Origin of the sequence: Arthrobacter sp. AG258, assembly GCF_004364695.1 — a bacterium.
GTDB lineage: Bacteria > Actinomycetota > Actinomycetes > Actinomycetales > Micrococcaceae > Arthrobacter.
In genome coordinates this window covers 171,905-225,631 of the sequence record NZ_SOBI01000008.1, presented here as the reverse complement: position 1 = coordinate 225,631, position 53,727 = coordinate 171,905, and the positions used below count along the sequence as shown (strand labels likewise).

At 63.9% G+C, this 53,727-nt stretch carries 45 protein-coding genes, 3 tRNA genes and 1 pseudogene (1 of these 49 running past the window's edge); 26 read left to right on the top strand and 23 right to left on the bottom strand.

Features of this window, described 5'->3' with window-relative positions:
- Both DFO47_RS21360 and DFO47_RS17315 read left to right on the top strand, forming a co-directional pair.
- Window positions 1-94, top strand: a pseudogene (locus DFO47_RS21360) (mandelate racemase/muconate lactonizing enzyme family protein); the annotation flags it as partial.
- A 9-nt stretch (window positions 95-103) separates the two neighbouring features.
- On the top strand, window positions 104-835 hold the full coding sequence (locus DFO47_RS17315; protein WP_133832430.1) for an FCD domain-containing protein: 732 nt from the start codon (window positions 104-106) through the stop codon (window positions 833-835).
- Window positions 836-942: 107 nt separating this feature from the next.
- Here DFO47_RS17315 and DFO47_RS17310 read toward each other — a convergent pair.
- Window positions 943-1,025, bottom strand: a tRNA-Leu gene (locus DFO47_RS17310).
- Window positions 1,026-1,421: 396 nt separating this feature from the next.
- On the opposite strand from DFO47_RS17310, the gene DFO47_RS17305 reads away from it, so the two are divergent.
- The 7 genes from DFO47_RS17305 to pknB are packed head-to-tail and all read left to right on the top strand — an operon-like array spanning window position 1,422 to window position 10,875.
- Complete coding sequence (locus DFO47_RS17305) at window positions 1,422-2,171, top strand: DUF3662 and FHA domain-containing protein (RefSeq protein WP_018762788.1); 750 nt, start codon at window positions 1,422-1,424, stop codon at window positions 2,169-2,171.
- Window positions 2,168-2,650, top strand: coding sequence for an FHA domain-containing protein (locus tag DFO47_RS17300; RefSeq protein ID WP_018762789.1), 483 nt, complete (start codon window positions 2,168-2,170; stop codon window positions 2,648-2,650). Before DFO47_RS17305 ends, DFO47_RS17300 begins: the two co-directional genes overlap by 4 nt.
- 59 nt (window positions 2,651-2,709) lie before the next feature.
- Window positions 2,710-4,350 (top strand): PP2C family serine/threonine-protein phosphatase, encoded by a 1,641-nt coding sequence (locus DFO47_RS17295; RefSeq protein WP_133832440.1) that lies wholly within the window; start codon window positions 2,710-2,712, stop codon window positions 4,348-4,350.
- Window positions 4,347-5,744: an FtsW/RodA/SpoVE family cell cycle protein gene (locus tag DFO47_RS17290; RefSeq protein WP_018762791.1), complete on the top strand. Its 1,398-nt coding sequence runs from the start codon at window positions 4,347-4,349 to the stop codon at window positions 5,742-5,744. Before DFO47_RS17295 ends, DFO47_RS17290 begins: the two co-directional genes overlap by 4 nt.
- Entirely contained in the window at window positions 5,741-7,201 is a 1,461-nt protein-coding gene (locus DFO47_RS17285) for a penicillin-binding protein 2 (protein WP_133832429.1), read from the top strand. The genes DFO47_RS17290 and DFO47_RS17285 overlap by 4 nt, the downstream gene beginning before the upstream one ends.
- Window positions 7,198-8,913, top strand: a complete 1,716-nt coding sequence (locus tag DFO47_RS17280; protein ID WP_133832428.1) for a serine/threonine-protein kinase — start codon at window positions 7,198-7,200, stop codon at window positions 8,911-8,913. The genes DFO47_RS17285 and DFO47_RS17280 overlap by 4 nt, the downstream gene beginning before the upstream one ends.
- A gap of 15 nt (window positions 8,914-8,928) precedes the next feature.
- Window positions 8,929-10,875, top strand: a complete 1,947-nt coding sequence (gene pknB, locus DFO47_RS17275; protein ID WP_026264869.1) for a Stk1 family PASTA domain-containing Ser/Thr kinase — start codon at window positions 8,929-8,931, stop codon at window positions 10,873-10,875.
- A gap of 20 nt (window positions 10,876-10,895) precedes the next feature.
- On the opposite strand, the gene DFO47_RS17270 is transcribed toward pknB, so the two are convergent.
- Both DFO47_RS17270 and DFO47_RS17265 read right to left on the bottom strand, forming a co-directional pair.
- Window positions 10,896-11,537: an aminodeoxychorismate/anthranilate synthase component II gene (locus DFO47_RS17270; protein WP_018762795.1), complete on the bottom strand. Its 642-nt coding sequence runs from the start codon at window positions 11,535-11,537 to the stop codon at window positions 10,896-10,898.
- A 169-nt stretch (window positions 11,538-11,706) separates the two neighbouring features.
- Entirely contained in the window at window positions 11,707-12,501 is a 795-nt protein-coding gene (locus DFO47_RS17265) for a class E sortase (protein WP_018762797.1), read from the bottom strand.
- A 173-nt stretch (window positions 12,502-12,674) separates the two neighbouring features.
- Here DFO47_RS17265 and DFO47_RS17260 point away from each other — a divergent pair, with 173 nt between their 5' ends.
- Both DFO47_RS17260 and DFO47_RS17255 read left to right on the top strand, forming a co-directional pair.
- Entirely contained in the window at window positions 12,675-12,926 is a 252-nt protein-coding gene (locus tag DFO47_RS17260; RefSeq protein ID WP_018762798.1) for a cell division protein CrgA, read from the top strand.
- A 34-nt stretch (window positions 12,927-12,960) separates the two neighbouring features.
- Window positions 12,961-13,566 carry a DNA-3-methyladenine glycosylase I gene (locus DFO47_RS17255; protein WP_109044856.1) on the top strand — a complete coding sequence of 202 codons (606 nt, stop codon included), beginning with the start codon at window positions 12,961-12,963 and terminating at the stop codon, window positions 13,564-13,566.
- Window positions 13,567-13,755: 189 nt separating this feature from the next.
- Here the strand turns inward: DFO47_RS17255 and DFO47_RS17250 are convergent, their stop codons facing one another.
- The 3 genes from DFO47_RS17250 to DFO47_RS17240 all read right to left on the bottom strand — a co-directional run bounded on the left by DFO47_RS17250 (window position 13,756) and on the right by DFO47_RS17240 (window position 16,196).
- Window positions 13,756-14,223 carry a carboxymuconolactone decarboxylase family protein gene (locus DFO47_RS17250; protein ID WP_133832427.1) on the bottom strand — a complete coding sequence of 156 codons (468 nt, stop codon included), beginning with the start codon at window positions 14,221-14,223 and terminating at the stop codon, window positions 13,756-13,758.
- 539 nt (window positions 14,224-14,762) lie between these two features.
- Window positions 14,763-15,641 carry a rhomboid family intramembrane serine protease gene (locus tag DFO47_RS17245; protein WP_109044855.1) on the bottom strand — a complete coding sequence of 293 codons (879 nt, stop codon included), beginning with the start codon at window positions 15,639-15,641 and terminating at the stop codon, window positions 14,763-14,765.
- Window positions 15,642-15,650: 9 nt separating this feature from the next.
- Window positions 15,651-16,196 (bottom strand): peptidylprolyl isomerase, encoded by a 546-nt coding sequence (locus DFO47_RS17240; protein WP_018762802.1) that lies wholly within the window; start codon window positions 16,194-16,196, stop codon window positions 15,651-15,653.
- A gap of 155 nt (window positions 16,197-16,351) precedes the next feature.
- On the opposite strand from DFO47_RS17240, the gene DFO47_RS17235 reads away from it, so the two are divergent.
- Together DFO47_RS17235 and DFO47_RS17230 are read left to right on the top strand one after the other, a co-directional pair.
- Window positions 16,352-17,338, top strand: coding sequence for a hypothetical protein (locus DFO47_RS17235; RefSeq protein WP_133832426.1), 987 nt, complete (start codon window positions 16,352-16,354; stop codon window positions 17,336-17,338).
- 112 nt (window positions 17,339-17,450) lie between these two features.
- Window positions 17,451-18,326, top strand: coding sequence for a glycosyltransferase family 2 protein (locus tag DFO47_RS17230; RefSeq protein ID WP_026264874.1), 876 nt, complete (start codon window positions 17,451-17,453; stop codon window positions 18,324-18,326).
- A 24-nt stretch (window positions 18,327-18,350) separates the two neighbouring features.
- Here DFO47_RS17230 and DFO47_RS17225 read toward each other — a convergent pair whose 3' ends face one another.
- From DFO47_RS17225 to dnaA, 12 genes are all read right to left on the bottom strand, one after another.
- Window positions 18,351-19,292, bottom strand: a complete 942-nt coding sequence (locus DFO47_RS17225) for a DMT family transporter (RefSeq protein WP_133832425.1) — start codon at window positions 19,290-19,292, stop codon at window positions 18,351-18,353.
- Between the two features lie 82 nt (window positions 19,293-19,374).
- Window positions 19,375-19,450, bottom strand: a tRNA-Ala gene (locus tag DFO47_RS17220).
- A 71-nt stretch (window positions 19,451-19,521) separates the two neighbouring features.
- Window positions 19,522-19,638 (bottom strand): DLW-39 family protein, encoded by a 117-nt coding sequence (locus DFO47_RS21355; RefSeq protein WP_240617712.1) that lies wholly within the window; start codon window positions 19,636-19,638, stop codon window positions 19,522-19,524.
- A gap of 71 nt (window positions 19,639-19,709) precedes the next feature.
- A tRNA-Ile gene (locus DFO47_RS17215) sits at window positions 19,710-19,783 on the bottom strand.
- Window positions 19,784-19,880: 97 nt separating this feature from the next.
- The gene (locus tag DFO47_RS17210) at window positions 19,881-20,543 is read right to left on the bottom strand and encodes a DUF3566 domain-containing protein (RefSeq protein ID WP_026264877.1); all 663 of its coding nucleotides are present in this window, start codon (window positions 20,541-20,543) and stop codon (window positions 19,881-19,883) included.
- Window positions 20,536-23,214, bottom strand: a complete 2,679-nt coding sequence (gene gyrA, locus DFO47_RS17205; RefSeq protein WP_109044851.1) for a DNA gyrase subunit A — start codon at window positions 23,212-23,214, stop codon at window positions 20,536-20,538. Before gyrA ends, DFO47_RS17210 begins: the two co-directional genes overlap by 8 nt.
- Before the next feature lie 55 nt (window positions 23,215-23,269).
- Window positions 23,270-25,357: a DNA topoisomerase (ATP-hydrolyzing) subunit B gene (gene gyrB, locus DFO47_RS17200; protein ID WP_133832424.1), complete on the bottom strand. Its 2,088-nt coding sequence runs from the start codon at window positions 25,355-25,357 to the stop codon at window positions 23,270-23,272.
- Window positions 25,358-25,735: 378 nt separating this feature from the next.
- Complete coding sequence (locus DFO47_RS17195) at window positions 25,736-26,290, bottom strand: DciA family protein (RefSeq protein ID WP_018762810.1); 555 nt, start codon at window positions 26,288-26,290, stop codon at window positions 25,736-25,738.
- On the bottom strand, window positions 26,280-27,485 hold the full coding sequence (recF, locus tag DFO47_RS17190; RefSeq protein WP_018762811.1) for a DNA replication/repair protein RecF: 1,206 nt from the start codon (window positions 27,483-27,485) through the stop codon (window positions 26,280-26,282). The genes DFO47_RS17195 and recF overlap by 11 nt, the downstream gene beginning before the upstream one ends.
- A 45-nt stretch (window positions 27,486-27,530) precedes the next feature.
- A complete protein-coding gene (gene gnd / locus DFO47_RS17185) occupies window positions 27,531-28,415 on the bottom strand; it encodes a phosphogluconate dehydrogenase (NAD(+)-dependent, decarboxylating) (protein WP_133832423.1) in 885 nt (294 codons plus the stop codon).
- Between the two features lie 106 nt (window positions 28,416-28,521).
- Window positions 28,522-29,646, bottom strand: a complete 1,125-nt coding sequence (gene dnaN, locus DFO47_RS17180; protein WP_133832422.1) for a DNA polymerase III subunit beta — start codon at window positions 29,644-29,646, stop codon at window positions 28,522-28,524.
- A gap of 537 nt (window positions 29,647-30,183) precedes the next feature.
- Window positions 30,184-31,605: a chromosomal replication initiator protein DnaA gene (gene dnaA, locus DFO47_RS17175; protein WP_018762814.1), complete on the bottom strand. Its 1,422-nt coding sequence runs from the start codon at window positions 31,603-31,605 to the stop codon at window positions 30,184-30,186.
- A gap of 466 nt (window positions 31,606-32,071) precedes the next feature.
- On the opposite strand from dnaA, the gene rpmH reads away from it, so the two are divergent.
- The 8 genes from rpmH to DFO47_RS17135 all read left to right on the top strand — a co-directional run bounded on the left by rpmH (window position 32,072) and on the right by DFO47_RS17135 (window position 37,758).
- Window positions 32,072-32,209, top strand: coding sequence for a 50S ribosomal protein L34 (gene rpmH / locus DFO47_RS17170; RefSeq protein WP_003800212.1), 138 nt, complete (start codon window positions 32,072-32,074; stop codon window positions 32,207-32,209).
- Window positions 32,210-32,249: 40 nt separating this feature from the next.
- The gene (gene rnpA, locus DFO47_RS17165) at window positions 32,250-32,660 is read left to right on the top strand and encodes a ribonuclease P protein component (protein WP_081624186.1); all 411 of its coding nucleotides are present in this window, start codon (window positions 32,250-32,252) and stop codon (window positions 32,658-32,660) included.
- Window positions 32,653-33,045: a membrane protein insertion efficiency factor YidD gene (yidD, locus tag DFO47_RS17160; RefSeq protein ID WP_018762815.1), complete on the top strand. Its 393-nt coding sequence runs from the start codon at window positions 32,653-32,655 to the stop codon at window positions 33,043-33,045. The genes rnpA and yidD overlap by 8 nt, the downstream gene beginning before the upstream one ends.
- Window positions 33,046-33,060: 15 nt before the next feature.
- Window positions 33,061-34,026, top strand: a complete 966-nt coding sequence (gene yidC / locus DFO47_RS17155) for a membrane protein insertase YidC (RefSeq protein WP_018762816.1) — start codon at window positions 33,061-33,063, stop codon at window positions 34,024-34,026.
- Window positions 34,026-34,571, top strand: coding sequence for a R3H domain-containing nucleic acid-binding protein (locus DFO47_RS17150; protein ID WP_109044848.1), 546 nt, complete (start codon window positions 34,026-34,028; stop codon window positions 34,569-34,571). Before yidC ends, DFO47_RS17150 begins: the two co-directional genes overlap by 1 nt.
- Window positions 34,572-34,591: 20 nt before the next feature.
- Window positions 34,592-35,242, top strand: a complete 651-nt coding sequence (gene rsmG / locus DFO47_RS17145) for a 16S rRNA (guanine(527)-N(7))-methyltransferase RsmG (RefSeq protein WP_018762818.1) — start codon at window positions 34,592-34,594, stop codon at window positions 35,240-35,242.
- An 89-nt stretch (window positions 35,243-35,331) separates the two neighbouring features.
- The gene (locus DFO47_RS17140; protein WP_269208836.1) at window positions 35,332-36,411 is read left to right on the top strand and encodes a ParA family protein; all 1,080 of its coding nucleotides are present in this window, start codon (window positions 35,332-35,334) and stop codon (window positions 36,409-36,411) included.
- 66 nt (window positions 36,412-36,477) lie between these two features.
- Window positions 36,478-37,758, top strand: a complete 1,281-nt coding sequence (locus DFO47_RS17135; RefSeq protein ID WP_133832421.1) for a ParB/RepB/Spo0J family partition protein — start codon at window positions 36,478-36,480, stop codon at window positions 37,756-37,758.
- A 4,513-nt stretch (window positions 37,759-42,271) separates the two neighbouring features.
- On the opposite strand, the gene trxA is transcribed toward DFO47_RS17135, so the two are convergent.
- The 5 genes from trxA to DFO47_RS17110 form a co-directional block, all read right to left on the bottom strand.
- Window positions 42,272-42,598 (bottom strand): thioredoxin, encoded by a 327-nt coding sequence (gene trxA, locus DFO47_RS17130; RefSeq protein ID WP_018762822.1) that lies wholly within the window; start codon window positions 42,596-42,598, stop codon window positions 42,272-42,274.
- Window positions 42,599-42,634: 36 nt separating this feature from the next.
- A complete protein-coding gene (gene trxB, locus DFO47_RS17125; protein ID WP_133832420.1) occupies window positions 42,635-43,591 on the bottom strand; it encodes a thioredoxin-disulfide reductase in 957 nt (318 codons plus the stop codon).
- A gap of 208 nt (window positions 43,592-43,799) precedes the next feature.
- Entirely contained in the window at window positions 43,800-45,407 is a 1,608-nt protein-coding gene (locus DFO47_RS17120; RefSeq protein ID WP_133832419.1) for an ABC transporter substrate-binding protein, read from the bottom strand.
- A 164-nt stretch (window positions 45,408-45,571) separates the two neighbouring features.
- Entirely contained in the window at window positions 45,572-47,704 is a 2,133-nt protein-coding gene (gene murJ / locus DFO47_RS17115) for a murein biosynthesis integral membrane protein MurJ (protein ID WP_133832418.1), read from the bottom strand.
- 60 nt (window positions 47,705-47,764) lie between these two features.
- Window positions 47,765-48,265 (bottom strand): NUDIX hydrolase, encoded by a 501-nt coding sequence (locus tag DFO47_RS17110; RefSeq protein WP_018762826.1) that lies wholly within the window; start codon window positions 48,263-48,265, stop codon window positions 47,765-47,767.
- A 208-nt stretch (window positions 48,266-48,473) separates the two neighbouring features.
- Here DFO47_RS17110 and DFO47_RS17105 point away from each other — a divergent pair, with 208 nt between their 5' ends.
- The 5 genes from DFO47_RS17105 to DFO47_RS17090 all read left to right on the top strand — a co-directional run.
- Complete coding sequence (locus DFO47_RS17105) at window positions 48,474-49,982, top strand: CCA tRNA nucleotidyltransferase (RefSeq protein ID WP_133832417.1); 1,509 nt, start codon at window positions 48,474-48,476, stop codon at window positions 49,980-49,982.
- Window positions 49,979-50,563 carry a histidine phosphatase family protein gene (locus DFO47_RS17100; RefSeq protein WP_133832416.1) on the top strand — a complete coding sequence of 195 codons (585 nt, stop codon included), beginning with the start codon at window positions 49,979-49,981 and terminating at the stop codon, window positions 50,561-50,563. The genes DFO47_RS17105 and DFO47_RS17100 overlap by 4 nt, the downstream gene beginning before the upstream one ends.
- 635 nt (window positions 50,564-51,198) lie before the next feature.
- Window positions 51,199-51,330 carry a hypothetical protein gene (locus tag DFO47_RS21450; RefSeq protein WP_279586714.1) on the top strand — a complete coding sequence of 44 codons (132 nt, stop codon included), beginning with the start codon at window positions 51,199-51,201 and terminating at the stop codon, window positions 51,328-51,330.
- Window positions 51,331-51,378: 48 nt separating this feature from the next.
- Window positions 51,379-52,842, top strand: a complete 1,464-nt coding sequence (locus DFO47_RS17095; protein ID WP_133832415.1) for a glycosyltransferase 87 family protein — start codon at window positions 51,379-51,381, stop codon at window positions 52,840-52,842.
- On the top strand, window positions 52,835-53,727 hold the 5' portion of the coding sequence (locus tag DFO47_RS17090; RefSeq protein ID WP_133832414.1) for an NAD(P)/FAD-dependent oxidoreductase. Its footprint extends 550 nt past the window's final position; only the first 893 of its 1,443 coding nucleotides appear in the window; it begins with the start codon at window positions 52,835-52,837; the stop codon falls past the right edge of the window. The genes DFO47_RS17095 and DFO47_RS17090 overlap by 8 nt, the downstream gene beginning before the upstream one ends.

The following is a 53,727-nucleotide window of genomic DNA, read 5'->3' as shown; positions in this document are numbered from 1 at the left end:
CCGGATGATCGTCCCGGACCGCCCCGGCCTCGGCATCACCCTCAGCGACCAAGCCCGCGCCTGGACAACCGAAAGCGTGGCCTTCGGCGCGTAACCTTGACCCATGAGCCGGAACCTCACCGCGGATCTCGCCGCTGACCTTCGCAACCGCATCGTCGACGGTGTCATCCAGCCGGGCGAGAAGCTGCCCAGCGAAAACACGCTCATCAATGATTTCGGCGTCAGCCGCACGGTGGTGCGTGCAGCCCTGACAAGGCTGCAGGCCGAGGGACTCGTTGAAACCGAACGCGGACGCGGCAGTTTCGCCCTCACGCCGCCCTCGGACGCACCGCCGGCCATGCCGGGTGGACGCCCAGTGACCAGCACAGAGGACAGGCTCCACCTGCTGGAATTCCGCATGGGCGTGGAGACGGAGGCCGCGGCACTGGCGGCCCGCAACCGCACGGACAGGCAGTTGCGGGCCGTCGGCACCGCACTGGAAGCCTTTACCGAAAGCTCGGGCCACCCCGCCCACGCCATGAAGTCGGACTTCGAATTCCACCGGGCCGTGGCTGCGGCCTCCGGCAACCCCTATTACTCCGACTGCCTGGCAGCCCTGGGGCAGACCATGATCGCGATGCCCCGCACCCGCCTGATGACCGGCGTCGAGCATTATGCCCGGGACCATTTCGACCAGGTGGTGCTGGAACACCGCTCCATCCTGGAGGCCATCGCCGATGGTGACGAGGCGGCCGCGGCAGCTGCCATGCGGAGCCACCTGGCCAATTCACGACGCCGGTTCAAGGCGTCCGCGCGCCCGGCCGCGCAGCAGGACGCTTCGCCGCCGCATTCCTAAGCGTGTTCGCACACCCGCTCTTTATAGGGACGGATCCGCGAACCAGCCCATGAGCGGCCAGGAACGCAAAAAAGCCCCGGTCCAAGACCGGGGCTTTTCCATATGCGTGCGCGAGGGGGGATTTGAACCCCCACGCCCTTTCGGACACTGGCACCTGAAGCCAGCGCGTCTGCCGTTCCGCCACTCGCGCGCAACTTCTTCCACTCAGCCGGCGCGGATTTCCGTACCTGCACCTCGTAAAAGCAGCGAGATCAAGCATAACGGACACATGCGGCAAATTACCAATTGGCCGCCAGGCCGCCGCCTTCGGCACCCCCGGACCCGGCTGTCGGCAGCGCAAAAACTGCACCGGAACGGGCCTTCGACGCTGCCGAACGCCGGGCCGGCGCGAGGGACGCCCGGATGTGAAGACGAACTTTTGCCGCCGCCCGGCCGTTGTGGATTAAGGTCATTCACGGGGCTGGCCAGTAGTATCGGATACAGGAGCGGCTGCCGTCGGCAGCCACCCCACAATGCGGCGCACTGCACTGCAGGTGCTGGTCAGGAACAACGGCTTCCCTGGAACCGGGGGGAAAGGAGAAGAACCATGGGTCTGCTGGACAGGGTCGAACGCGGCATTGAAAAGGCCGTCCGCGGTGTCTTCTCCACCGGTTCCAAGGCCCAGGTCGAGCCCGTGGAGATTGCCAGCAGGCTCCGCCGCGAAGTGGACCACAAGGCCCTTACCGTGGCCGCAGGCCGCACATTGGTGCCCAACGTTTTCGATGTCCAGCTCAGCGATGAGGACTTCCGGCGGGCACAGGAGTGGGGCACTCCCCTCGCCGAAGAACTCTGCGACGTCGTCATCAACCATGTCCGCGGCCAGGGCTACATCCTCCAGGGGCCGGTCAGGATATCCTTTCGCCGGGAGTCCGGGCTTCGGGCCGGTGACTTCGAGATCGCTTCCTCGACCGAGAAATCCCAAGGTGCCCCGGCTCCTGCACCCGCCCAGGCGCGGCCCAATGTTCCCGCGGCACCGAGCCGGCAGCCGGCGAGGCTCCAGCCTGTGCTCGATATTGACGGCCAGCGTTATTCGCTGAACGCCCAGTCCATCATCCTGGGCCGGTCCTCCGAGGCAGACATCCACATCGAGGACACCGGTGTCTCGCGCCGCCACCTCGAAATCCGCACGGCCGACGGCGTAACGAATGCGGTGGACCTTGGTTCCACCAACGGCAGCTACGTCAACGGGCAGAGGGTCTCCGGAAGCACCGAACTCACGGACGGCTCCACCATCACGATGGGACGGACAAAGATTATCTTCCGCCTGCTTCCTGCCAGCCCGGGTGGCCGCGCATGAGCGACCTCACCATCACCGCGCTGCGGTTCGGCTTCCTGCTGCTCCTCTGGGTGCTCATCTTCAGCATCGTCTCGGCCATGCGCCGCGACCTCATGGTGGGCCGCAAGGCAGCTGCCGGCGCACCCACGGCACGCCAGGTCCGCCGTAACCCGGAACTGGCCGAACCGCTGCAACAGCCTGTGAAGCAGCAGGCCCGGCAGCTGGTCGTGGTGGAAGGCCCACTCAAGGGCAAAACCCTTCCCCTGGCCGCCAGCCCCATCCTCCTGGGACGCGCCCAGGAAGCCACCCTGGTCCTGGAGGACGATTACGCCTCCGGCCGCCACGCCAGGCTGTTCCCGCAGGGAAGCCGGTGGTTCATCGAAGATCTCGGCTCCACCAATGGAACATACCTGGGAGACCAGCAACTGACCCGCGCCTTGCCGGTTGAGCCAGGGGTACCCGTGAGAATCGGCAAGACGGTCATCGAATTGAGGCCGTAGCCGTGGCCGTCACTGAAAAAACCGCACCCGGACCCGATCCGGCGGAGCGGCCCCTCATCATGCGTTACGCAGCGCGTTCGGACGTGGGCCGTATCCGCTCCAAGAATGACGACTCCGCCTACGTGGGCCGGCACCTCGCGGTGGTGGCCGATGGCATGGGCGGGCACGCAGGTGGTGACGTCGCTTCCGCCGCCACCGTCCTGGACATGATCCACCTGGACCGGCCCGACTACGGCGACGATGCCGGCACCATCCTGGCCGACGAAATACAGACCGCCAACTCCCTGCTCTCCGAACTGGTGCACATCAACCCCAAGCTCGCGGGGATGGGCACCACCGTGACCGCCCTGCTGCTGGCCGGGGGGAAGCTGCACTTCGCCCACATCGGCGATTCCCGCGCCTACCGGCTCCGCGACGGAGAATTCAAGCAAGTCAGCGTAGACCACACCTTTGTCCAGCGGCTGATCGATGAGGGCCGCCTCCGGCCCGAGGAAGCCGAAACGCACCCGCACAAGAACGTCCTGATGCGCGTCCTGGGTGATGTCGACGCCAGCCCCGAGCTGGACCTGGACACACTGGAAGCGCGGCAGGGCGACCGCTGGCTGCTCTGCTCGGACGGACTGAACTACGTTGCAGGGCATGCCGTGGAACGGACAATCCGGGAAACCAAGGACCTGCGCGAGTGCGCGGAAACCCTGGTTGACCTGACCCTTGAGGCCGGATCCCCGGACAACGTCACCGTGGTGGTGCTGGACATCGTCCCGGAAACGGCCGACGACGTCAGCACGGCCGCCGTCGAGATCATCATGCCGCCGTCTGGCAGCATGCCCGCTGCCGCGGCAGCTGCCGGAGGGGCCGCCAAGCCTGCAGCCCCCGCTTCGGATCAAGCCAGGCAGGCTCCCGCGCCGCCGGACACCGGCACCGGCGACGATGCAAAGGAACCTACATCCACCGCAGCCGGCGACGGCGACGCCACTGACCCGGACTCACGTTCCGCCGAGCCCGGCAGCACGGACCCGCACTTGGGCGAACACCTGTCCGCCGAGGTCCTCCGCGAGGAGCTTGCCTCCCGCCCGCATGAACTGGTGGGTGCGGCTGCTTCCGCCGCGGAATCCGGGTCCATCCCCACGGTTGCCGGGCGCACCGTGGCCAGGCGCGCAGCAACATTGCTCACCCACAAAGCGGAACCGGCCGGCGACACCGCGGACACCCTTGTTCCGCTTCGTCCCCGCCGCTGGATCGCGTGGTCCGTTGCAGCCGCCGTGGTGGTCGTGGTGGCCATTGGCCTCTGGCTGGGCTATGCCTGGACTCAAACCCGCTATTACGTGGGCGAGTTTGATTCCCGGGTGGCCATCTACAACGGGGTTTCCCAGCGGCTTGGCCCCATCCAGCTCTCATCCCTCGAAGCCGTGACTGATATCCGGATGGATTCCCTGCCGCCCTTCTCGCAGCAGCGCGTCCGCCAAACCGTGCCGGCGAACGACCTCTACGACGCCCAGCGGATCGTCAAGAACCTCGAGCTGACGGGCAGCACGTCACCGGAAGAGGAATGCCCCAAGCCGTCCGCGTCCGCGTCGCCACCCGCACCAACCGACAGTGCGGCTCCTCCGCCGGCATCAGGCGCCCCCGTACCGGCGCCCACCCCGACGGCACCGTCACCATCTCCCACACCCACCATCACCTGCCAGGGGGCCAAATGAGCCAGGTCAACACCGCCCCCAAGCCCCGCCGCAACGTTGAACTCCTCCTGCTGCTGCTTGCCCTGACGGTGGGCATCGGCGCGAACATGCTGGTGGGTGTGGACCAGCAGAAGGCCTTTGACTCCGATTTCTGGTTCCAGTCAAGCCTGTTGGCCGCAGCATCCCTGGCGTTCCACGGCGTCCTGCGCTTCCGCGCGAAATATGCTGATCCGGTAATACTTCCACTGGTAGTTGCCCTGAACGGCCTGGGCCTGGCGATGATCCACCGGCTGGACCCTCCCGGCGGTGATACCGGGAACAACCAGCTCCGCTGGACCCTGATCGCCATGGCCGTGGCCATTGCAGTCATCTGGTTCCTCAAAGACCACAGGGTGCTGCGCCGGTTCACGTTTATTTCACTGGCGGCCAGTGCAGTCCTGCTGGTGCTCCCCCTGATTCCAGGCATCAGCGCCGGTGAAATCCTCGGTGCCCGCGTGTGGATCCGGATAGGTCCCATGACCTTCCAGCCCGGTGAAATCGCAAAGATCACCCTGGCGATCTTCTTTGCCGGCTATCTCTCCTCCAACCGGGACCTCATCCTGCTCGCAGGCCGCAAGGTGGGGCCGCTGCAGTTCCCGCGTTTCAAGGACCTCGGCCCCATGATCGCCGCCTGGCTGGTGAGCATTGGCGTCCTGGTCTTCCAGAGCGACCTTGGCTCCTCCGTCCTGTTCTTCGGCCTGTTCATCGTCATGATCTATGTGGCCACCAGCCGCATCAGCTGGGTCGTCATTGGCATGGCGCTGTTCCTGGGTGGCGGCCTCATCGCCTCGCAGGTTTTCTCCCATGTGGGCCTGCGGATCGACGGCTGGCTGAACGCCTTCACCGATGAGGTCTACGGGCGGCAATACGGCGGCAGCTTCCAGATCGTCGAGGGCCTCTTCGGCATGGCCAACGGCGGCCTGGTGGGTACCGGCCTGGGGCAGGGGCGCCCCGACCTGGTTCCGTTCGCCAACAGCGACATGATCATTGCCTCCCTGGGCGAGGAGCTGGGCCTGATCGGACTTTTCGCGGTGGTCCTGATGTACCTGCTGCTGTTCACCCGCGGGTTCCGGGCCGCCCTGGGTACCCGGGACGCCTTTGGAAAGTTGCTGGCCTGCGGACTGTCCTTCGCGGTGGCGCTTCAGTGCTTTGTGGTGATCGGCGGCGTCACGCGGCTGATTCCGCTGACCGGCCTCACCACGCCCTTCCTGGCTGCGGGAGGCTCGTCCCTGCTGGCCAACTGGATCATCGTGGGGCTGCTGCTGATGATCTCGCACACGGCCCGTGGGCCGGTTGACACCACTCCGCTGCCGCCGTCGGCCGGGTCCGAATCAACAGGTATTGATACTCCAACCGAGGCGGTGAAGCACGCATGAACCAGGCAATACGGCACTCATGGGTCGCGGCCATCGCAATGTTCGCCCTGATCTTCGGGGCCATCAGCTACGTGCAGGTGGTGGGCGCCGATGAGCTCAAGGACAACCCGTGGAACAAGCGCGCCATCCTCCAGACCTACTGCAATGACCGGGGTTCGATCATTGTGGGCGGAACTCCGGTGGCGGAGTCGGTGGAGAGCAACTCGGAAACCTGCAAATTCCAGCGCACGTACACCCAGCCCGAGCTGTATGCGGGACTGACCGGGTATTTCTCCCAGAACTACGGCGCCACCGGGCTGGAGCAGTCCATGGGGGCCGAACTGGCAGGCAACTCGGACCAGCTCTTCCTGGACCGCGTAGGCCAGCTCTTCCTGGGCAACCAGCCCAAGGGCGCGTCGGTGGAACTGACCATCGATCCACAGATCCAGCAGTTGGCCTACAGCCTCATCCCGGATGGCCAGCGCGGCTCGATCGTCGTCACCAATCCCAAGACGGGCGCCATCCTTGCGATGGTGTCCAAGCCGTCCTACAACCCGAACCTGGTGGCCACGCAGGATCCCACTGCGGAGAGCACCAACATCAACGAACTGGTCAAGGTGCCCGGCATTAACCTGAACCAGAACGTCAGCGGCCCCACCGGCGCGCTGCTCGCCCCGGGATCCGTTTTCAAGCTCGTGGACACGGCGGCCGCGCTTGCCTCGGGGAAATACAACAAGGACAGCGCGCTGCCCAATCCCGCTGAGATGCCATTTGACGGCATCCAGTACAAGCTGCCCAACTACGCCGGCGGCAACTGCTACACCAGGGACACCGCCACGTTCGCGTTCGCACTCCAGCAGTCCTGCAACACACCGTTCGCGAGCATCGCATTGGACCTTGGCCGCAACGCCATCGCCGACCAGGCTAAGAAGTTTGGGATTGGCGAGGATGTCGGGGACCAGCTCAAGCTCGGCCATGCCCAAGGCAACGTGTTCCCCGACAACCTGGACAAGCCCGGACTGGCCCAGTCCGCCATCGGCCAGAAGGACGTCCGGGTCACGCCGCTGCAGGTCAACATGATGACGAACGCCATCGCTAACGGCGGCGTCCAGATGGCGCCAAGCCTGGTCAAGACCCTGCGGTCCCCGGATCTGCGCGTCATTGACGAGCCCCAGCCGGCACAGCTCAGGACGTCCACCACCCCGGAAATCGCCAAGCAAATCACCGACTGGATGACCAGCGTGGTGACCGACGGCATCGCCAAGGGCGCGGCCGTCCCCGGGGTACAGGTCGCTGGCAAGACCGGCACCGCTGAACTCGGAAACGGAACCAACAACTCGTGGTTCACCGGGTTCGCCCCCGCTGATAACCCGAAGGTCAGCGTCACGATTGTCATGGAAGGCGTAGACATCTACGCGGGAGCAAAGCTGACCAGTCCCAACGCGAAGAAGATTTTTGAGGCGGTGTTGAATAAGTGAGGCCTACAACCGGAATCACCCTCGGCGGCAGATTCCAGCTGACCACGCGGATCGCGATCGGCGGTATGGGCGAAGTCTGGAAAGCCAAAGACCTCGTCCTGGGCCGCATCGTCGCGATCAAGGTGCTGAAGGAGGAGTACACCGGCGACCCCGGCTTCCTGCAGCGTTTCCGCGCCGAGGCCCGCCACACGGCCCTGCTGAACCACGTGGGCATCGCCAACGTCTTCGACTACGGCGAAGAGGAGGGCTCCGCCTACCTGGTCATGGAACTGGTTCCGGGGCAGCCGCTGAGCAGCATCATCGAGCACGAGCAGGTGCTTTCGCCGGACCGTACGCTCTCGATGATCGCCCAGACTGCCCGGGCCTTGGCCGTCGCGCACGCGCAGGGCCTGGTCCACCGCGACGTCAAGCCGGGAAACCTGCTGATCACCCCCGACGGCCGGGTCAAGGTGACCGATTTCGGCATCGCCCGCCTCGCCGACCAGGTCCCCCTGACCCAGACGGGCCAGGTCATGGGAACAGCGCAGTACCTGGCGCCGGAACAGGCCACCGGGCAGACCGCCACCGGTTCATCGGACATCTATTCCTTGGGCGTCATCGGCTACGAGTGCCTCACCGGACACCGGCCTTTCTCCGGTGAATCGCAGATCGCCATTGCCTTGGCCCAGGTGAACGATGCACCGCCACCGCTCCCGGAGTCTCTCCCCACCCCGGTCCGTGCGCTCCTGATGTCCATGCTGGCCAAGGATCCGAAGAACCGCCCGGCCAACGCCATCAAACTGGCCGAGGCCGCGGAGGCCATCCGGAACGGCGACATCAACGCAGCTCGCGCCGCCGTGCCGGGCATGCTGCTGTTCGATGCCGAGACCGGACCCATCACCGCCCCGGTGGACACAGCCACTGCTCCCACCGGCGTGATCGGCGCGCAGCGTGATTCCGCTCCCACCGCAACGTCGGCATTGCCGGTCCTGGGCGCCGGTGCCGCCGGTGCCGCGGCCGGGGTTGCTGCAGGCGCAGCGGCCGCCGGCGCGGACGGCCCGCAGGGGCATCTTGCGCGCGCCAACGCCCTGGCGGCGGAACGGAACTGGGACCAGGAGGAGGAGAGGTACGACGACGGCCCCGCCGACGAGCCGCGGCGCAAGGGCCGCAGTCCCTGGACCTGGCCTTTGGTCGCCCTAATCCTGCTGCTCCTGTTTGCCCTGGTGGGTTTCCTGTTGAACCAGGTGGGCCTCTTCTCGCCGGCCGGCAACCCGACGTCCGGCACCAGCACCAGCACCAGCAGCACCCCTTCCCCGTCGGCCACCCCAACCCGCACCACAGCGTCGGCCACGCCTACGCAGACCCGCAGCACACCAACGCCCACGCCCACGCCCACCCAGGACACGGTCAACGTGATTCCGGCGGCCTACCTGGGCAAGGATTACCGGCAGGTCCAGGCTTCGCTGGCCGGCCTGGGGCTCCAGGTGACGGTCCTGCCGCAGGAGAGCACCGCGACCCCGGGAACTGTCCTGGAGCTGAACCCCACCGGAACAGTGCCCAAGGGTTCGCTGATTACGGTCATCTACGCGACGGCTCCGAAACCCGCCCCCACCACGGCGGCCCCGACGCCGGCGCCCACCACCTCACCCGTGGCGGGGCCGACGCCCATCTCACCGCTGCCAACCTGTGCGGCCGGCCAAACGCCCGGAACGCCCCCTACCTGCACTCCCTGACCGCCGGGACCACCAGTGAATGAGTCATCACGCACACCGCTGCACCGGGAGGACAACGTCCCGGTGGATAACCGGCGTGTCCTGAGCGGCCGGTACGAGCTCGGCAGCCTCATTGGCCGCGGTGGCATGGCTGATGTCTACCGGGGAACAGATACCCGCCTCGGCAGGACCGTGGCCATCAAACTGCTGCGCCCGGACATGGCCAGGGACCCCCAGTTCCAGGCACGGTTCAAGCGCGAGGCCCAGGCGGTGGCTGCCTTGAACCATCCCTCCATCGTGGCCATCTTCGATACCGGCGAGCACCTGGTCCACGATGGCTCCGCCGAGGATGTGCGGGTGCCCTACATCGTGATGGAATTCGTTGAGGGCAAGACGCTGCGCGACATGATCCGCGCCAAGGAAGTGACCATAGATCACGCCATCGATTACTGCCTTGGGGTGCTGGCGGCCCTGGAATACAGCCACAAGGCCGGGATCGTTCACCGGGACATCAAACCGGCCAACGTGATGTACTGCCCCGGAACCAATTCGGTGAAAGTGATGGACTTCGGCATCGCACGGGCCATCGCTGATTCCTCCGCCACCATGACCCAGACCCAGGCGGTGGTGGGCACGGCGCAGTACCTGTCTCCGGAGCAGGCCAGGGGCGAAACTGTCGACGCCCGCAGCGACCTCTACTCCGCAGCGTGCCTGCTCTACGAAATGCTGACCTCCCGGCCGCCGTTCGTTGGGGACAGTCCGGTATCCGTGGCGTACCAGCACGTTCGGGAAATCGCCGATCCACCCAGCAGCCTGAACCCCGACGTTTCTCCCGCCTTGGATACGGTCATCGCCAAGGCCCTGCAGAAGAACCGCGACGACAGGTTCCAGGATGCCGCAGCTTTCCGGCGTGCCCTGCGGGCTGCGAAGGCCGGCGTGGCCGTTCCGGCCGTGGCGGCGTCGGAGGCGCCCACGGATCCCAACGACCATGTACCGGATGCCCAGCCGCGCACTGAGGCTTTCGCGGCAACGGGCGCAAGCTTCCTTGATGATGCTCCCACCGGGCGGCTGGCTGCCGCCGGCCTGTACCACGACGACGACCCGGCCGGTCCGCTGGAAGTGGCGGACGCGCACACAACGGCTGAGCCGCTCCCGCTCGGCCTCCCTCCGGAACGCGAGCCCAGCAGGCCGCAGAAGTCCCGTCGTCGTGCGTGGATTGCCACGCTGGTGATCTTCACCCTGCTGGTCCTGGCAGGGGCCGGCCTCTGGCTTTACGAAACAGTCAACCGGCCGGCGCCCGTGGCCAAGGTTCAGATACCTTCGGTGGCGGCCATGACGGAGAGCGCCGCGCTGCAGACGCTCTACAATGCGAACCTGCGTCCCAAGATCACCAGGCTTCAGAACGATACCGTTGCCAAGGGAACGGCCATCGGTACCGACCCTTCGGCCGGGGCGTCGATGGATCCAGGTGCCGAAGTGGTCCTGAACGTCTCGGATGGGCCCAGCGCGGTGAAGATTCCTGACAGCCTTCCGGGCAAGACCGAGGCTGCCGCACGCGACATCCTTCGCCAGGTGGGCCTGGTGGGCGCTCCATCGACCACCACGGCCAACAGCGCCACAGTGCCGGCGGGAATCGTCATTACGTCGAACCCGGCTCCCGGGCAGAGCGTCGGCGTGGGCACCAGCGTCGAGCTGGTGGTGTCCACGGGCAAGGTGGTGGTTCCAGAACTGCGGGGCCTCTCACGCGAGGAAGCCGAGGCCGCGCTGAAGGGGATCGGTTTGGTCCCCCTGGTGGTGGAGGTGGAGAACTCCCAGGTGGAACCGGGCAAGGTGACGGATCAAAGCGACCCCGTCAACGCCGCCGTCGAACAAGGAAAGACCATCACGGTGGTGGTTGCCAAGGCCCCCGCCCCGGCGCCGTCCCCGACGCCGACCCCCACCGACACGCCCACGCCCACGCCGAAGCCCACCAAGAAGGGCTGAAGCGCCGTCCGGCGGTCCGGTTAGTGCTGGATAAGTGGGCTTAGCTTGGCCGCACGCGCCGCGGCGCCCTTCATGCCCAGGGACTCAAGCCAGTTGCCAAGCATCTGGTATCCGCCCTCGGTGAGGACCGATTCCGGATGGAACTGGACGCCGCAAAGCGGTGCGGTCTTGTGCTGCAGTCCCATCACCACCCCGGACGCGGTTTGTGCCGTGACCTCCAGGACGTCGGGAATGGATTCCCGGACCGCCGCCAGCGAGTGGTAGCGGGTGGCCGTGATGGGGGAGGGGAGGCCGGCGAACACGCTGGTGCCGCTGTGCTCCACCTGCGAGGTCTTGCCATGCATCAACTCCGGGGCATGGGTGACCGTGCCTCCGAACGCCTCCGCCAGTGCCTGGTGGCCCAGGCACACACCGAACATCGGCACGCCGTGTTCACCGCACCACTTGATCAGCTCGATGCAGACGCCTGCCTCGGCGGGGTTGCCGGGGCCGGGTGAAATCAAAACGCCGTCCCGGGCCCCGGCGAGTTCGATCGCCTCGGCCAGGGTGACGTCGTCGTTGCGGACCACCGTGGTTTCGGCGCCGAGCTCCTGGAGGTAACCCACCAGGGTGTAGACAAAGCTGTCGTAGTTATCCACTACGAGGATCTTGGTTGTGGTCATGGCTGGTCTGCTGAACCAATCGTCGAGTCGGTGAATTGGGTGAAGTGGGACATCCAGGGGAACAGGAACTGGACCATCAATACCAGGGCAAGGGCGACCAGTACCAATGAGAAAACAATCCTCAGCCAGAGCGGACCAGGGAGGTGGCGGAATATCCAGGCGTACATGCTCAGCCTTTCCCTGTGGCGGCTGCAACCTGTGCCGCGATCTCGGCCGGCGGGCCGGCGGACGCCGGACGCCAGCTGTCCAGCAGGGCATAGGCAATGATGCGTTCTTCGGCGCCGAAGCGGGGGTTGCAGCTGGTCATGGTGAGGTAACTTTCCGTGGGTGCCACACCGGGTTGGGTGGGTACCGGTTCCAGGACGTCGGTGCGCGACGGCAGCACGATCTGGTTGTTGCGAAAAACGTAGACATAGAAGCCGTCCCTGGTCTGGACGTAGATCTTGTCCCCCGGCACCAGGGTATGGATGTTGTCCAGCACCGCGCCGTGCGTCTGGCGGTGGCCGGCGACCGCGAAGTTGCCCACCGCACCGGGCATGGCCGTGTTGCTGTAGTGTCCCAGCCCCAAGGTGTCCAGCACATCCTGGCTGGTCCCCTGGACAATCGGACGGGTGTAGGTGGCTCCGAACCGGGGGATGTACATGATGCCGATCGTGCCGGCGTGGCCCGGGGCGGTACCCACTACTGGCGTGCCGAAATCCTGCCCGCCTGCCGGTGGCGCGGCGGGTGCCGTTGCTGCCGGGGACGGCGCAGCGGTGCTGAGGTCCTGGGCAAATTCCTTGATGACCTGGCTCTGCTTGGCGTCTGATTCAACGTTGGTCCACCACAGCTGCCACGCCACGAAGAGCAGGAGGATGATGCCGGCGGTGATCAACAGTTCACCGATGACCTGGATGGTTCCACGTAGCAGGGAGCCACGGCGGGCGGGCGGGGCCACGGGCCCGGCCTTCTCCTGCAATACCACGCGTTCTCCTCCGGGCGTCCACCCAGGGCACCGGGTGCCCATCAACTGCGGCTAGAATTGGCTGCTAGTAAGAATCCAGATTTGACCAAGATCGCGCAGACCGCTGGCAATTTCCTTCTTGCAGGATATCAAGCCCGGGCCGCCGAGCTTGCCCAGCCTGCCAAGGAGAGCCAGTGCCCGAGTCGAAACCTCGCAAGAAGACTGCCAGCACCGCCCAGCCGGCTTCCACCGATTCATACAAGCCCAACCCCGTCTGGTTCAAGCCGGTGATGTTCGGCCTGATGATCATCGGACTCTTCTGGATCATCACGTTCTACATCAGTGAGGGACGTTTTCCGGTCCAGGCGTGGCAGTCGTGGAACATCGTGGCAGGCTTCGGCATTGCCATCGTGGGGTTCCTGATGACCACCCGCTGGCGTTCCTGACGCGTTCGCAACGCTACTTTCGAGGAGGATCCCCCTGTCTCCCGATTCCGCCGGCGTGATCATTGGCGACGACGGCCTGGCCCGGCCCGCGTGGGCATCCACGGATCCGTTGATGCGCGCGTACTACGACCAGGAGTGGGGGCTGCCCGTCACTGACGAGCAGGGCCTCTACGAACGTATCTGCCTGGAGGGATTCCAGGCCGGGCTCTCGTGGGCCACCATCCTGCGCAAGCGTCCCGGCTTCCGTGCCGCCTTTGCCGGTTTCGATCCCGACGCCGTGGCCTTGTTCGGCGATGCGGACGTGGAACGGCTGATGCGGGACCCGGGCATCGTCAGGAACCGCCTGAAGATCCACGCCGCGGTCAAGAACGCCCGGGCCACCGTGGAGCTTCGAAACGACGGCGGGCTGGTGGACTTTGTCTGGAGTTTCCGCCCGGCGAGCACCCCGCGTCCCCGAGTAGCGTCGGACATTCCCACCCAATCGGCGGAGTCGGTCGCATTGTCCAAGGCGTTACGGAAACGGGGCTTCTCGTTCGTTGGCCCCACCACCATGTTCGCCCTGATGGAAGCCGTGGGAATAGTGGACACGCACCTCCTGGCGAGCCACCGTCGCGGTTCCTCCGGGATCTGGGCCGAGTAGCGCCGCGCCGCGTCGGCTGTCCGCAGCTGTTGGCAAGGTTATCCACAGTGTGGATAACCTTTGTGGCATCGTGCCTCCGAGGTCTCCTGTGGCGCGTTGCTGCCCGACCGGCCGAAATTTGCCCGCAAGATGTGGTTATTAACAGTGTGGAATACCTGTGGATAACCAGCGTTGCGGCCGGACCCGTCATTACGGACGGCTGCGCCTGACGGGGTGGTGGCTGGTGATGGAAACCCGATTGAAGGCATTCATGGTGACAGCCACCCAGCTCACCGCGGAGAATTCCTCCGCCGTGAGGCACTGCCTTGCATAGGCTTCTTCACTCTCGCGCGATTCCTGGTCGGGGAGTTCCGTAATGCTTTCCACCAATGCCAGCGCAGCCCTTTCCTTGTCCGTGAACAGGGCCGTTTCCCGCCATGCCGGCAGCACCGCGAGCCGCTGTGGACTTTCACCTGCCTCAGCGGCCTTCCGCACGTGCAGGTCCAGGCAGTAGGCGCAGCCGTTGATCTGCGAGATCCGTACATTGAGGAGCTCCCGCAGGCCAGCGCCCAAGCCGGCGGCTTCCGCTGCTTCCTGCACCTTCAGTCCGAGGCCGCTGATCGCCCTCCACAGAGCCGGGTGCTGCTTGTCGAGGTACAGGTGCTCGGTGGCGCTCACGGGAGTCCTTCAAGGTAGTACGGCTGGGCAAGGCACCATCATAGGCAGAGGCGCCTGAGGGGCCGACGACGCGGTTATGCACTTAACAACATCCCGATACCCACAAGTTATCCACAACTGTGGGTAACCCCGTGGAAATCACAGGCGGTTGGGCGGTCTGGCCTACTCGCACCACGGATCCAGCGCGGGAAACTACAGGGTTGTTACTTATTAACAGTGTGCATAACGCTGTCGATAAGTCCGGGTATTGCCTTCTATTGGCGCGCTCGGGGGGTGCTTTGCGGGCAGTTGTCCACATGTTGGTCCTGGATCGTCCGCTTATCCACTTACGCACACCCCTATCCCCACAGGTTATCCACAGGTGTGGAGAAATCGCGGATATCCGGGGCCGAGAAGTAAATCGCTAGCCACTGTCCGGGAAACGGCGCCTGAACTACACCCCTGTAAGTTACCAACACTGTGGATAAGGCCTGTGGAAAAGACGAATGCCCGGCACCTGTGGTGCCGGGCATTCAGGGGTGCTTCTGGACCGCGGGGAGTTACAGGGAGACCCGCAACCATGTCAGGGCAACAAGCAGGGCCACCACCGCGGCGAGCCCTGCGGCCTGGATGAGGCCCTGCCGGCGTCCCCGCGGGGTATAGGCGAGGACGGCTGCACAAAGCCCGCCGGTGACCAGTCCGCCCAAGTGGGCCTGCCAGGCGATTTGGGGGACCAGGAAGCCGATGACACCGTTGATGGCAATCAGGACCCACAGCTGGCGGGTATCGCCTCCGCGCTGGCGCTGGACCAGCAGCATGGCGCCGAAGAGGCCGAAGATCGCTCCGGACGCCCCAACCACCCCGAAGAGTTGCTGGCCGGGAACATAAAGCGGTGTCAGCAGCAGGTACCCCACGGAACCGCCCAAGGCCGAAATAACGAACAGCGCAAGGAACCGCAGGCGGCCCAGGATTGGTTCCAGGGCCTGGCCGAAGATCCACAGCGTGTACATGTTAAGCAGAATGTGGAGGAGGTTGTCCGGCGAGTGCAGGAATGCCGAAGTGAGCATCCGCCATGGTTCGAACTCGTTGTACTTCGGTTCTGCGTAGATGTTGGCAAAGGCCAAGGCCCGGTAGACGCCTTCATTGGGAATGACGAACTGCAGGACCTGGAGAAGCGCGCAGACCGCAATGATGGCAAACGTCACCATCGGCCTGCCGGTGGCCACGGCCCCGCCGTAGACCGTCCGGACTTCGGGCGTCGTCCGCCGGGTTTCGTTGACGCAGTCAACGCACTGGAATCCGACGGCGGCCGCCCGCTGGCAGTCCGGGCACGCCGGGCGTCCGCAACGCTGGCAGCGCACATAGGAGGGCCGGTCCGGATGCCGGGGGCAGACCGGAACCTGCGCGGACGGCTCAGCCGACGGAATTCCGTAACTCATGCTGTGGTGTTAAAGCTGTTCGATGTCGATGCTGTTGATGGTGACGTCCTCCACGGGGCGGTCACCCATGCCGGTGCGGACACCCTCGATAGCGTCGACGACCTTCTTGGACTCCTCGTCCGCCACCTCACCGAAGATGGTGTGCTTGCCCTGCAGCCAGTCCGTGGGAATGGTGGTGATGAAGAACTGTGAACCGTTGGTGCCTTTGCCCATCTGGATGCCGGCGTTGGCCATGGCGAGCTTGTAGGGCTGGTTGAAGCTCAGTTCCGGGTGGATTTCGTCATCGAAGCGGTAGCCGGGGCCACCGGTTCCGCGGCCCAGGGGATCGCCGGCCTGAACCATGAAGTCCTTGATGATGCGGTGGAAGATGGTTCCGTTGTACAGCGGAGTGCCGGTCTTGTCCTCACCGGTTTCCGGGTGGGTCCAGGCCTGCTCGCCGGTGGCAAGGCCAACGAAGTTCTTGACCGTCTTGGGCGCGTGGTTCCCGAAGAGGTTAACCACGATGTCGCCGAGGCTGGTGTGGATGGTTGCTTTTGCAGTTGCGATGGCAGTCATAAGCCTCATTCTTCCATGTCCCCTATGGGCGGCAACGGCTGCGGCAGCAGTTCCGCGCTGGGTGAAATCGGCCTAAAATCCGCAGAGTGAATAGCCCGGGGTGGTCCGGGCACGTAGGCTAGCGACAGAACCGTCACATTAATCGGGAGGTAGTTGTGAAGAAATCGGATCGTATTGCCCGTGACCTTGAGCAGTCGGTCACCAGTGCGGTGGAAAATGCCAAGGACTGGGCGGCCCCCCGGGTGGAAGCAGCGGTGGATTGGGCTGTCCCGCGGCTCCAGCACAGCCTGGATACCGCATCTCCCAAAATCCAGGAAGGCCTGAAGACCGCAGCTCACAACTTGGCTGACGGTGTTGCCACCGTGACGCCCAGGATCCAGGACGGACTGGCCCAGTTGGCGCCGAAGATCAACGACGTCGTGGAAAACGCATCACCCAAGCTTCACGACGCCCTGGACAAGGCAACGCCGGTGGTCTTGAACGCCCGTGACCGCGTGGTGGTGGACTACCTGCCCAAGCTCTCCGACCAGATCGGCGTGGCCTCGGAGGCCGTTCACCGCACCCTTGAAGGCGCACCTGCCCGCGTCGACGCCGTCGCCCAGAAGCTTGGCGACGCGGGAATTGTGCACGCCATCCAGGAACAGGCACAGGCCACCGGTACGCAGCTCAAGGCCGCCGCAACCGAGGCTGGCCGCAGCGTCGGTATCCAGCTGTCCCAGCCCGAGCCCAAGAAGAAGCGCGGCTGGCTGGTCTTTGGCGTGATTGCCGCCGCAGTGGCCGCGGGCGTTGCCGCGTGGAAGGCTTCCAAGCCCGTGGAGGACCCCTGGAAGACTCCGTCGCCGGTTACCCCCACGCCTGCCCCGGTGCCGGCCACCACCGTCAGCGAGGTCAAGGAACACGTGGCTGACGCCGCAGGTAAGGCTGCAGACGCCGCAGGTTCCGCAGCCTCCGCCGTCGCGGACAAGGCAGCGGACGCCGCCGAAGCGGTCAAGGACAAGGCTGCAGACGCCGCTGACAAGGCCAAGCACGTGGCCGACGACGCGGCCGACAAAGCACCCACCGCCGCAACTGACGCCAAGACGGCTACCAAGAACATCGCGTCGAACATCGGCAACGACGTCAAGGGCACCACCGAGGCCTAGTCCTTCGCCGCGCACAAGGGGTTCCGTTTTGAACGGGGCCCCTTTTGTGTGCCCGCGGAAGCTCATGGGCCACGCCGCGGCAGGACACGGCCCGGATGCTAGATTTGATCTGATGTCAGCCGATCGATCCTCTGGGGATGCCTTGAACGACGCAGCCGAACAGCTCCGCGTGTCCATCGTTATCCCGGCGTACAACGAGGAAAGCGTTATCAGGCAGTGCCTCATCGCTGCCATCTACCAGTCGGTTCCCGCCCACGAAATCATCGTGGTGGACAACCTCTCGAGCGACCGCACTGCCGCGATCGTCAGCCAGATGCAGCTCGAATACCCGGAAAGCCCCATTATCCTGCTCAGCCAGGACCTGGAGCAGGGCCTGATCCCCACCAGGAACTTCGGGCTCGACCACGCCACGGGGGATGTCCTCGGGCGGATCGACGCGGATTCCATCGTCGAACCCGACTGGGTGGAGCAGGTCCAGAAGGCCTTTGCAGATCCCGTCGTCCAGGCCGCAACGGGGCCGGTGGTGTATTACGACATGCCCATGCGCCGTTTTGGGCTCAAAGCGGACGACAAAATGCGCCAGCTCATGCTGAAGCTGGCCAAGCACCAGTACCACTTCCTGTTCGGCTCCAACATGGCCCTGCGTGCCAGTGCCTGGGAAACCATTCGGGCCGAGACCTGCCGGGACGAGAAAGACGAGATGCACGAGGACATCGATTTGTCCCTGCACCTTGCCGACCATGAACTGCCGGTCCGCTACTGGCCGCAGATGGTGTCTGGCATGTCCGCACGCCGGCTTGAGGACTCTCCGCGGGACTACCGCTACTACGTCACCCGCTTCGATCGGACCTACAAAGCCCACAACGTGCGCAAAATGGCATTGAAGGCCCCCATGGTGGTCTTCTTTTCGGTGTATTTCCCGGCAAAGCTCCTGCGGGCCATCCACACCGTCAACACCGCCCAGCCCGTCCGCCGCGGCGGACAGTAAGGCCCGGCGGCGGCAGGCTTCCTGTCAGTCCGTTCCCAGTTCCGCCAACGGACGGCCCGACGGCGGTTCCTCCCCGGGCGGCAGTGGCCGCTTCCCTGCCCTTCCGGACCGTTGCCCCAGGACGACGACGGCGAGTCCCGCCAGGATGAGGCCCAGCCCGGCATACGTGCCAGCCGGAAGGGTCTCGTGCAGGAAGACGGCGGCCAGCAGTGCGGCCCCGGGAATTTCCAGCAGGATGATCATGGAGACGATGAGGGGACTCATGGTGGCCAGCAGGTGGTTGAACGCCGTATGGCCCACCAACTGCGCGCAGACGGTGATGGCCGCGATGCCCAGCCACCCTGCCGGCTCGAACCCGGCCAGGGGCTGGCCGGCCGCCAGGGCCAGCACCGCCACGAGGACCGCGCACATCCCGTAGCAGAGTGTGGTGTACGTCCCCGTGGTCATGCTCTGCCGGGCCTTGCCGCCTGCCAGCGTGTAGAGCCCCGCCAGCGCGCCGCCGGCCATCGCCAGCAGGTCTCCGGTCAGTGCCTGCGAAGAGGTTCCCAGGTCGAAGCCGGTAATGGCGACAACACCGCCGAAGGCAATCCCCAGTCCAGCGAGGACCTGCCAGCGGTGTCGGGTTCCGCGGACGAGCTGGAAGACGGCAATCCAGCCGGACTGCAGGCACACCAGGGCTGTGGCGGCCGCAACGGAGGTCAGTTGCAGCGAAGTGATGAAGCAGGCGAAGTGCAGGGCGAGGGCGACGGCGGCCAGCAGGGACCAGCGGAACTCGCGGGCCGTGATGCTGCCGAACTTGCGGGGCTCCCGGATGAGCGTGGGGGCAGCCATGACCACGGAACCGATGGCGTTGCGCCAAAAGGCAATGGCGAGGGCGCTGACGCTCGTGGCGCCCAGGGTTGCGGCGATCAAGGGGCCTGACGAGGCGACGCCGAGGACACCCAGGGCCGCGAAGAAGAAGTTCAATGGATACCCCCTGGAGCCGTCCCCGGAGGGAAAGGAGAACAAAAAGTCCCGGCCGGCGTTTCCGCTGACCGGGACTTTCCTATGGTGGAGGCACGGGGACTCGAACCCCGAACCCCCTGCTTGCAAAGCAGGTGCGCTACCAATTGCGCCATGCCCCCATAAGAAGCAACCCGTCCATCATACCCCAGGAACCGCGAGGCCTTGACGGCTTCCGTACCTGGCGCCCAAGCTAGTCAACCGTATCGGTTGACTTGCTCCAGACTGTTTTCCGGGCTTCGGATTCCTGTGCTTTACGGAAGACCAGAAAGCCTGCGATTGCCGCTGCGAGTACCAGCAACTTCTTCACATGCTCCCCGTTCCGGCCGGGTACCGGATGCATCCGGACCAAACCTCCGTTTGAAACCTGCACAGGTTCCGTGGGCGTACCAGGACTTGAACCTGGGACCTCTTCGTTATCAGCGAAGCGCTCTAACCGCCTGAGCTATACGCCCCGATGCCTCATCGGGCCGAGATATGACTTTACAGCACATCCCGGCCCGATCTCAAATCGGGCATTTCCACCGGATTACCCCCGGTGAAACCGGGTTCTTAATCGTCCGTCAAGGTGACGCCGATTCCACCCACCAGCGTGGCGGAAATGTTGTAGAGGACGGCGGAGAGCATGGACAGCGCCGTCAGCAGGACAACGTTGACCACAGCGATGATGGTGGCGAATGAGGCCACCTGCCCCAGCGATGCCACCTTCTTCAGTTCGAAGCCGCCGCTTTCGGAGCCGGCGAGCGTTCCCAGCAGGCTGTCCACCTGGTCGAAGATTCCGGTCAGGTCCAGCACCGTCCACAAGACGATTGCTGCCACCACGGTGACGATGCCAAGTGCCACCGAGAGCAGGAATGCCATCTTCAGTACGGACCAGGGGTCCACCTTGCTGATCAGCAGCCGGGCCCGCCGTACCTTTGCCTTCGGCGCGGGCTTCACCAGGCCGGGATTACCCTGTCCCTGGGCCGGCCGCTGGCCGGAGGCTGCAGGGCGCTGGCCCGGCTGACCCTGGAAGGGCCGCTGGCCGGGCTGCGCGGGGCGGTCGCCCTGCTGCGGGCGCTGGCCCGGAACCGCGGGACGCTGGCCCGGGGCACCTGCGGCCGCTGCCGGTCGCTGCTGCGGACGGACGGGGGCGTTCACGCGGGGCGCCGCTGAAGGCCGGTTCCCGTCAGGAACAGTGCTGTTCGGCTTGGGAAATGAGTCGGAATTACTCACTCGTTACCTCCGTGTTGTCTTCGTTCGGCTCAGCGTCGCCCGAGGCGTCCTCTGACTCAACGGCCGGTGATTCTTCTGCCATTGCTGGCTCGGCGGAATCCCCAGCGGGACCGCCATCTTCAGCCAACGTTACGTCATCCTCAGCGGATTCATCGTCCTCGAGGCCCCGTTCGCTGTTACGCGCCACCTCGATAATCCGGTCATTCTTGTCCGGCTTGGCGAAGATGACGCCCATCGTGTCACGACCCTTGGCCGGAACACCGGCCACGGAGGACCGGACCACCTTGCCGCCCTCCATGACCACCAGGACTTCATCCTCTTCCTGGACGATGAGGGCTCCCACGAGGTGGCCGCGTTCTTCCTGGTATTTGCCTACCTTGATGCCGAGACCGCCACGGCCCTGGAGGCGGTATTCCTCCACCGCCGTGCGCTTGGCGTACCCGCCTTCCGTCACGATGAAGACGAACGAGCCGTCAGTCACCACGTCGGCGGCCAGCAGTTCGTCGTCCTCGCGGAACTTCATCCCGGTAACGCCGGAGGTTGCCCGGCCCATGGGTCGCAGGGCGTCGTCCGTAGCGGTGAAGCGGATGGACTGGCCCATGCGGGAGACCAGGAAGAGGTCGTCTGTTTCCGAGACGAGCTGCGCCGACACCAGTTCGTCGCCGTCGCGCAGGTTGATCGCAATGACGCCGGCGGAACGGTTGGTGTCGTAGTCCTCGAGCCTGGTCTTCTTCACCAGGCCCCGCTTGGTGGCGAGCACCAGGTACGGCGCCTGCTGGTAGTCCTTCAGGTCCAGCACCTGGGCAATGTGTTCGTCAGGCTGGAATGCGAGCAGGTTGGCAACGTGCTGGCCCTTGGCGTCCCGGCCCGCTTCCATGAGCTCGTACGCCTTGGCACGGTATACACGGCCGAGGTTGGTGAAGAAGAGCAGCCAGTGGTGCGTTGTGGTGACGAAGAAGTGTTCCACGACGTCGTCGCCGCGAAGCTGGGCACCCTTGATGCCTTTGCCGCCGCGCTGTTGTGAGCGGTAGTTGTCACTGCGCGTGCGCTTGACGTAGCCGCCGCGGGTAATGGTGACCACCATCTCCTCTTCGGGGATCAGGTCTTCCATGGACATATCGCCATCGAAGCCCATGAGGATCTTGGTGCGGCGGTCGTCGCCGTGCTTGTCCACGATTTCGGCCAGCTCGACGCTGATGATCTCGCGCTGGCGCTGTTCGGAGGCCAGGATCGCGTTGTATTCGGCGATCAGGGCCTCGAGCTCGGTGTGCCGGTCCTGGATCTTTTGGCGTTCCAGGGCGGCGAGGCGGCGCAGCTGCATGTCCAGGATGGCGCGGGCCTGCAGCTCGTCGATATCAAGCAGTTCCATCAACCCGTCGCGTGCGGCTTCGGTGGTGTTCGAGGCACGAATCAGGGCGATGACTTCGTCGAGCATATCCAGTGCCTTCAGCAGGGCACGGAGGATATGGGCTTCCTCCTCGGCCTTGCGCAGGCGGTACCGGGTTCGGCGTGCAATGACGTCCATTTGGTGCGTCACCCAGTGCCGGATGAAGGCATCCAGGCTGAGTGTCCGGGGCACGCCGTCAACGATGGCCAGCATGTTGGCGGAGAAGTTGCTCTGCAGCTCGGTGTGCTTGTAGAGGTTGTTCAGCACCACCTTGGGTACGGCGTCGCGCTTCAACACGATCACCAGGCGCTGGCCGGTGCGGCCGGAGGTTTCATCGCGGAGGTCCGCGATGCCGGAGATTTTGCCGTCCTTGACCAATTCGGCGATCTTGATGGCCAGGTTGTCAGGGTTGGCCTGGTAGGGCAGTTCCGTGACCACCAGGCAGGTGCGTCCCTGGAGTTCCTCCACCGCAACCACTGCACGCATGGTGACGGAACCGCGGCCGGTCCGGTAGGCGTCTTCGATGCCCTTGTGTCCCAGGATGGTGGCACCCGTGGGGAAATCCGGGCCCTTGACCCGCAGCAGCAGTTCTTCGAGGAGTTCCTCGCGGGTTGCGCCGGGGTTGGCCAGGTACCACTGGACCCCATCCGCCACTTCCCGCAGGTTGTGCGGCGGGATGTTGGTGGCCATGCCGACCGCAATGCCGGAGGATCCGTTCACCAGCAGGTTGGGGAACCTGGCGGGCAGGATGGTGGGTTCCTGGTTCTTGCCGTCGTAGTTGTCCTGGAAATCGACGGTTTCCTCGTCGATGTCGCGGACCATTTCCATGGCCAGGGGCGCCATCTTGGTCTCGGTGTACCGGGGTGCGGCGGCACCGTCGTTGCCTGGTGAACCGAAGTTCCCCTGCCCGAGCGCCAGCGGATAGCGCATGGTCCAGTCCTGGATCAACCGGACCAGGGCATCGTAGATGGCAGTGTCGCCATGCGGGTGGTACTGGCCCATGACTTCGCCCACCACGCGGGCGCACTTGTTGAAGGAACGGTCGGGGCGGTATCCGCCGTCGAACATCGCGTAGAGCACGCGGCGGTGGACGGGCTTGAGGCCGTCGCGGACGTCCGGGAGGGCGCGCCCTACGATGACGGCCATGGCGTAGTCCAGGTAGGAACGCTGCATTTCCGTCTGCAGGTCCACCTGTTCAACGCGGTCGATCAGCACGTCGCCTTCAAGAACGGTGTCCGGTTCTCCGGCCTCGGGGGCGGGAATCTCGGGGGTTTCGTCGCTCATTCTTTATTTTCCGTTTCAGGTATATGTCTGGTTCCGAATACTTTGGAGCGGGTCCTTAGATGTCCAGGAACCTGACGTCCTTGGCGTTCTGCTGAATGAAGTTGCGCCGTGACTCCACGTCTTCGCCCATGAGGACGGAGAAGATCTGGTCGGCGGCGAGGGCGTCATCCATGGTCACCTGCAGCAGGGTGCGGTGGTCAGGGTCCATGGTGGTATCCCAGAGTTCGGTGTAGTCCATCTCGCCCAGGCCCTTGTAGCGCTGGATGCCGTTGTCCTTCGGGATGCGGCGTCCAGCCGCTTGGCCAGCCACCAGTTTGGCGTCGCGTTCGCGGTCGCTGTACACGTAGTCGTGCGGCGCGTTGGACCATTTGATCCGGTACAGCGGCGGTTGCGCCAGGTAGACGTAGCCGTTCTCGATCAGGGGACGCATGTAGCGGAACAGCAAGGTCATCAGCAAGGTGGTGATGTGCTGGCCGTCCACATCGGCATCGGCCATGAGGACGATTTTGTGGTACCGAAGTTTGGCGAGGTCGAAGTCCTCGCCAATCCCGGTGCCGAACGCGGTGATCATGGACTGGACCTCCGCGTTGCCCAGAGCCTTGTCCAGGCGGGCACGTTCCACGTTCAGGATCTTGCCGCGCAGGGGCAGGATGGCCTGTGTTTCGGGGTTGCGGCCGCGCTTGGCGGAACCGCCGGCGGAGTCGCCCTCCACGATGTAGACCTCGCACTTTTCCGGGTCCTTGGAGGAGCAGTCGGAAAGCTTGCCCGGCATGCCGAACGATTCCAGCGGGCTCTTGCGCCGGGCGTTGTCGCGGGCCTTCCGCGCGGCCATGCGTGCCTGGGCCGCCGAAATGGCCTTGCGGATGACGTCACGGGCGGGGCCGGGGTTGCGCTCCAGCCAGTCACCCAGGCCGTCGGTGACCACGCGCTGGACGAATCCCTTGACCTCGGAGTTGCCCAGCTTCGTCTTGGTCTGGCCTTCGAACTGCGGCTCCGCCAGCTTGACGGAAATGACGGCCGTGAGGCCCTCGCGGATGTCGTCGCCCGTGAGGTTGTCGTCCTTTTCCTTGATGATGCCCTTTTCCCGGGCATACCGGTTTATCAGGGACGTCAGTGCGGCACGGAAGCCTTCTTCGTGGGTGCCGCCCTCGTGGGTGTTGATGGTGTTGGCGTAGGTGTGCACGCTCTCGGAGTAGGCACTGGTCCACTGCATCGCCATTTCCAGGGCAATCCGGCGTTCGGTGTCCTCGGTTTCGAAGGCGATGACGTCCTCGTGGACCACCTCCACCTTCTTGCCCGAGTTCAGGTGCTTGACGTAATCCAGCAGGCCTTCGTCGTACTGGTACACCACGGTTCGGTGTTCGGCGCTGATCTCACCGTCGGTGCTGAGGTCGTCAAGGTCGAGGTCGCCGTCGGCTTCATCACCTTCGGCGGCACGCTCATCCGTCAACGTTATGCGCAGGCCCTTGTTGAGGAAGGCCATCTGCTGGAAACGGGCGCGGAGGGTCTCGAAGTCGAACTCGGTGGTTTCAAAGATCGCCGGGTCCGGATAGAAGGTCTGGGTGGTGCCGGTGGCATCGGTCTCTTCACCTTGGACCAGGCTGCCCTGCGGCTTGCCTCCGTCGGCGAAGGACATCCGCCAGACGTGGCCCTGGCGCCGTACCTCGGTGTCCACCCTGCTGGAGAGGGCGTTGACCACGGAAATGCCCACACCGTGCAGGCCGCCGGAGACCGCGTAGCCGCCGCCACCGAACTTGCCGCCGGCGTGCAGGATGGTCATGACCACCTCGACGGTGGGCTTGTGCTCGGTGGGGTGCATGTCCACCGGGATTCCGCGGCCGTCGTCGACAACTTTGACGCCGCCGTCGGCCTGCAGGACCACTTCGATATGGCTGCAGTAACCGGCGAGTGCCTCATCCACGGAGTTGTCCACCACCTCATAGACCAGGTGGTGGAGTCCTCGGGGACCCGTGGAACCGATATACATGCCCGGGCGCTTGCGGACAGCTTCGAGGCCTTCAAGGACAGTGATGTCGCTGGCACCGTACTCCCTTGGGCTGGCAGACGCAGCCGGGGTGTCAGGGGTACGGCCATCCTCGACCGCTGTATCTGCTGCCAGAATATCTGTATTGTCGTTAGCCACAGGCGCTGCGACTCCTCTGTTCTCGATGATGGCCGGCTGATTTCTTTTCGCAGGGAAAAGTGACCCGCCAACAGGCACAAACTTATGGCGCCGGTGACTCGATGACGGTCGGTGATCCGCGCTCTGCGTGCGGGACGCGCGCGGAGAACGGACTGAAGTCAACGTTTCATCCGCGCCCAGTTATCTCGGTCAATTCTACCGCGAACACGCCCAGATCCTCGCATTCCAAGGCCGTGGGCGGATGGTGAATGTGCCTGTGCGAGGCTCTTGACCCCGCCTAGGACGGCCCGGTGTTATGCCCTCCGGGTGCCCATACACGCCGCGGCCCTTCCTGGCCTCTATACGCCTTTGGGCGAAGTTTCAAGAGCTGCGGCCCGGCTATCCGTAGGTGTCCCGCGGACCACGCCCGTTGACACTGCGTCCACCCTTGCGCCAGCTGGGCGCTGTGGGGCCGAGGACCTGGATCCTGGTGACCACGCCGTCGCCCAGTTCCCGGCGGAATTTCTCCAGCAAGCTGGTGCTCAGCAGCCTGAGCTGGGTGGCCCAGGCCGTGGAGTCACACCGAACGTGCAGGGTGGTGTCGGTGAAGCTTTCGGGTGTGCAGTGGGCTGAAATCTCCGGGCCCACCAAGGTGGCCCACTCCGCCATGACGGAACCCACCGCTACCGGGGAGGTCCAGCCGCGTTCTGCAACCAGCCGCCCAACCACTTTGCCCAGGCCGAGCGGGTCCCGGCCGGTGGCATGAAACTGGCTGAAGCCCCGGGTGTCACGGATACTGCCCTTGGCTTTTTGCGAACCGGGCCGGGGCGCCTTCCTGCGGACTTCGCCGCGGGCGGCAGCCGCCTCCCGCATCCGGTTCAGCGCTGCTTGCGGGGCATCGATGTGGTCAGGTTCGCGGCCGGGCTGCAGCCCGGCATCCTCGTCACTGCTCATCGATTCCTCCCGGGATGACCTTCACCCGCCGTCCGGACAGCTCTTCCGGAATATCGGCGTCGACGGCGGCGGTCACCAGGACCTGTTCCGCGCCGGAGACTATAGCCGCCAGTTTACGCCGCCGCTGGACATCGAGTTCGGCAAAGACGTCGTCCAGGATGAGGATGGGGGCGGACCCGCCGGTGCGGGCGTCATCGAGCATGACGTAGTACGACGCCAACCGCAGGGAGAGGCACATGGACCAGGTCTCCCCGTGCGAGGCATATCCCTTCGCGGGTGCCTGTCCAAGGATGAGCTCCAGCTCGTCGCGGTGCGGGCCGACGAGCGAGATGCCACGTTCCAGTTCTTTCTTCCGTGATTCCGCGAAAGCCTGGATGTAGCGCTCCGTCAGCTGTTCGACACTGAGCAAGCGCAGGTCCTCCTGCGCGGCGGACGAAGCCCCGGCCGTGGTGCGCTGGGCATGTGCGGCCGGGACACCGTCGTCGTCCATCTGGTTCTGGAGGGTCGAACGGTACAGGGCATCGGCGGGCTTGGAAGCATCCGTCAGCTCGGCGTAAGCGCGGGCGAGGTGCGGGCGGAGCCGTTCCACCAGTTCCAGCCGTGCGTGCAGCAGCTGTGCTCCGGCACGGGCCATGTGCTGGTCCCAAACATCCAGGGTGGCTTCATGGGCAGTCGTGAACCGTCCGGCCCGCGCTGATTTCAGCAGGGCGTTGCGTTGCTTCAGGACGCGGTCGTAATCGCTGCGGGTGGCTGCATGATGCGGAATGAGGCTGGCGAGCAGTTCGTCCAGGAAGCGCCGGCGGTTGGCGGGATCCCCCTTGACCAATGCCAGGTCCTCGGGAGCAAACAGGACGGTCTGGCAGATGCCCAGCAGGTCGCGGGCGCGGACCGGGTTGCTGCGATTGATCCGGCCGCGGTTGGCCCGGCCGGCATTGATTTCCAGCTCCAGCACCGTGGTCTGCTCTCCGCGGACCAAACGGGCCCGGACCAAGGCGCGCTCCGTGCCGAACCGGAGCAAGGGGCCATCGGAACTGACCCGGTGGGAGCTGAGCGTGGCCAGGTAGCCGATGGCCTCCATCAGATTGGTTTTGCCGATGCCGTTGTATCCCACCAGGACGGTAACGCCCGGGCCGAGGCTGAGGTCAACCTGGGCGTAGCTGCGGAAGTCCGTCAGGGAAAGATGTTCAAGATACACGCGGTGGTCGGCAATTCTGGAACCGGTGGCGGCTCCTGGTGGATGCTACTTGGCGGGACGGGTTGCATGGCCACCGAACTGGTGGCGCAGCGCAGAAACCATCTTCATCGCGGGGGACGTGTCCTCCCGGGAAGCAAAACGGGCAAACAGGGCGGCCGTGATGGCCGGGGCCGGAACCGCATTGGCGATGGCCTCTTCAACTGTCCAGCGGCCCTCACCCGAATCCTCCACGTAGTCGTCGATGGACTCCAGGCCTGGATCTTCATCCAAGGCTTTGACCATGAGGTCCAGCAGCCAGGAACGGACCACGGTTCCCTTTTGCCAAGCGCGGAACGTGCCCGGCAGGTCCGTGACGATGTCCTTGGCGGCAAGCAGTTCGTACCCTTCGGCGTACGCCTGCATCAGGCCGTATTCGATCCCGTTGTGGACCATCTTGGCGTAGTGGCCGGCGCCGATTCCGCCAACGTGGACAAAGCTGTCAGCCCTGTCGCCCTCAGGCCGCAGGGCATCAAAAACCGGCATGGCGCGTTCAATGTCACCGGCGTCACCGCCTGCCATCAGGCCGTAGCCGTTCTGCAGGCCCCAAACCCCGCCGGACACCCCGCAGTCGGCGAACCGGATGCCCTTGGCGGCAAGCACCTCACCATGTTTCTGGTCTTCCGTGAACCGCGAGTTTCCACCGTCGATCACAAGGTCGCCGGGCTCGAGTTTGCCGGCCAATTCGGTGATGACGGCGTCTGTCACGGGGCCGGCCGGGACCATGACCCAGATGACCCTCGGCGCCGGGACGGCGGCGATCAGGTCATCGACGCTTGCGGCATCCGTGACATCGGGATTCCGGTCATAGCCGGTGACCTCCACGCCGCCCTTGCGCAGGCGTTCACGCATGTTGAAACCCATTTTGCCGAGGCCAATCAGTCCAATGTGCACGGTAAGACTCTTTTCTGCGCTGGTGTGTGAAGGCTGGGAGCCGATGGGTGGACCCACGCCGCCCGGGTTCCCTGGCCGAGCTTGCGAGGCAAGGCGGCGGTGGGGACTAGTTGGGCAGGCGGACAGGCATCACCAGGTAGCGGTAATCATCCTGGTCTTCGCCGTCGGCATCTGCCTGCGCCGTGATCATGGCGGGCTTGGGTGCCGTGGTGAACGAGAACCGGACGAATTTCGTCTCGATGACACTGAGGCCCTCAATCAGGTAGTGCGGGTTGAAGGCCACGGTGATGTCCTCGCCGGACAGTTGCGCTTCAAGCTCCTCCGACGCCTGGGCGTCCTCGCCGGTCCCGGCATCAAGGTTGAGCAGTCCGCTGCTGAATGCCAGGCGGACCGGAGTGTTGCGTTCGGCGACAAGTGAGACGCGGCGGACGGCTTCCACCAGCTCTTGGGTTTGCACCGTGGCATGGATCGGTGTGGATTCCGGGAACAGGGACCGGATCTTCGGGTAATCGCCATCCACCAGCAGGGACGTGGTGGTGCGGCCGCCGCTTTCGAATCCGATCAGCCGGCTGTCATCGTCGGAGAGGGCAAGGTTGATGTCGCCGCTGTTGCCGAGGGTTTTGGCCACTTCGTTGAGGGTTTTGGCCTTCACCAGCGCGCTCGTGGAGATTCCCGGAGTCACAGGCTTCCACGGCACTTCGCGCATGGCCAGCCTGTACCGGTCGGTGGCAAGGAGGGTGATCAGGTCATCCTCGATTTCCATCCGCACGCCCGTGAGGATGGGCAAGGTGTCGTCCTTGCTGGCGGCGATGATCACCTGGGAAACAGCCTGCGCGAAAGCGTCCCCGGGAACGGTGCCGCTGATGGCGGGAACGGCAGGCAGCGGCGGGTACTCGGCTTCCGGCATAGTGGCCAGGTGGAAGCTGCTTCGACGGCAGGTGAGTGTGACTTTGTTGCCGTCGGTTTCAACGTCCACCGGGGCCGAGGGGAGGCTGCGGCAGATGTCCGCAAGCAGCCGGCCGGAAACCAGGATGGTTCCTTCGTCCCTGATATCGGCGGCGATTTCCAGCCGTGCGGATGTTTCGTAGTCAAAGCTCGAGAGGCTGACCGTTCCCGCTTCGGCCTTCAGGAGCAGGCCGGAAAGGACGGGAACCGGCGGCCGCGGAGACAACGAGCGGGCTGTCCAGGTGACGGCTTCGGCCAGGACGTCCCGATCGACTCTGAACTTCACGGAAGGGTGCCGCCTTTCATTGCTGCTGCCATGTAAACCCGGGAACTTCGCAGTGAAACTCCGGAAGATGTTGTGCGCGCCGCGGCCGGTGCATGGTCCGTGCAGACGGAAACCACACAAAACCCAGGGATGGGAGCGCTGCTGACAGCTTAGCCGGAAGATCCGCGATTAACCCATCCCCAAGCACCCGGCCCGGCCCTTCCAGGGGCCGGAGGGCCCGCCAGGTGGAGGTGCCGATGGATCTTGTTGTTTGAGGGAATTCAATTTTTTGGGATTCGTAGTGTTAATAACTGCTGTGGAAACTGTGGATAACCCGATCTTGGCCCACGTTTCCGGGGTTAAGCCCTGTTCACGGACTGTGCGTTACCTGGGTTTTAAACAGGGTGTGGATGGGGACAACCCAAAGAGGCATTTTTGATGATCCACAGACGGCTTAAGGGTTTTAAGCCCATTAAGCGCGCTTGTCCCCTTAAGTATCCACAGGCTTATCCACATGCCCCTGTTAATAAGGTATAGAGTGCGTGGCCCGGTGTGGATTCAGGAGTCGCGCTGCTGCTGCTTGATCCGGTTGGTCAGTTCCGTCACCTGGTTGTAAATCACACGGCGTTCGGCCATCAGCTCACGGATCTTGCGGTCGGCATGGATCACTGTGGTGTGGTCGCGGCCGCCGAGTTCCTGGCCGATCTTGGGGAGCGACATGTCCGTCAGTTCCCGGCAGAGGTACATGGCGATCTGGCGGGCGGTGACAAGGGTCCGGGTGCGGGACTTGCTGCAGAGCTCTTCCATGCTGAGCTTGAAGTAGTCAGCGGTCTGCTGGAGGATCTGCGCTGACGTGATTTCCTGTGCACCGTCGTCAGTGATCAGGTCCTTGAGGACCATTTCCGCAAGCGCAACATCCACCGGCTGCCGGTTGAGGCTGGCGAAGGCGGTGACGCGGATCAGGGCGCCCTCAAGTTCGCGGATGTTGCTGGAAATCTTCGACGCGATGTACTCCAGGGCGTCATCAGGTGCCGACAGTCCCTCGCTGAGCGCCTTTTTCCGCAAAATTGCGATGCGCGTTTCGAGTTCCGGCGGCTGGATGTCTGTCAGCAGTCCCCATTCGAACCGCGACTTCATCCGGTCTTCGAACCCGGCGAGCAGCTTGGGCGGCTGGTCCGAGGTGATGACCACCTGTTTGTTGTTGTTGTGCAGCGAATTGAACGTGTGGAAGAACTCCTCCAGCGTGCGGTCCTTGCCGGCCAGGAACTGGATGTCATCGATCAGCAGGACGTCCACGTTGCGGTACGTGGTTTTGAAGCTGGCGCCTTCGTCGTCCCGGATGGAGTTGATGAAGTCGTTGGTGAATTCTTCGGAGTTGACGTACCGGACCCGGATCCCGCTGTAGAGCCGGCGGGCGTAGTGCCCGATGGCGTGCAGGAGGTGCGTTTTGCCGAGGCCGGAGTCGCCGTAGATGAACAGCGGGTTGTAGGCCTTGGCGGGTGCCTCGGCAACGGCGACGGCGGCTGCGTGGGCAAATCGGTTGGAGGAACCAATGACGAACGTGTCGAAGACGTACTTGGGGTTCAGCCGGCCGAATTCATGCGACGTGCTGGGCAGCATGGGCTGCGGCTTTTGTTCGATCAGCTGGTCCGGCGCGAACGCAGGCTCGACGACGGGTTCGGGCTCTTCGTGGATGGGCACCAGATCGGTGTCGACGTCGATGGCGCAGCGGATGTCCTCGGAGAAGACATTGTGCAGAGCATCGTCCAGGGCGTCCTTGACCTGGGTCTGGAGCACTTCGCGGGTGAGCTCGTTGGGGACGGCCACCAGGAGGGTGGAGCCGATCAGGCCTTGGGCCTGGGCGAGGATGACGAAACCCCGCTGGCGCGGTGAAACACGGTGGTCCTGTTCCAGCAGGCTGACAACCCGGCGCCAGGAACTTCCGACAGTATTGGCGTGGTTGGCTTCGTCTACTGTCATCAATCGGTTCCCTCAAAACTTGCTATGCCTGCATTGCCTGCAGCCCAAGTCCGGAACCAGGCTGCTGGCCCAACTTAATCCACAGGGTTATGCACAGTCCGTGGATAATCGGCTACTGGGACACTCTAGGGGATCAAAAGCCTAGAAGATAGCTGGCTATCCGGCTGTGGATAATTACACGGTTGTGGTTCCTTGGAGGCCCCTGTGAGCCACTTCATCCACAGCCTGTTGGGATACTTAGGCACAGCTGGGGATAGCACCGCAGGGCCCTCCCGGTTTGACTCGGGGCCTCGAATTGCCCTAACGTTGTGAAGTCCTTTGTGTCCGCTTTTTGGCCCCATCTGAACTTCCAGGCGCAGTGCGCTTGGACAGCCGGGGGAAGCGTGCATATACAAAACTTAGCGTCGGCCAGTTCTTCCCCATATTGATCGGGTGGGCGCACCTTTGATCCACTGGAGTAACTAACGTGAGCAAGCGGACTTTTCAGCCGAATAACCGCCGTCGAGCCAAGAAGCACGGCTTCCGCCTTCGTATGCGTACCCGTGCCGGCCGCGCCATCCTGGCAGCCCGTCGTGGCAAGGGCCGCACCGAGCTTTCGGCCTAAATAACTGACTTGTCGGTAGACATCCCTTTGCGAGTTTAAGGTGCTGGCCGCCCGCAACCGCCTGAGGACTGCAACCGATTTTTCAATAACCGTACGTTCCGGTGTCCGCAATGGACGCCGGAACGTAGTGTTATATGCGGCAGCCATCGCTGCCGACGAACCCAGCCGGATCGGGTTCATTGTTTCCAAGAGTGTAGGGAACGCCGTGGTCAGGAACCTCGTTAAGAGGAGACTGAGGGAAGCGGCTGCCGCCTCACTGAGTGAACACGCAACTGGACTCGCCATCGTGGTGCGGGCACTGCCCGCCTCCGCGTCTGCCAGTTGGGATCAACTGCTGGCGGATTACAACGCAGCACTGGAAACAACGCAGAACCGGCTGGCCGGACGGCCACCACGGCCTGCCGCCAAAGGTTCGGCCGGTACAACACGGGAGGGGACAACGCGTGCCTAGCACCACTGCCGCCGTCGCCCGCATCCGGAACGTGACCGCCGCCGTCGCAAAGTTCCTCTGGAACCTGCCCCGGAACATCCTCATTCTCTTGCTGATGGCCTACCGCAAGGTGGTTTCTCCCTTGTACGGCCCCGTCTGCCGATTCTTCCCTTCATGCTCGGCCTATGCCCTTGAAGCGGTCACCGTACACGGCGCTGTGAAGGGAAGCTGGCTCGCAGTCAGGCGCCTTGGCCACTGCCACCCATGGAATGCCGGCGGAGTGGACCACGTCCCCGCCGGCGGCCGGGAATGGCCTGCGGGCCGAACCCCCACAATTGTTGTGCTGAACAATCCGGACCGGTACCTGGTTGCTCGGACTGATGAAGAAGGCCGCAGTGCGGCCTGACGAATAGGGATAAGTATGGACTTCTTTGGAACAATCATGGCCCCGTTCAAGTGGCTGGTTTCCATTATCATGATTGGATTCCACGATGGCTTGAGCGCCATCGGCATGCCCGCCGCAAACGGCTGGACCTGGACTCTGTCCATCATCGGACTGGTGCTGGTGATCCGTGCCGCCCTGATCCCCGTATTCGTCAAGCAGATCAAGGCGCAGCGCGGCATGCAGCTGCTGCAGCCCGACCTGAAGAAGCTGCAAGACAAGTACAAGGGCAAGACGGACCAGCTGTCCCGCCAGGCCATGGCCCAGGAACAGATGGCCATGTACAAGAAGCACGGCACCAACCCGTTCTCCGCCTGCCTTCCCATGCTGATCCAGATGCCCTTCTTCTTCGCACTGTTCCAGGTGCTTTCGGGCATTTCCCAGGCGAAAGACCAGGGAGCCGGCATTGGTGCGATGAGCCACGAACAGGTAGTGGAGTTCGATGCCTCCAGCATCTTCGGTGCGCCGCTGTCCGCCGCCCTGCTGCACGGCGGTGCCGGGAACACAGCCGTGGTGGTGCTCTCGATCGTGATGATCCTGGCCATGACGGCGTCCCAGTTCATCACCCAGAAGCAGATCATGGCCAAGAACATGTCTGAAGAAGCCATGGCCAGCCCATTCATGCGGCAGCAGAAGATGATGCTTTACATCCTGCCGGTAGTCTTCGGCGTGGGTGGCATCAACTTCCCCATCGGCGTTCTGATCTACTGGACCACCACCAACCTCTGGACCATGGGACAGCAGTTCTTCGTGATCCGCCGCATGCCGACGCCGGGATCCCCCGCTGCCAAGGCCCTCGCCGAACGCCGCGCAGCCAAGGGCCTGCCGGCCCTTTCCGTCCTCACCGGCAAGCGGGATGAAGCAGCCGACGCCGCCGCGGCTGCCGCCGTGGAAGCCAAGGGACAGCGCGTCCAGCCCCAGCGTAAGAACAGGAAGAAGAAGTAATGTCAGCCGAGAGCACCGAACACGTCCTTTCCGAAGAGATTGCAGACCAGGACGAGTCCCCCGCTAAGGCCTCTGCGGCCAGCCGCCTCGAGGAAGAGGGCGACGTCGCCGCAGACTACCTGGAGGAACTGCTGGACATCGCCGACATCGACGGCGATATCGACATCGAGGTCCGCAACGGCCGCACCTACATCTCCATCGTCGCGGAGGAAGAAACCGAGGGCCTCGAAGGCCTGGTAGGAGAAGACGGCGAGGTGCTTGAGGCTCTCCAGGAGCTCACCCGGCTGGCCGTACTCTCCGCTACGGAGAACCGTTCACGGCTTGTGCTGGACATCAATGGCTACCGCCAGGAACGTACCGGCCACCTGCAGAAGATCGCCGAAGATGCCGCAGCATCCGTCAAGGAGACCGGTAAGCCGGTTGCCCTTGAGCCGATGAGTGCCTACGAGCGCAAGATCGTGCACGACGCCGTGGCTGACCTCGGATTGGTCAGTGAGTCCGAGGGTGAAGGCTCCGGACGCCACATTGTTGTTTCCGCAGACTAGAGAGTGCCAGCACGATAACCATGGTTGATATCACGGCAGCAGAGCTTCGGGCTGCTGAGAAGATTTTCGGCGACCGCCTCGACCTGGCCAAACGCTATGTTGAGCACCTGGCCACCTCCGGGACCGAACGCGGGCTGATTGGGCCCCGCGAGGTTCCCCGGTTGTGGAGCCGCCACGTGCTCAATTGCGCGGTCATCGAAAGTGAGATCCCCCAGGGAAGCCACGTTGCCGACGTCGGAAGCGGCGCAGGCCTGCCTGGCCTTTGCCTCGCCATTGCCCGCCCAGACCTCGAATTGACGCTCATCGAACCCCTCGAACGAAGGGTTATTTGGCTCCAGGAAGTGGTGGACGACCTCGGCCTGGACAACGTCACCGTCATGCGTACCAGGGCCGAACTGGCCGTGGGGCAGGTGGACGCCGACGTGGTCACGGCCCGTGCCGTGTCAGCCCTGACGAACCTCGCAGGCCTGACCATCCCGCTCCTCGCCGGACACGGTGAGGTGGTGGCCATCAAGGGCCGCAGTGCCGGGGAAGAGATCGAAAAGGCCGCGAAGGTCATCCGCAAACTTGGCGGTGTGCAGACATCGGTGGTCACCGTCGGTGACAACATCCTTGAAGAGCCCACCACCGTGGTGCGCATCGTAGTGAACAAGTCCCAAAAGAAGTCCTAAAGTGGGCCCACTGACGGTGGTCAGACGGGTGGAGCAGTTAGGCTAGACAACGGCAGCAAAATTGGCTGAACGAGAGTGAGTGTGCCCCAGTGACGAGTAGTGAAGCCTCCGCACAACGGATCCCGCCGTTTGTGTCTCTGGGGTCGGCACGTTCCGTCGCTGGGTCCGGGTTGGCCGGTTTGGGAATGGCCCCGGCCCGGGGCGGGAACCATCCACGGCCGGCCACCGGTGCCGTTGGAAGCGGAGTTTCACGTGAAACAACCTCTTCCGGTAGGTCGAACGTCATCGATGCCATTGACGATTCGAGTCCTATCGCCCGTGAGCTCGCACACGAGACCAAACGCCGGGAACGCCTGATGGGTCGCCAGCTCCCGCGTCCGGAGCAGACCCGGATCTTCACCGTCTCCAACCAGAAGGGCGGCGTGGGCAAGACCACGACGACGGTAAACATTGCCGCAGCCCTTGCGGCCGCCGGACTCAACGTCCTGGTCATCGATATCGACCCCCAGGGAAACGCCTCCACCGCCCTCGGCATTGAACACCACGCCGATGTGGACAGCATCTACGACGTCCTGATCAACGACATCCCGCTGGCGGATGTTGTGGCTCCGTGCCCGGACATCGGGAAGCTGATCTGCGCCCCGGCCACCATCCATCTGGCCGGTGCCGAGATCGAGCTCGTCTCCCTGGTCGCCCGGGAACAACGGCTGCGGCGCGCTATCGACGTGTACGCCAAAACCCGCGAAAAGAACGGCGAAGAGCGCCTCGACTACGTCTTTATCGATTGCCCGCCCAGCCTCGGCCTCCTGACAGTCAACGCCTTCTGCGCCGCCAGCGAAGTGCTGATTCCTATCCAATGCGAGTACTACGCCCTGGAAGGCCTCAGCCAGCTCCTCAAGAACATCGAGATGATCCAGAAGCATCTCAACGCGGACCTCGTTGTTTCAACGATCCTGCTCACCATGTACGACGGCCGGACCAACCTCGCTGCCCAGGTTGCTGCTGAAGTGCGCCAGCACTTCCCTGAACAGGTGCTCTCCGCCGTCGTTCCCCGCTCGGTGCGGATCTCTGAAGCGCCCAGCTACCAGCAGACGGTCATGACCTACGACCCGTCCTCGAGTGGTGCCCTGTCCTATCTGGAAGCCGCCGCTGAAATAGCGGAACGCTAGAATCTTCAATACCGCAACGCATGGAGGCCCGGGTCATCCTGGCTTCACCACTGGAGGGATTTACCCATGAGCGAGAAGCGACGGGGCTTAGGCCGCGGTCTTGGCGCGCTGATTCCAAGTTCCGCCGCAGCCAATGGTTCTGCCAACGGTGCAGCGCAATCGCGGCCAGTGGACTTGTTCTTTCCGGAAGGCCGGAAGAAGACCGAACCCGTAGAGCAGCCTGCACCGCCGGCTGCAGCCAAGGCACAGGAAAAAGAAGGCCAGGCTCCCTCGGCCCGGATTTCCGCAGCGAAGACTACCCCCGCAAAATCGACGGCCACCGACAAGCCCTCCAAAACGGCCGCGGCCGCCAACGCGGCAGCCGACACGAAGGCCCCTGCCAAGAAGGCGCCGGGCCTGCGCTCCAAGGCTGCGGATGGGCCCGCCGCCTCAACGCCACCGGCGAAGGCACCCCAACCGGCTGAAGCCGGCGCAGCGGATAAGGTGGAGGCATCAGCGGCCCCGGAATCCGGCGTTGAGTTGGTTGAGGTACCAGGGGCACGGTTCGCGGAATTGCCGGTAGGCGACATCCACCCCAACCGTAAGCAGCCCCGAAATGTCTTTGATGAAGACGACATGGCCGAGCTGGTGCACTCCGTTCGTGAAATCGGAGTCCTGCAGCCAATTGTCGTTCGTACATCAACTGAATCTGGTAGTGAACCCTATGAACTGGTGATGGGTGAGCGCCGTTGGCGGGCGGTCCAGGCGGCAGGGCTGGAGACCATTCCTGCCATCATCCGTGACACCACCGATGACGACCTGCTGCGCGATGCCCTCTTGGAGAACCTGCACCGCAGCCAGCTGAATCCCCTGGAAGAGGCGGCGGCGTACCAGCAGCTTCTCGAGGACTTCGGTACCACCCACGAGCAGCTCGCTGACCGGATCGGCCGCTCGCGTCCCCAGGTGTCGAACACGCTTCGCCTGCTGAAGTTGCCGCCGCTCGTGCAGCGCCGCGTAGCCGCGGGCGTCCTGTCGGCCGGCCACGCCCGTGCTCTTCTCTCGCTGCCGGATGCAGCGGCCATGGAACGGCTCGCCCAGAAGATCGTGGCCGAGGGCATGTCCGTGCGCGCCACTGAAGAAGCAGTCACGCTCTACCAGGACCCGGCTAAACCGGCCAAAAACAACATTCCCCGCCCCGGGGCGCGGCATGAACGGCTCGACTACTTGGCGTCATCGCTTTCGGACCGGCTGGACACCAATGTGAAGATTTCCCTTGGCGTCCGAAAAGGTAAAGTCAGCATCGAGTTCGCCAGCGTAGAGGACCTCAACCGAATCATGGATGTGCTGGCGCCGGGAGCGACCAACTAGCGCTCACCGTTACTGGAGCCTAGGGAGGCCCGATTCACTGCGAATCGGGCCTCTTTGCGTTCCTGGGACGGTCGGCAAGACGGCCCCCGGATGCGAGGTCTCCGGGGCTGGCGAGAACTGACTCGGTTTAGGACCCGTCATGGCCCGAATTCGTCTGCCTGCTTACTGGGTCCCCGCTATGGAGCATTGCCGCATCCGACCGTCGGATGTGGCGGCAAGGATGTACTTTGCCTGCTTCGCGGGCATATTAGTCTGGGTTTGCCCACGTTCCGCTGGGCGTAGGACGTACAGCCGGCGTTCTCTGGGCTGGTCGGGGGTGGTGCGGGTAGTTTGTGGCAAACCGTCGGATCGGGGCTTTGCGGTCCCCGTGAGGGCCCATAGGGCGAATACCAGGCCCAGGATCAGGGCTATTGGAAGGCACTCGGCTCTTCAGCGGCTCTCCTGGTGCAGCTGAACCGCTGCTTCCGGATGTTCGGTCGAGACCCTACTGACGTCGGCGCACAGAGATGTGTGGATGGAAGACGATTTTTAGAGGTGTCGGAGCCGCACTACCAGTGCACTTCCGTCCGTTGTTTCACGTGAAACGCGAGCAATGTGCTGCGCTCCTTGATGTGCCGGCCAATTGCATCTACCTTGTGGTTATATCCGCGGCCGGTTTACTCTTCTCAAGGGTGTGCGGACATGGGCCTGAGTGCCATAGTTCGCGGGCGAATGTGCTTCTGTCATCGGCAGGCCTAAATGCCATGGTCCTGCCGCAGAATGTCATCATGTTTTACTGAGACTATTCGATTGGGCTACCTGGTGATGGATTCCCGTCAATCGAAACACGGTTGTGTCCGCAAAGACGTTTGTGTCCTTAGGCGGGTGAAATGCCAGCTCTGCGGTTCTTGCGCGCGTTGTAGGGCCACCGACTTCGCCGAAGCCGCATCGCGCTGTTAACGGACTGCTGTGAACCGGGCATCACTAACACTGATCATTCGCGGGTCCTTGTGGCACGAAGCCAAGGACCCACCTGAAAAGAAATCACCAGGCTGGTGTCGCCGATCATCTCGTGACACAGGTGTCGTATCTCACCAGGCAAGTGGTGCATAATCAAAATGCGGCTGTGCGATTTGGTCGAGTGCCCCGATACGGGAGAGTTCGGCTGATGTATGCAGTAGTACTGCTCCTTCTCAGCTGCTTTGTTTGGCGTTGGATTATTGGGATGTGCTTGTCGAAAGTAGCCATCCGTGTGGTTCCGTGTGTGCGGAGACCGTAGCTGTCCGCCTTGCACTGCCCGTCAATGTTTCACGTGAAACGGCGCAACTCCGGGTGGTGGCCGGCGCAGTCTAGATATGTTTCACGTGAAACACACCTAGTCGATACTGTCTTTCGCATGGGGAGTCGGAAATCCCGTGAGAGAGCCGGCGGAGCATGCGCATCCAGCTTCACGCGCTGCACTGCGGATGGACCCGAGAGCGGGGCGGACCTCGTGGCCGGCAAGGAAGGATGTTTCCGATCCACCACCCCTGAAATCACTGTGTGGCGTGGATGTCCCACAGCGTCCCGTGCTTCTTAGCGGGGCACATGGGAAGTGCATCGAGTGCAGCGTTCGACCATGGGTTCCACGGTCTTCGTTGGTGATCAGTAGTTCCTGAGGAGTCCTGCATTGGGCACTCGCTCAGTGAGTTGGAGTGCAGAAGCAGAGCTGCGAGGGCGCGTTGGCCCCGCAATGATCAGGAGTATGACCTAAGCCGTCTTGCTGTTGTTGAGTGCGCTCAATACGCAATATGGGAACAGACATACGGTGTTTGCTTAGGTCGTGGAAGAGTCTCGTGGAAGGCGGATCAATATCGCCACGACGCTGCCCTGGGGCGTGTGCCACCACGGAACGAGTTGGCGCGGTTACTTGCACGGAATCCTTGCGATGAGCATGGGCACCGTGAGTCCCTAGCCTTCGATACCTGCTCCCCGATGACCCTGTCCCCCGGCCTTCGGCGTCGTCCTGGATAACCCATTCTGGGTTTGGCACAGAGGCAAGGCGTGTGGCAATGCACTACCTCCTAGCGGCGCTGCCGACTACAGAGCTGCCGATGGCTATTGTTCGGCGGTGTTGAAACTACGCTCCGGGACGGAGGTTCGAGGCTTCACGGAGGTGTAGTTCCTTCGTTACGGCGCCCAACCGACACTTTGCCGGGCGGAGGTCTTCCACGTCGGATTGGCGTCGCGGGAGGCTGCTGTCCTTAAGAATCTCAAGAATCGCCTGTACGCCGTGCGTCGACGTTGGGCAGCGTTGTTTGAAGCAATGGTGTTGCACCGAGAAGGCCGCCTAGCTCGGCGCGAATGTATCGGCACCGGTGAACCCTGGAAATACCCGGAGCGCAACGGGCGATCCCCCGGAGCGTTTCATCTGCTTCGTTCGGCGGCAGAGTAAAGGTGGATATCCCTGTGGATAACTTTGTGAATAAGTTCTGTCCCTTATCCAGAGCTTCGCAGCGCCTTGTGCGTCGCGACTTGCTGCGGGAAGGCTACAAACCTTGCGGCAACGTAACCCCTAAGCGTGACCGCGGCGACGGCGTTTCACGTGAAACATCGTGTGGCATTGCACGGCAGCGATAAGCGCACATTTTGAGTGGAAAATGACGACATTTCCGGCGTGTATGAGCTAGATCAGCTCGTACCCTCGCGCGGTCGTTCCCGCGAATAGGCGGACATGGTGTCTAGACGAACACCTTGGGATTCGAATAGGCCGTTGAGGATCTGAGAATCCCTGGAATCGATGATCAGGCCGCCTGTGGATATCGCTGTGAATAACTCGACAGAGGTCCTGTGGATAACGCGTGCATAACTCAAGGCGGGATTGCCAAAGAGCGGATCGGTTGCCAGCTCAAGGCCCTCGGTGATGTCGCTGCAAATTGACCAAGAGGGGAACTTGGATCCGGGGTGGATTCGAGATCCAAGGTATCTTCGAAGTTGAACTGCCCCAGCCGGAGCCCATGGGGGCGAACACTGTTCCGCGTGAGGAGCCTCAGGAATGCCGCCCGTGTAAGAGGCGGAGTCTTCATGTCGCACCGCTCACGGCCAATCCAGCGGTGCCCCGCAGGTAGATCTTGGACGAGCCAACTCCCAATACCAGTCGGATGCAGGCAGCGGCATGCTCCCACCCCACCCATAAGATCAAAAGGGATATCGGAGCGCGCCTTCGTTTCACGTGAAACATCGACCCTCTCCCAGACCAAGTCGACCTCAGCGGCCGTACGCGAGCAATGTGAAGTCACCAATGAATAGCCGCGTCGGGATGACTGCCGTGTAAGGGCGTGTGCGCTGAACTGCGAGCCAACGACGACGAACCAAAGAGCTCTCAGGCTCGGCATCGATCCGATGCGTTGGAGGGCCGTTCGATCATTGACGCGGTGTACCGGTGACAGCGCTGCACGCCCCCTGGGCGAGCTCACGACCCGACGAGGATCTGGCTCATGCGTCCGTGTCACCGGGTGGGGCCCGCTGGTCCGGGTCAGGAAAGCGTAAAGAGGGGGCGCGGCTCCGCCTGGTCTCCCCCCAAGCCCTAGGCAAGCGACCTTGAAGGTCCGAGGGCGGTCTGTCTGAGAACCCCGTCCCCGCATGGACCGCATTCTTGCCGGCTGAAGCGTGTATGCCTGGGTCCGGAGCAGGATTCGAAGCGTCAAGTTGTGAAGGAGCTAGGCAGGAAAGCAATCTCCCCGGGCCATGGATGGAGGCGCTGTACATTTGTGTTTTTCGTCTGGGCCTAAGCAATTTTCAGCTCACCGGTTCGCGCGGTCGCCGATGCCAGTTGCGATTTCAGCTTGATCTTGGACTTCGTAGGACGATGGGAATGAGACCAGAAGTATCAATCGTCCGTTCTCGATGTGTGCACTTGATGATTGGCTTCTCACAGGAAGCACAAGCAATCTCCAGCTTTGCGCAGAAATATATGCCAAATGACTCGATTCGCACTATCCAAGCCGAGACTCCCCTCCGCTGTGTCCCGTAGACGGCACGCGATCCTATGACCGCATCGGCGCTTGCCATTGGGGTGACAGCGTCTACGATGTTTCACGTGAAACCGCGGGCGCCTCACACACCTCCGGCTCACATCTTGCGCACCCTCGTACGCTACCGTGCCAGTGTCCCGCGATGTAGAGATGGCGGCCTCCGACAGCTTGGTGAGACGCGATGCCTATTCGGCACCGCACCGGCGTGGCGTAGCAGGCAGCCAGAGACTCCCCTTGGGAGGTAAAGTTCCCCCGCATCTATGCCCCACGTCTTACATAGGTCAGAACCATCGACAAGGGGCCACGTCCAATGGGGTCAGTTAGACGGGACCGGGCGCGAAGGTGTTTCACGTGAAACGAACCTGTCAAGAACGATCTACGGTCACCCAAGCAGTGCCGAATTCAGGGTTGGATAGAAGTAGGCGCTCAAGCACGGCAGGCACTGGACAAAAAAGTGGCCCCCGCCAGGCGACGGGAGCCACTCTTTGACCTACTTCAGGTCAAGCCATATAGGCTGCAGTTCAGGAGAGGACGTCAGAGAATTCCTTCTCAAAGAACTGCTTCGGCTTTGCGCCGATAACAGTGCTCTTCACTTCGCCGCCCTGGAACAGGTAGACGGCCGGGATCGAGGTGATGCCGTATTCGGCAGCGATTGCCGGGTTGTCATCCACGTTGACTTTGACGACGTCGACTTTCTCGCTGTACTCGACCGAGATCTCGTCAAGGATCGGGCCAAGCTTACGGCAGGGGCCGCACCACTCAGCCCAGAAGTCGACGATGACAGGCTTTTCGGAGGACAGGACGTCAGTGCCGAAACTTGCGTCAGTTACATCTTTTGCGTTGCTCATAACCTTGTCTTTCTCTTCGGATAACAGTGTCGCGGATTATGCGGGCAGATCGGCCAGGTAGTGTTCGACGTCAATAGCCGCAACACATCCTGAACCGGAAGCGGTGATTGCCTGGCGGTACGTCGGGTCAACAACGTCGCCGGCAGCGAACACACCCGGGAGGCTTGTCCGGGAACTCCGGCCCTCCACGGCGATGGTGCCCTCGGGTGTCAATTCCAGGACGTCCTTGACCAAATCGGTCCGGGGATCGTTGCCGATGGCGACAAAGACACCCGTAACGGCAAGCTCAGACACTGACCCGTCCACCAGGTTCTTCAACCGCAGTCCGGTGACTTTGTCCTCGCCGAGAACGTCCTCTACCGTGCTGTTCCACGCAAAAGTGATCTTCTCGTGTGCGAGTGCACGGTCCGCCATGATTTTGGAAGCCTTGAGCGAATCACGGCGGTGTACAACCGTTACGGATTTCGCAAACTTTGTGAGGAAGAGGGCCTCCTCCATTGCTGAGTCGCCGCCGCCAATGACGGCAATGTCCTGGTCCTTGAAAAAGAAACCATCGCAGGTTGCGCACCAGCTGACACCATGTCCGGACAGGCGCTTTTCGTTGGGAAGCCCCAGTTCCCTGTAGGCCGACCCGGTGGAAAGGATGACGGCCTTTGCGCTGAAGGTCTCCCCCGTGCCGATGGTGACTTTCTTCACCGGTCCTTGGAGGTCGAGCCCGGTGACATCCTCAAACTGGATTTCAGTTCCAAACCTGGCGGCCTGCTTCTCAAAGTTCTCCATCAGGTCCGGCCCCATGATTCCTTCAGGGAAACCGGGGTAGTTTTCCACGTCCGTGGTGTTCATCAGCTCGCCGCCTGCAGTCACTGAACCTGCGAGCAACAGAGGCTTGAGGTTTGCCCGTGCGGTGTACACGGCCGCCGTGTACCCTGCCGGTCCCGAGCCTACGATGATGACATCACGTACGTCGGACGCCGTGTTTTCTGCGATGGTCACTGGAACGTGAACCTCTTCCTTGTTCGACTCGCCTCCCTTTGGAGGCCGGCCACATGGCACAACCGTGCCCGCGTGCTGAATATTCCAGCGCCCGGACAAGGTGAACCACCGCAAAAGGTACAGGACTATCCTTCGCAGGGCGCTCTTTCCAGATTACATTCCCCGCGCGCGGCGCCTGTCGCGGCTGTAACAACCGCGGCGTCGGGGCTTACTGGACCTTGATTTCTGCCAGGCGGAGACCGTAACCGTAACGGGTCTTTGGAGCCGCCAGCTTGGGAAGCGAATTGATGGAAACAAGCACGTACTGCGCCTGGACCGGCTCGGGAAGGGGCATGTTCAGGTCCGTGGAGGTGAAACTGCTGGTGCCAATGGACTTGGCTCCATCCAGGGATGGCTGGTCGTTGGTGTACACGGTGATGTTGCCGCCGGATCCCCCGAGCTGGGAGAGCGTAATGGAAGAAACCGTTGCCTTGCTCTTCAGCTTTACCACCAGCGGAACTCCCTGCGGGGCCAGGCCACCCCAGTTCTCCGTGGCGAACTCCATGTCGGACCAGTAGCTGGCGTTGTTGCCGTCGTAAGCCTTGACCAGGTCGCCATCGAATGTGGCAGCAAAGTCGAAGTTCCCCTGCCGGGTCACACTTTCAATAGCGGGCGGTACCGCGGGCGGAGCTGACGGGGCCGCCTGGGTGGCCGATGCAGACGCCTGCGGTGCGCTGGTGCTGGCGGGCGGAGTGGACTTGGCCTGGGGCTGCCCTGGGGTGAAGAGGCTGCCAAGGTTGGTGACGGCGAAGATCAGGCCTGCAATCAGCACAACGGCAAGGAGGCCGCCAACCAGCCAGCGCATGGAACGGGGCTGGTCGTCGGACTCATCATGGTCGTTGTCGTCGTCGCGATCGGCAAATGCGGTGCCTGCAGCGGCCGGGGCCGCCGCACGGGCAAACAGGGCTGACCTGCCGTTGCCGCTGCGGGGCTCTTGCGGGGCGTCGCCGTCCTGGTGATCGTCGTCGTCGCCCGATTGGGCGTAGTCGTCGTCAGACCACAAGGAAACCTTCGGCTTGCCGTCCGAAACGGACTGCTGTGGATGTGCCTGGGTGGTGTCGGTTGGACCGGTGTCCGTATCCGCAGTGTTTGCCGGCTCGAAGCCGGCGTGCTCGGCTGCAGGCTGTACGGGCTGGGCGGCAGTGGCATCGGGATCCACGTCGGCCGGTCGTCGTCCCGCCGAGGCTGCTGCTGCACCTGCACCTGCACCTGCGGCGCCAGCGGCACCGGTGCGGCCTGAACCCGGGGGAACAGCGGGAGCCTGGCTTGCGGGCCGGACCGTGGGCCTTGGCGGCGCGGCCGGCGCCGAAGGATAAGGATCAACCTGGCTCGGGTGCGAGTCGGCGTAGTTGATGTACCCGGCGTCGACGTTGTCTTCCTCGTCGTAGGGCTCGGGTTCGTGGGAGCGGGCCTGGCCGAAGATCTCACTGCCCAGCGTGTCCGTGAAGAACGGTTCGACGTAGGGCGGGTTGGATGCCACCACAAGATCCAGTAGGTCTGCGGCGGAGGTGTGGTTGGTGATGAGGTAGGTGGTGTCTTCGGTGACGCCGAGGTCCAATACCTGTACCGTGCCGGGGCGTTCGCCGGTGGCCACTTCGCGGGCGCTCTGGGCAACCTGCTCGGTGTTTTCCGGGCCCGCCACCAGGATGCTGACCGGCCGGTTAAGGACCTGGTCCACGCCGTCCAGCACCAGATCGTGGTCGTGGGAGGCCAATACCGTGGCTGTGACCTTGTAACGGCCACCCAGTACTGATCCGACATCGATCGGGTTGGACACGTGTTCCTCCTAGACTGTCCGGGATTGCCGGCCTCAATGACGCAACCGCCAATCAGGCGCCGCGCACGGCCGAACCCTGACTGCAACTACCCCTGTACCTGTTCGATCCTAGCCGATCAGCCCCGGACGGCCGTGGAGAAGACCGGCGCCAGAGCGCAACGGCATCACTTTTTCCGTGGGCGGCGTTTCTTGAAGTACGGGTTCTCGCCGGCCTTGCCCTGGTACGTCCGGCGGCCCGGAAGGGGAATCTGTTCGCTGAGCAGGCCCCCACGCGCCGTGGCGGGCTGCTCCTCACCAGGCAGGTACTCGGCCACCGGCACCTGCTGGCGGCCGTCGTCGTGCAGGTCCTGGCGGCGCACGCCGCGCTCCGGATCCGGACCCGCACGGAACGAGACGGCATCGAACTCGCCGGAAATCCGTGGAATGAGGCCGGTGTCCACGGAGGTGGTGGCCCGTTCAGGACGGTGCCCGGAGGAACCTGGGGCAGGAGCGGACGACGGCGCGTCCCCGGCTTCAGCAGCGGGGGCTTGGCCCCCGCGGCCCAGCCGGCCCAGCAGCGGCCGGAGCATGTCGCCCAGTTCGGTGACCCGGAACAGCCGAAGGAGCACGAAGTAGACGCCGAGCATGACAGGCCCTGCCACCGCGACCGTAAGCAGGGCCTGGAGGCGGCCGCTCCAAGCGAAACCATCAGGGTTGTAGCTGCCCAGCAGCCAGAGGGCGGCCGAACCGGCGACGGCGGAGCCAAGGGCCGCATAGCCCATGCGGATGTACGAATTGGCGATCCGCGGACCGTCCAGGCTGCCCAGCATGCGCCGCAGGAAGACCGCGCTGATGACCACCGAGAGGATGTTGCCCACCATATACAAAACGGCGATGGCGTAGATGATCTGGCCCACCGGCAGGAATTGGATGGCGAACGCACCGGCTACATAGACCACAGCCAGCAGCAGCTGCACGTAGAACGGCGTGCGGGCGTCCTCGTTGGCATAGAACACCCGGGACATCATGAAGTTGGCACTCATGAAGGGGGTGCTGAGGGCAAGGATGGTGAGCGTCTGGGCCAGCATGACGCCGTCCTGGCGCGAGCCGCCGGAGAAGAACATGCCCAGTGGACCCGCCAGGGCAAACAGCGCCAAGGCGCCGAACACCGTGGCGACGGCCATGGTGCGCAGCCCGTGCGAGAGTGCGTCACGAAGCTCCGCCCGGTTGCCGTCCTGCGAAGCCCGGGTCATCCGGTTGAACAGGACGGTGGCCAGGGACAGGGCAATAATCGAGTGCGGCAGCAGGTACAGCTGGCTGGCCACCTCCAGGACCGCGTTGCCGGGGAGGGTGGAGGCGGACGGGTCCCCCGCCTCCTGCAAGCGGATGCGTTCAGCGCCGGGAATGGTGGCGATGCGCATGACATAAAGGAAGGCCAGCTGCCCGACGGCGGCCGTCAGGAGGGTCCATACGCTCAGCCGCGCAGCGTGCCCCAGCCCCACGCCCCGCCAGCCGAACCGGGGCCGGAGCCCGAGCTTCAGACGGAAGACCGGCACCAGCAGGATGGCGGTTTGGGACAGTACGCCGATGGTGGAGAACCCGGCCACCAGGAGAGTCTGCGCAGAGCCCCAGTTATCGATGGTGTGGGCGCTGAACTCGTTGGTCCCGAAGATCCAGATGAACATGCCCAGGCCGGCGATGGCCACCAGGTTGTTCAGGATGGGTGCCCACATAGCCGGACCAAACGCGCCGTTGGCGTTCAGGACCTGGGTAAGCAGGGCGTAAAGGCCGTAGAAGAAGATCTGCGGCAGGCACCAGAACGCGAACGTTACCGCGAGGGCCTTCTGCTGCGGCGAATATCCCTGGGTGGTCAGCTCGATGACCCCCGGCGCGGCCAGCGTCACCAGCGCCGTCAGTCCGAACAGGAGCAGGACAGCGAGCGTCAGCAGCCGGCTGATGTAGTCCGCTCCCCTGTCCGGGGCCTTGCTTGCCTTGATGATCTGCGGGACCAGCACGGCATTGAAGACACCGCCGGCAACCAAAAGGAAGATCAGGTTGGGCAGGTTGTTGGCGTTGATGAACGTGTCGTTGACCGTCGAGCCCAGGCCCAGCGCGGTGCCCAGCATCCAGGTCTTACCGAAGCCCAGGAAACGCGAAACGAGCGTCCCTGCGGCCATGATGGCGCTGGAACGGGACTCGCTGGGACCCGCGGCCGCGGGCTGCGCGGTCTCCGGTGCGGCCGCCCCGGCGGTGGCGTCGCCGGGTGCGGCGTCATCGGGCCGGCCGGACCGGTCGGAAGGAAAGTTGGTAGCTGACATCGAGTTCATCGTCTCACCCACCGGCCCGTAACACCGCAATGACGACGGCGGCGTCCGGGCTTAGAGGTGTCCGGGCAGGACCTCGCGGGCAAGGTCCGCGATGCGGCGTTCGTTGGGGAAGGACAGCTTCCGGGCCAGTTCCTGGATGGGCACCCAGGCCACATCCACGGCTTCCTGGTCGGGATCGTTCTCGATGGTGAGCTCGCCTCCCGTGGCGCGCAGGAGGTAGTGGTGCACGGTCTTGTGGACCCGGTGGCCGCTGACCGTGAACCAGTAGTCGATGCTGCCCAAGGGCGCCAGGATGTCTCCCTCGATGCCGGTTTCTTCGGCAATTTCGCGGACGGCAGCCTGCTCGTTGTTTTCCTTGCCCTCCGGATGCCCCTTGGGGAGGCACCATTCCAACCGTCCGCCGCGATTAAGGCGGGCGATGATCGCAACCCTCAATTCGGCGTCGGACGTGTCCACCACAACGCCGCCGGCCGAGACTTCCTCAACCGTTGGCAGCGAGGCCGGTGCCGATTGCTGGGCAGGGGCAACGTGCGCCCCGATTGCCGATGGCAATGGTGCGTTCGTCCTCCTGCCGGGAGCGCTCGGTACTGGATGGGCCATGGAGTCCACTCTAACGACTGTTGCCCGTTCGTGATGACCGGAACATGACACCAACATGGACGGGATGTGACGCATTTTGGGGCCGGGAACGTCAATCAGCGCTGATCTTGACGCTTTTTTGGACTGCCGCGCCGCTCGTTTCTGCCAAGCTTAAGGAACTATGTCGCACGCACATCACAAGATTGATTCCCACACCGTTGACTTCAAGGTGGACCCGGTGGTCCTGGAGCTCGGTCAGCGGTTCGTGGATGCCGGCCACGAGCTGTCCCTCGTGGGCGGGCCGGTGCGCGACCTTTTCCTTGGCCGGGTTTCCCCCGACCTCGACTTCACCACGGATGCCACGCCGGACCAGACGGTGGCACTGATCAAGAAGTGGGCGGATAACTTCTGGGAGATCGGGCGCGCGTTTGGCACGATCGGCATGCGCAAGGGCGGCTTCCAGATCGAGATCACCACCTACCGGGCGGAGGCCTACGATCCCGACTCCCGCAAGCCCGTGGTGGCGTTCGGTTCCTCCCTCACCGACGATCTGCTGCGGCGCGACTTCACGATCAACGCCATGGCACTGAAACTGCCTTCCCTGGAACTGGTCGATCCGTTCGGCGGGGTGCGGGACCTGCATGCTTCCCTGCTGGCCACTCCCGGGGCGCCGGAGGCCTCCTTCTCAGATGACCCCTTGCGGATGATGCGGGCGGCCCGCTTCGCCGCGCAATTGGGCGTCTCGGTCCGCGACGACGTCCGCGAAGCCATGACCCACATGGCTGACCGGATCAAGATCATTTCCGCGGAGCGGGTGCGGGATGAACTGGTCAAACTGATCTGCGGTGCCCGGCCTCGCGTGGGCGTGGACCTCCTGGTGGACACGGGGCTGGCCGAGTATGTGCTGCCCGAGGTCTCCGCCCTCCGGCTCGAAGCCGATGAGCACCACCGGCACAAGGATGTCTACCAGCACTCCCTCCAGGTGTTGGAGCAGGCAGCGGAGCTTGAAACGGACGCCGAAGGCCCTGTGCCGGGCCCGGACTTCGTGCTGCGCTTCGCGGCGTTGATGCACGACGTCGGCAAGCCGGCGACGCGCCGGTTCGAACCGGGCGGGGCGGTGAGCTTCCGCCACCACGACATGGTGGGTGCCAAGCTCACCTCCAAACGGATGAAGGCGCTGCGCTTCGACAATGACACCACCAAGGCCGTTGCACGGCTGGTGGAACTCCACATGCGCTTCTATGGCTACGGCGATGCCGGCTGGAGCGACTCGGCTGTCCGGCGGTACGTCACCGACGCAGGCCCGCTGCTGGAACGGCTGCACCGGCTTACCCGGTCCGACGTCACCACCAGAAACCAGCGCAAGGCCGACCGGCTGTCCTTCGCTTACGACGACCTTGAGTCCCGCATTGCGGCGCTCCGGGAACAGGAATCCCTGGACGCAGTACGCCCGGACCTGGACGGAGCCCGGATCATGGAGCTGCTGGGCCTCAAACCGGGCCCCGTGGTGGGCCGCGCCTACAAGTTCCTCCTTAATGAGCGGATGGAACACGGACCGTTGCCCGCGGACGAGGCCGAGGCGCGCCTGCTCCGCTGGTGGGCCGAACAGCCTGAATCAGCACCTGCCGGGACCGAGCCCGGAACCCCTCCCGCCGACGTCGAACCTTCACCCGCTGAGGAGTCCAAATGACCAATCCCGCCTTCGCTCCGCGCCCCCAGCTGTGGATCCTCCGCCATGGTGAAACCGAATGGTCCAAGAGCGGGCAGTACACGGGCCTCACAGACCTCCCCCTGACAGTGGAAGGCGAACAGCAGGCCGTGGAGGCACGCAAGGTCCTGGACGGCGTCGACTTCGACCTGGTGCTCACCTCGCCGCTACGGCGTGCACGGCGCACTGCCGAGCTCGCCGGTTTCCCGGATGCCCGGCACGAACCGCTCGCGGTGGAGTGGAACTACGGGGACTACGAAGGCATCAGCTCGGACCTGATCCGCAAGGACAATCCCGACTACCTGATCTGGACCCACGGCGTTCCCAACGGTGAAAGCCTTGATGAGGTGGCCGCGAGGGCGGACAAGATCATCGGCCGGATCCTGGAATCCGGGATGGACAATGTGCTGATCGTGGCGCACGGTCATTTCTCCCGGATCCTTACCGCGCGCTGGCTGGAATTGCCGCCCACGGAAGGCCGCCACTTTATCCTCGGTACCGCCAAAGTATGCACCCTGGGCTGGGATAAGAAGACGCCCGCTATTGTGCGCTGGGGTCTCTGAATCGCCTTTAGTAAAAAACTTTTCCGCATTTCCCGGGAATTGCTGGCCTTTCGCGGATTCCTGGGGTACCTTTATTCCTGACCCCGCGGCAATCTGCCCGGGTCCAAGACCGCATTGCACACCACGCAGCGGACAGCAGAAAAGGAGGTTGGGAAAATGATGACTTTGACTGGCGAATGGAACACCCCCATCAATGCATTCCCGGCCTTTGCTGGTGCTGCGCGCGTTGCTCCGGTCGGCACCGGGTGGCGGTCCGCCGCCTTCCCCGGTTCTCCACGGCGCCGCTAACCGGAACCACGTTCCCCGAGACTTCGCCCTGCCTGGACCAGTCCCCGGGATAACGGCCGGTACGCCGCCGCACCTCCTGCGCTGACTCCCCGGAACAGCACCTGCCTGAGCCCACGCTTCGCTGACGCCTGAAACCGCGTCCGCGCACTTGAGCGTTCCTGCTCTGCGCCAGGTGCTTGCTTTCCGGCATTGCCGGCGTCCCCCGGAATTTGTGTTCTTTCCTGCAATTTCCGCCTATTCCCGCCATGGAATTCACGCGCCTTCTTTTCGGGCTTTTTCGCGCCGAAAAGTAGCGCTAATTCGTCATGCACTTTTGTGCCCCATTAAAACGAAAGGAGGTGCCTTCCTTGATGCGAAAGATCCTGGGATTCCTGTCCCGCCCCCTGCAGCGACGCAGTTCGTTCAACAGTGGCCTGTTGGAGCAGCATCGAAACGAAGTCTTCGTGCTCATGCACCAGCAGCTCGGCGGCTTGCGCTGACTGCCGGCCCCCGCGCTTTGCGCAGGGGCCGGCTGTAAGCTCGACTCCATGCACGAGACCCAGCCGCCGGAGGGTGGACGACGGCCCCGTATCGTGGTGCCGAGCCGCAGCGATGCGCTGCTCCGTAATTTCACGGAGGTGATCGGCGGGCCACTCGGGGCCAAGGCGGATCCCGGCGTTGCCTCCCCCGGGATCTTCACCGTGGAACGTGTGCTGGTGGTCCTGGCAGCACTGGCCGCCTTGGTGGGCATCCTGCTTAAGGGCTACTGCCGGGTCAACGGCTGGGAGACCCCAACCCAGTTCTACGCCACGTGCTACTCGGACTTCCCGGAGCTGTTCCGGAACCGCGGCCTGGCACAAGGGGTCTTCCCCATCCTCGGCAGCGGCAGCCAGTTTGAATACCCGGTGCTCATCGGGTTGATTGCGGGGCTGACGGCATGGCTGGTTCCCGGAGGAGACGCCAACGCCAGGGCTGTGGCCTACTTCGACATCAATGCCGTGCTGCTGGCGGCCGTGGCCATGGTCACTGTCCTGGCAGTTGCCCGCATGCCCGGCCGCCGTCCCTGGGATGCCGCCATGGTGGCGGTCGCCCCGGGGATTATCCTCGCCGGAACCATCAACTGGGATCTCTGGGCAGCCTGCCTGCTGGCTGTGGGCATGTACTTTTTCGCCAAGAACCGCCCGGTGCCGGCCGGCATCCTGATCGGGCTGGCCACGGCAACCAAGCTCTACCCGCTGCTGGTCCTCGGGGCCATCCTGCTGCTTGCCGCGCGGACCGGCCGGTGGCGGCCGCTGCTGGTGACCGCCGGCAGCGCCGCCGCCACCTGGCTGGTGGTCAACCTGCCGTTCGCGGCGGCCAACCCGTCCGGCTGGGCCTATTTTTTCCAGTACAGCGCGGAGCGGGGCGCCGGGTACAGTTCCCCGTGGTTCGCCTACAACCTGGTGGCCGGCAGGCTGGGCTGGTCCGGGCTGGCACCGGACGGAGTCAGCGCACTGTCAGCCGGACTGTTCGTCCTGTTGTGCGCCGCCATAGCAGCCGTTGCACTGACCGCTCCCCGCCGCCCCCGCCTGGCGCAGCTTGCTTTCCTGATCGTCGCGGCCTTCATCCTCACCAGCAAGGTCTACTCGCCCCAGTACGTCGTGTGGCTGATCCCGCTGCTAGCCCTCGCCAGGCCACGGTGGCGCGACTTCCTGGTCTGGCAGGGGATCGAAGCCCTGCACTGGGCCGCAATCTGGATGTACCTTGGACAGGTGACCAGCGCCGGTTCGTCCCAACACAACCTGGACATGCCGTACTACGTCCTCGCCGTCGCCGCTCACATGGCCGCCGTGGCGTACCTCATGGCGCGCATCGTGTGGGACATCTACGACCCCGCCTTTGACCCCATCCGCCGCCACCATGTTGATGATCCGCACGGCGGGCCGTTCGCGAACGCGCCCGACTGGTTCCGGCTGGATCCCGCCCGGCCCTCGGAATCGGTTACCCCCTGGAAAGCAGGGTTCCGTGCCTGATGTCGCGGTAGTAGGCTCCGGTCCCAACGGACTCTCTGCAGCGGCCGTCATGGCAAGGGCAGGGCTGTCGGTGGAAGTCTTCGAGGCAGCCCAGACCATCGGCGGTGGCACGCGCACCACCGAACTCATGCAGCCCGGACACTTCCACGACGTCTGCTCCGCGGTGCATCCCATGGCGCTGGCATCCCCGTTTTTCCGTGCCTTCGAACTGCCCCGGAGGGTGGACCTGATCACCCCTGAAGTGTCATTCGGGTCCCCGCTGGATGGCGGCCGGGCGGCTTTGGCGTATACCTCGCTGGACCGGACTGCGACGGAGCTGGGCCGGGACGGCGCTGCCTACCGCAGGCTCATGGAACCGCTGGTCCGGCATATTGGCGACATCATGGATTTCACCCAAAACCAGCTGCTGCGGATCCCCCGCAACCCGGTGATGGCGGGCGTTTACGGATTGCGGACGCTGGAGCAGGGAACCGGATTATGGAACGCACGGTTCCGGGAGGATCTTGCACCCGCCCTCCTGAGCGGGGTTGCCGCCCACGCCATCTCGCATTTACCGTCCCTGGCGGCGTCCGGGGCCGGCCTCATGCTCGGTGCCCTGGGACATGCGGACGGATGGCCCATCCCCCGCGGCGGTTCCGCCTCCATCGCGGCAGCCCTCGCTGAAGACATCCGCGCCCACGGTGGCGTCATCCACACCGGCACCCCCATCGACCGGCTGGAACAACTGCCGGCCACCCGGGCCACCCTGCTGGATGTGGCGCCCCGCGGCCTGCTGGACATGGCAGGCGATGCGCTGCCTGGCCGCTATCGAAAAGCCCTCGAGGCGTTCCGGTACGGAAACGGCTCCTGCAAGGTGGACTTCATCCTGTCCGGTCCGGTGCCGTG

Excerpts from the sequence above, each read along its gene's own strand:
- DFO47_RS17315 (WP_133832430.1), top strand. The coding sequence starts at position 104 with ATGAGCCGGAACCTCACCGCGGATCTCGCCGCTGACCTTCGCAACCGC.
- DFO47_RS17305 (WP_018762788.1), top strand. The coding sequence starts at position 1,422 with ATGGGTCTGCTGGACAGGGTCGAACGCGGCATTGAAAAGGCCGTCCGC.
- DFO47_RS17300 (WP_018762789.1), top strand. The coding sequence starts at position 2,168 with ATGAGCGACCTCACCATCACCGCGCTGCGGTTCGGCTTCCTGCTGCTC.
- DFO47_RS17295 (WP_133832440.1), top strand. The coding sequence starts at position 2,710 with ATGCGTTACGCAGCGCGTTCGGACGTGGGCCGTATCCGCTCCAAGAAT.
- DFO47_RS17290 (WP_018762791.1), top strand. The coding sequence starts at position 4,347 with ATGAGCCAGGTCAACACCGCCCCCAAGCCCCGCCGCAACGTTGAACTC.
- DFO47_RS17285 (WP_133832429.1), top strand. The coding sequence starts at position 5,741 with ATGAACCAGGCAATACGGCACTCATGGGTCGCGGCCATCGCAATGTTC.
- DFO47_RS17270 (WP_018762795.1), bottom strand. The coding sequence starts at position 11,537 with ATGACCACAACCAAGATCCTCGTAGTGGATAACTACGACAGCTTTGTC.
- DFO47_RS17245 (WP_109044855.1), bottom strand. The coding sequence starts at position 15,641 with ATGAGTTACGGAATTCCGTCGGCTGAGCCGTCCGCGCAGGTTCCGGTC.
- DFO47_RS17240 (WP_018762802.1), bottom strand. The coding sequence starts at position 16,196 with ATGACTGCCATCGCAACTGCAAAAGCAACCATCCACACCAGCCTCGGC.
- DFO47_RS17230 (WP_026264874.1), top strand. The coding sequence starts at position 17,451 with ATGTCAGCCGATCGATCCTCTGGGGATGCCTTGAACGACGCAGCCGAA.
- gyrA (WP_109044851.1), bottom strand. The coding sequence starts at position 23,214 with ATGAGCGACGAAACCCCCGAGATTCCCGCCCCCGAGGCCGGAGAACCG.
- DFO47_RS17195 (WP_018762810.1), bottom strand. The coding sequence starts at position 26,290 with ATGAGCAGTGACGAGGATGCCGGGCTGCAGCCCGGCCGCGAACCTGAC.
- dnaA (WP_018762814.1), bottom strand. The coding sequence starts at position 31,605 with ATGACAGTAGACGAAGCCAACCACGCCAATACTGTCGGAAGTTCCTGG.
- yidC (WP_018762816.1), top strand. The coding sequence starts at position 33,061 with ATGGACTTCTTTGGAACAATCATGGCCCCGTTCAAGTGGCTGGTTTCC.
- DFO47_RS17150 (WP_109044848.1), top strand. The coding sequence starts at position 34,026 with ATGTCAGCCGAGAGCACCGAACACGTCCTTTCCGAAGAGATTGCAGAC.
- rsmG (WP_018762818.1), top strand. The coding sequence starts at position 34,592 with ATGGTTGATATCACGGCAGCAGAGCTTCGGGCTGCTGAGAAGATTTTC.
- DFO47_RS17135 (WP_133832421.1), top strand. The coding sequence starts at position 36,478 with ATGAGCGAGAAGCGACGGGGCTTAGGCCGCGGTCTTGGCGCGCTGATT.
- trxA (WP_018762822.1), bottom strand. The coding sequence starts at position 42,598 with ATGAGCAACGCAAAAGATGTAACTGACGCAAGTTTCGGCACTGACGTC.
- murJ (WP_133832418.1), bottom strand. The coding sequence starts at position 47,704 with ATGTCAGCTACCAACTTTCCTTCCGACCGGTCCGGCCGGCCCGATGAC.
- DFO47_RS17105 (WP_133832417.1), top strand. The coding sequence starts at position 48,474 with ATGTCGCACGCACATCACAAGATTGATTCCCACACCGTTGACTTCAAG.
- DFO47_RS17100 (WP_133832416.1), top strand. The coding sequence starts at position 49,979 with ATGACCAATCCCGCCTTCGCTCCGCGCCCCCAGCTGTGGATCCTCCGC.
- DFO47_RS17095 (WP_133832415.1), top strand. The coding sequence starts at position 51,379 with ATGCACGAGACCCAGCCGCCGGAGGGTGGACGACGGCCCCGTATCGTG.